The sequence below is a fragment of the Xanthomonas translucens pv. undulosa genome, assembly GCF_017301775.1.
GTDB classification, from domain to species: Bacteria; Pseudomonadota; Gammaproteobacteria; order Xanthomonadales; family Xanthomonadaceae; genus Xanthomonas_A; species Xanthomonas_A translucens.
The window spans coordinates 744062-801732 of sequence record NZ_CP063993.1; the positions used below are offsets into that span (position 1 = coordinate 744062).

A 57671-nucleotide genomic window follows, 5' to 3' on the forward strand; every position below is an offset into this window, starting at 1 on the left:
GCAACGCCACTTCCTGCAGGTACTTCTTCCAGCCGGCGTCGTCGTCCTTGGACGGCGCAACCAGCGCCGTCTGGGCGTCGGCGGCGGGCGTGGCGGCCTCTTCCTTTTTGCAGGCGGTGAAGCCCAGTGCCAGCGAGGCGATCAGCAGCACGCGTACGGTGTTCTTCATGGATGGCTCCCTTAGTTGTCTTGTGAATGACGGAGGGCTCAGCGCTGCGCCGCGGCCTGGCGGGCCTGGACCAGCGCCTGCATCACCGACGGCGGCACGAAGCCGGACACGTCGCCGCCCAGCCGCGCGATCTCGCGCACCAGCGACGACGAAATGAAACTGTGTTGCTCGGCCGGGGTGAGGAACAGCGTCTCCACCTCCGGGATCAGATGCCGGTTCATGCTCGCCATCTGGAACTCGAATTCGAAATCCGACACCGCACGCAGGCCGCGCAGCAGGACCCCGCCGCCGACCGAGCGCACGAAATGCGCCAGCAGCGTGTCGAAGCCGATCACCTCCACGTTGCGATGCCCGGCCAACGCCTCGCGGGCCAGGTCCACGCGCAATTGCAGCGGCAGCGTCGGCCCCTTGGACGGACTCTGCGCCACGCCCACCACGACCCGCTCAAACAGCGGCGCGGCCCGGTTGACCAGGTCGATGTGACCGTTGGTGATCGGATCGAAGGTCCCGGGATAGACGGCGATGCGGCTGTGGGCCACGGTCATGCGTTGGATACCGCGTGAAGGTCGCCGGGAAGTGTAGCAGCGGTGCGCCGATACAGGGCAGCGCGGACCTCGCGGCTGCCGCCCTCGCGGTACAGCGCCCACGGCGCCGGCAGCGCCGGCGCCCACCCTGCCGGCGACTCCAGGTACAGCCAGGCGTCGGCCGCCAACCGTGCCGGCAGCCGCTGCAGCACCGCATCCCACAGCCCGTCGGCGAACGGCGGGTCGACGAAAGCGATGTCGGCCGGGGCGCCGGCGCTGGCGTCGGGCGCCGCCAGCCAGCGCAGCGCATCGTCCTGCACCACCTGGATCTGCACCTGCGCCTGCAGCCTGGCGATGCTGGCACGCAGCCCGGCGGCCAGCGCCGGGTCGCGCTCGACCAGGCAGGCCGAGGCCGCGCCGCGCGACACCGCCTCCAGGCCGAGCGCGCCGCTGCCGGCGAACAGGTCCAGCACGCGTGCGCCGGGCAGCGCCGGCAGCAGCCAGTTGAACAGGGTCTCGCGGACCCGGTCCGAGGTCGGGCGCAGGCCCGGCAGGTCCGGCACCGGCAGCCGCGTATTGCGCCAGCGGCCGCCGATGATGCGCACCTGGCCAGCGCCGGCACGGCTCATCGGCGGCCTCGCAACGGCCGGGAATCGGGAGGCAACGGGCACGGGGTCGGCATCGACGGCGGCGGCATGGAACGGGGCCAGGATGATAGACCAGCGCCATGGCGGCCGCCTGCGCCAGCTGGCGCTTGAAGCCGGGCCTGGCCGCCACCATGTCCGCAGGCAGAGCCGCGCCCTCCTCCGCGCGGCCAGCCATCCCCCCCCCTGGAGCAAGCACCGATGAGCGTGGAAACCCAAAAAGAAACCCTGGGCTTTCAGACCGAGGTCAAGCAGCTGCTGCAACTGATGATCCACTCGCTGTATTCCAACAAGGAGATCTTCCTGCGCGAGCTGATCTCCAATGCCTCCGACGCGGCCGACAAGCTGCGCTTCGAGGCGCTGGTCAAGCCCGAACTGCTGGACGGCGATGCGCAGCTGCGCATCCGCATCGGCTTCGACAAGGACGCCGGCACCGTCACCATCGACGACAACGGCATCGGCATGAGCCGCGAGGAGATCGTCTCGCACCTGGGCACCATCGCCAAGTCCGGCACCTCCGATTTCCTCAAGCACCTGTCCGGCGACCAGAAGAAGGATTCGCACCTGATCGGCCAGTTCGGCGTGGGCTTCTACAGCGCCTTCATCGTCGCCGACCAGGTCGACGTGTACAGCCGCCGCGCCGGGCTGCCGGCCAGCGAGGGCGTGCACTGGTCCTCGCGCGGCGAAGGCGAGTTCGAGGTCGCCACCATCGACAAGCCCGAGCGCGGCACCCGCATCGTGCTGCAGCTGAAGGAAGGCGAAGACGGCTTCGCCGACGGCTGGAAGCTGCGCGGCATCGTGCGCAAGTATTCCGACCACATCGCGCTGCCGATCGAACTGCCGAAGGAACACCACGGCGAGGACAAGGACACGCCGGAAACCCCGGAGTGGGAAACCGTCAACCGCGCCAGCGCGCTGTGGACGCGGCCGCGCACCGAAATCAAGGACGAGGAGTACCAGGAACTCTACAAGCACATCGCGCACGACCACGAGAACCCGCTGGCGTGGAGCCACAACAAGGTCGAGGGCAAGCTCGACTACACCTCGCTGCTGTACGTGCCGGGGCGCGCGCCGTTCGACCTGTACCAGCGCGACGCCTCGCGCGGGCTCAAGCTGTACGTGCAGCGCGTCTTCATCATGGACCAGGCCGAACAGTTCCTGCCGCTGTACCTGCGCTTCATCAAGGGCATCGTCGATTCCAGCGACCTGCCGCTGAACGTGTCGCGCGAAATCCTGCAGTCCGGCCCGGTCATCGATTCGATGAAGTCGGCGTTGACCAAGCGGGCGCTGGACATGCTGGAGAAGCTGGCCAAGGACGAACCCGAACGCTACAAGAGCGTGTGGACGCATTTCGGCCAGGTGCTGAAGGAAGGCCCGGCCGAGGACTTCGCCAACCGCGAGAAGATCGCCGGCCTGCTGCGCTTCGCCTCCACCCACAGCGGCGACGCCGAGCAGAGCGTGGCGCTGGCCGACTACGTGGCGCGGATGAAGGACGGCCAGGACAAGCTGTACTACCTGAGCGGCGAGAGCTACGCGCAGATCAAGGACAGCCCGCACCTGGAAGTGTTCCGCAAGAAGGGCATCGAAGTGCTGCTGCTCACCGACCGCATCGACGAGTGGCTGATGAGCTACCTCACCGAGTTCGACGGCAAGTCCTTCGTCGACGTGGCGCGCGGCGACCTGGACCTGGGCAAGCTCGACAGCGAGGAAGAGAAGCAGGCCATGGAAGCAGCGGCCAAGGCCAAGCAGGGCCTGGTCGAGCGCATCCAGCAGGCGCTGGGCGAGGACGTGTCGGAAGTGCGCGTCTCGCACCGCCTGACCGATTCGCCGGCGATCCTGGCCATCGGCCAGGGCGACCTGGGCCTGCAGATGCGGCAGATCCTGGAAGCCAGCGGACAGAAGCTGCCGGAGAGCAAGCCGGTGTTCGAGTTCAACCCGGCGCATCCGCTGATCGAGAAGCTGGACGCGGAAGCCGACGGCGAGCGCTTCGGCGACCTGGCGCGGGTGCTGTTCGACCAGGCTGCACTGGCCGCCGGCGACAGCCTGAAGGACCCGGCCGCGTATGTGCGCCGGCTCAACAAGCTGTTGTTGGAGTTGTCGGCGTAAGCCTGCTGCACGGGCCAGGCATGTGGAAGAACGAAGCCGGCATCCTGCCGGCTTTGTTTATTGGCGCGGCCCTGCATCGTCAGCCCTGCAGAACCGCCGTAGCGTTTTGGCAGCCCGAGGGTGTTCACACAGCGCGCCACCGGCGAGAATCCAGGTCACTCCCGTCCGCGCTTTTTTCGATGAACGCCAGCGATCCCGTCACCCTGTCCCTGGACCAAGCCACCGCATTGGTCGAACGCATCCTGCGCCATGCCGGCTTCGGTCCGGCGCATGTGCGAACCCTTACCGCCACGATCGTCGCGGGCGAACGCGACGGCTGCGCGTCGCATGGGCTGTACCGGACCCTGGGATGCGTGGCGACGCTGCGCAACGGCAAGGTCGCGGGCGATGCCGAACCGGTCGTGCACGATCAGGCACCCGGGATCGTCCGCGTCGACGCATGCAGCGGCTTTTCGCTGTTGGCATTCGAGCGCGGCCTGCCGTCGCTGATCGAAAAGGCGCGCGGCAATGGGCTGGCGGCGCTGGCGATCAACCATTGCGTGCATTTCTCCGCGCTATGGCCGGAAGTCGAACGCATCACCGAGGCCGGGCTGGTCGCGCTGATCTGCAATCCCAGCCATGCCTGGGTCACGCCGGCCGGCGGCCACACGCCCTTGCTGGGAACCAACCCGCTCGCGTTCGGCTGGCCGCGTGTGGACGCGCTTCCATTCGTGTTCGATTTCGCCACCAGCGCGGTGGCGCGCGGCGAGATCGAGTTGCACCGTCGCGCCGGCCTGCCGATTCCCGAAGGCTGGGGCGTGGACGCCAGCGGCAGGCCGACCACCGATCCGAACGTGGTCGCCGGCGGCGGTGGCGCGATGCTGACCTTCGGCGGACACAAGGGCTCGGCGCTGTCCGCCATGATCGAACTGATCGCCGGGCCGCTGATCGGCGACCTCACCAGCGCCGAATCGCTGGCGCACGATGCCGGCGCCGGCGCCTCCCCCTACCACGGCGAATTGATCCTGGCCTTGGACCCGGTGCGGTTCCTGGGCGCGGAGTGGGCCAGGCACATGGCACGCGCCGATGCGTTCTTCGCCGCCTACCAGGACACCGGTGCGCGGCTGCCCTCGCAACGCCGCTATCAGGCGCGCGCGCGCAGCCTGCGCGAAGGCGTGCGGATTCCGCACGACCTGCACCGGGACCTGCTGAAGTTGCTGGAGTAAGCACGCGCAGCACGGCAGCGGCACGTACGCGGCTGCCGCCGGCATCGCGCACCGTTACAGCAAGGCGCGCCTGAGCAGATGCCGACCGGGAACGGCATCGGCATCTGCAATGTCACGTTTCGGACTGGCCGAACGCGGACTTAGAACTTCACCGTCGCCCGTGCCCAGTAGTAGCGACCGAGCAGATCGTAGGTGGCCACGTCGGTGTTGGCGTTGGTGACGTTGTTGGCGTAGTACAGCGGCGGCTGCTTGTCGGCCAGGTTGTCCACGCCCAGCTCAAGGCGGGTGTGCCAGGGCGTGAGGTTATAGCCGACCTGCACGTTGTGATCGACATAGGAACCGATGCTGCGCACCGCGTGCGGCAGGCCGGCATCGGCGGACAGGCTCTGCCGCGTATCTTCGCTACCGATCTCGGTGCTGCCGATGTAGCGGATGCGCCACGACGCGCTCCAGTCGCCCAGGTTCCAGCTCAGCGCGCCGAGCCCGCGCCAGCGCGGGAAGTTGCCGTAGGCCTGGGTGTACTTGCCGGCGTTGTGGATGGTGACGGTGCTGGCGTCGGTGGTGTCCGGATTGACGTCGTAGCGGATCACGTAGGTGCCGTTGAGGCTGGCGTTGAAGCTGCCCCAGGCGGTGTCCGGCAGGCGGTAGTTGAGGCTGAAGTCGGTGCCTCTGGCCCACAGCTTGCCGAGGTTCACGGTCGGCTCGGCGATGTAATTGATGGTGCCGTTGTCGTTGCGGTGGATCAGCGCGCAGTAGGCGCTGGACGCGTTGGGATAGCACTGGTTGAGCACGGTCTGCGCCGAGACCTGGGTGATGGTGTCCTGCAGGTTGATCTTCCACAGGTCCGCGCTCATCGACAGGCCGTCCAGCCAGCCCGGATCGTAGACCACGCCGAAATCGTAGGACTTGCCGGTCTCCGGCTTGAGCCGGTAGCCGGCCACCACTGCGCCGGAGGCCTTGGCGCCGACCTGGTTGTCGGCCTGCTGGTAGCTGCCGTCGGTGGGCACGTTGGCGCAGGCCGCGGCATGGCCGCCGCTGTAGCCGTTGCACGGATCCTTGACCGTGGCCGAGTCGCCGACCACGCCGGAATACAGTTCGTTGATGTTCGGCGCGCGGAACACCTGCGACACGGTGCCGCGCAGCAACAGGTTCTCGATCGGACGGTACTCCAGCGAGACCTTGCTGTTGGTCTTGCTGCCGACGCTGTCGTAATCGGAGAAGCGGCTGCCGACGGTCAGGTTCAGCGAATGCACCAGCGGCAGGTCGGCCAGCAGCGGGAACAGCGCCTCGGCATAGGCTTCCTTGACGCTGAAGCTACCGCCGAGCACGGTGGCGCAGAATTCGATCACCCCGCACATGCCGTTCTCGTCGCCGGTCCACAGCGGATCGGCGGCGGTGGAGGTGCTTTCCTTGCGGTAGGACACGCCCGCGGCCAGGCTCACCGTGCCGGCAGGCAGGTCGAACAGGTTGCCGTTGGCGTTGGCCTCGAACTGCTTGACCCTGTAGACGCTGGTCACGATCGGGTTGACCACCAGCGCTTCCAGCGCCGCCTTGTTGCTCTCGCTGTTGAGGTTGAACACGTCGATCGGAGTGCAGCCGGCGATCGTCGCGCCGGCGCTGCCGCATTTGACCGTGCCGTCGCTGTCCAGGAACGACGGCCCCACCGCGGCGTTGAACCCGGCGTAGTTGAGGAAGCCGTGGTTGATCGACTTCTGCTTGACCTTGCCGTAGTTGACACTGGCGTCCCATTGCCAGGAGCTGTCGCCGAAACTGCCGCGCAGGCCGGGATTGATCTGGAAATTGTAGGTGTCGTATTCGTAGCGGCGGTTGCCCAGCACGGTGGCGCGGCTGTTGAAGCTGTTGTACGAGGTCGCGGCGCTGCGGTCGGTGCCGAAATTGACCCCGAACGGGTTGTAGTAGCTATCGGCGGAGGCCAGGAAATTGTCGCCGTTGGCGAAGATCGGGATCGGCGCGATGATCGAGGACGAGGTGGTCTTGCTGAAGTAGGTGTTGACGTAGCCTTCCAGGTGATCATTGAAACGGAAGCTGCCGATCACGAAGGCATTGGTGCGTTCCTGCGGCGTCTGCAGCAGGTTGTACGGCTGGTAGTTGTAGGAATCGCTGGCGGCGTCATAGCAGTGGTACTGGCTGGCATTGGTCGGGCTGCCGCTGCCGCCGTTGAAGGTGACCCGCGCGCAGCCGTTGCTCGCCGCCAGCGCCTTGGACCGGTCGGAACCTTCGTCGAAGCTGATGCTGCCGGTCGGCGTGGCCGAGGAGCCCTGCTTCACCGGCACCCCTTTGATCAGCGACAGCGCATCCTTCGAATAGCTGCGCGCGCCGGCCGAGACCGGATCGATGTCGTGGTAGGACAGGCCGGCGACGATGCTGCCGCGCTCGCCGGTCTTGCCGGCGGTCAGCGAGAAGCTGCGGCGGTTGCCGTCGCTGCGCGAACTGGTGCCGAAGTCGGTGCTGGCCTCGATGCCGTCCAAGCCCTTGCGCAGGATAAAGTTGACCACGCCGCCGATCGCGTCCGAGCCGTACACCGCCGAGGCGCCGTCGCTAAGCACTTCCACCCGCTCGATCATCGTGGCCGGGATCGCGTTGACGTCGTTGCTGGCCAGGCGCGTGCCGTTGACCAGGATCAGCGTGCGCTTGTCGCCCAGGCCACGCAGCGAGATGGTCGAGGCGCCGGTGCCGCCGCCGTTGTTGGTGTTGGGATTGGTCGCGTTGCCGGCGATCGACGGCAGTTCCTGCACCAGGTCGCCGAGTGTGGCCTTGCCGGTCGCCTCGATCTGCGCGCGGTTGATCGTCACCACCGGGTTGGCGGTCTCGGTATCGACCCGGCGTAGGCGCGAGCCGGTGACCACGATGCTGTCCAGGGTCTGGGGCTTGCCGTCGTCCGCGCTCGCCTCCTGCGCCAGCGCCGGGCATGCGGCGCCCAGCGACAGCGCGGCGACCACGGCCAGCGCCAGCGGCTGCGGGCGATGGGAAGGATGGGGTGCGTGCGGGAACGACATGGAGATCTCCTGAGCGATGGCGACACGTGGCATAAGCGAAAACGATGGGCCGAACAAACCCGCGCCGGCTCGCGCCAGCGGTCGAAACTGCGATGAGGACGACGCTGCAACAACAGCGACGCCGGTGATACGCCTGCTGCGCCGCGGCGTTACAAGGCCGGACGCAACGACGGGGATGCTTGCGGTCCTGCGCACGCTGCCCGTGCGCACATCCCCGCCCATGCGGTGAGTGGCCAAGGGCGGTGGCGGATCCTGTCCCGCGCACCGGCCACTGCGCCGGAAAACCAAAGGTCATCACGTTTTAACGATGCAATCACAATGTGCCTGTAACTGCGACCGGCGTCTTGTCGCAATTAGCGGTTCTACATGCGGAATAACGCATGGTCGTGGCGCGGCCGCGCGATCGGGCGGCCGACCGGCATGCATACCCGTTGCTTTCGGTTCAGTCAGGGAGCCGGTGCATGCCGGCGTGATGCTACGTGCAACTCGGCACAACGTCTGTCCAACCATGGCAATGGCTGCGCTCCATCGCCAAGCCGCGCCACGCACGCAACCCACTGGTTGCCGCGCCGGCTGGACGGGCCGCGCGCGGCGGCAGCGGTTATGCGCTCGCGGCCGGGATCAACCAGCCGCCGAACAGCGGCCCCGCGGTATCGCCGTGCTGCGGCTCGATGCGGAAGGTCAGCTGCGCAGCGCGGGTCAGCGCCGGCGGCAAGGCGTAGTCGCGATCGACGAAGTCGATGACCTGGCTGCGGTCCACCTGCACCTCCACCGCCAGCTTGCCGTCGATCAGGATGTTGAAGCGGCCCTTGTCGCTACCCCAGAAACGCAGGCGCAACGCCAGCGGCTGCGCGCTGCCTTTCATCTGGAACTCGACGAAGCCCTTGCCGCGTACGTCGCGGCATTGCTGGCGGCGGTAAGCGCCGCCGAAGGAGGTGTCGCTACGCAGCATGTGCGCCCGCTCGGAGGCCTCGTCGCCGAACTGGATCATGTCCACCGCGGTGGCCTGCAGCGCCGCGCGCTCGGCTTGCTGGCGCGCGCGCCGCGCCGCTTCCTGCGCCCACTGCGCCGGCGCCAGACGCTTGAAGTACAGCGCGCTGCGGCGCTCGTATTGCGCGTAGAACGGCACGAAGGTCAGCCCCGGCGGCTGCGTGGCGACGGCCAGGAAATGCCCGGGCTGCGGCAATTCGGCGAACCCTGCCAATGGATCGGCCGCGGCCACTAGCGCCGGGTCCGGCGCGTCATAGGGATCGGCGACCGGGCCAAGATCGGCGGCCAGCGCCAGCGGGCCGCGCATCACCACCACCGTGTCGGCATCGCCGGCGGCATGCTCCAGGCGCAGCGGCATCGCCAGGTCCAGTTCGATCACATCGCCGCTGCGCCACTGCCGCTCCAGCGCCAAGTAGCCGTCGGCGGCCGTGCCGCGCTGGCTCTTGCCGTTGACGCGCAGCGTGTAAGCGCCCTGGCACCAGGCCGGCAGCCGCAGCAGCAGGCGCCGCGGCGTGCGGGCGCCGGCGCGGCGCAGTTGCAGCCTCACCTTGCCGTTGTCCGGCACTCCGCTGTCCAGCTCCAGCGTCAGGTCGCGCTCGGGCCAGTCCAGGGTCGAGGGGATGTACAGGTTGACGTACAGCGACACCGCGTCCTGCCAGTAGATCGAATCGCCGAACTGCGCATGCGCTTCCATGCCGCTGCCGACGCAGCACCAGAACGAATCGAACTTGTCGGAGAAACCGCGCTCGCCGCCGCTGATCATCGGCGTCATGTAGGTGAACATGCCGGTGGCCGGATGCTGCGCGGCCATCGTATGGTTGTGCAGGGTGCGCTCGTAGTAGTCGAAATAGCGCGCCTGCGGCGTCCACTGGTACAGGTGCCGGGTCAGCTTGAGCATGTTGTAGCTGTTGCAGTGCTCGCAGGTCTGCTCGGTCAGGAACGCAGCGATGGTGTCCGGTTCCTGGAAATACTCGCGGTCGGCGTTACCGCCGATGACATAGCTGTAGTGGCCGGTCACCGTCTCCCAGAAGAAACGCGCCGCGGCCGCCGCGTCGGCATCGCCGGCGACCTCGAACTGGCGTGCCTCGCCGATGAACTTGGGCACCTGGGTATTGGCGTGGATATGCGGCAGTTCGTCGCGGCCGGCGGCGGCCGGATCGATCACCTTCTCGTGGCGCAGGCGCTTGCCCAGCGCGATCCAGCGCGGATCGCCGGTACGCGCGCCCAGTTCGATGTAGGACTCGTTGAGGCCGCCGAACTCGGTGTCCAGCAAGGTCTGCATCTGCGCGTGATCGAGCGCGTCGAACACCCCGCCCAGATAGCCCGCCAGCGGCAGCAGCACCTGCAGCGCCTGCGCGTTGCCGGCCAGTGCGTGCGCATCGAGCAGGCCGGCGAACAGCTTGTGCACCGTGTACAGCGGCGACCAGCTGCCGTTGAGATTGAACTTGCTGCCCTTGATGATGCCGCGGCGCACCTCTTCGAACACCAGCTTGCCGTTGTCGATGGCGCCCTTGTCGTTCTTGCGGGTGAGTCCGCCGACGTAGCCGTCCGGGTCCTTGGCCTGCGCGCGCGCCAGTTCGGCGACGATGTAATCGATGCGCTGGCGCAGCGCCGCATCGCGCGTCTGCGCATGCATCTTGGCCAGCGCGCTGAGGTAGTGGCCGAGCGTGTGCCCGGCGATGGTGTCGCCCTCCCAGCCGCCGTAGACCTCGCCCTTGGGCGGCAGGCCGGCGTACTGCAGGAAGTTGTGCAGCAGGCGGTCCGGTTCCAGCTCCAGCAGATAGCGGCGATTGGTCTGCAGCGAATCCAGGAACAGCGACGGCTTGAGCGTGACCTGCTTGAGCGGCAGCGCCTGCACGGCGCCGGCGCTGGACGCGGCGGCATCCAGCGGGAAGCGCAGCAGTCCTGCGGCCACCGCGAGCGCGCTCCATTGCAGGAAACGGCGCCGCGATGGATCCAGTGCCGCCACCTCGGCATCCGCGGACGCGGTGCGCGCGCAGTGCGCGCTGTGGACGTGTCCGGAGCGCGCGTTCATCGGGCACCGCGCGAATGGATGGCCACGGGGAACCGAGAGGAAATGCGAGACGGCATTGCTTGCTCCTTTGCGCTTGGCGGCGGCAGCCGCAGGCCCGACCGCGGCCACGAACGGGCGGCCTGTCGCCACTGTGTCATCGATACGTCATCGCGTCTTGTCGCCACGGCTGCGCGAACATGCGGATTTGTGCCGAATCGCGCCCGCTCACAGCGCCAGACGAATCCCGCCGTAGTACATGCGCCCGATCACGTCGTACACACCGGCGTGGTAGCCGAGTTCGAAATTGGCGCCGCCCGCCTCCGCCCCCGGCACCCGCGGCGGCGCGCGATCGAACAGGTTGCTGACCCCGCCGAACACTTCCAGCCCCGACTTGAGCCGGTAGTAGCCGGACACGTCGCTATAGAACACGTTGCCGGTCCACACCTTCTGGTACTCGGTCTCGGTGATCTGGGTGCTGCTGCGCATCTTGGAGAAGTGGCGCAGCGACCAGGTCGCGCCGGCGTGCGCGTTGGACCAGGTGCCGCGCAGCACGCCCTTCCAGGACGGCGAGCCGAACACGCCGGCGAAGCGGGTGACCTCCTCCGGCTGGTCCGGATCCAACGTGTAGTCCTGGCGGATCAAGTGGGTGTAGTTCAGGTCGAACGACAGCGCGCCGGCATTCTGGCCCCAGCGCTCTGCCAGGTCGTAGCGGTACTGCGCGAAGAAGTCGACGCCGCGGGTCAGGTAGCGCGACAGGTTGAGCTTCTGGGTGACCGCGTTGAGCAGGTTGCCGTCGGCATCGCGGCTGACGAAGGAGCAGAACGGGTTGCCCAGGGTCGGCGCGTCCACGCACTTGTTGATGATGGTCTGCGCCGGGAACGAATCGATCGCGCCGCGCAGGTCGATGTTGTAGTAGTCCACCGACAACGAGAAATCCTTCAGGAAACGCGGGCGCAGCACGATGCCCACGGTGCGGGTCTTGGCGGTTTCGTTGGCCAGGTCCAGGTTGCCCTTGGTGATGATGTCGCGGTACAGCCAATAGGTGCTCTTGTCCGACGGATTGAGCTGCGCGCAGTTGGCCGCGGTGTACTGGGTGCGGTCGGTACGGTAGCGCTGGTTGTAGCTGTTGCACGGATCGGTGACCCACGTGCCGCCGATGCTGCTGGCGGTGTACAGCTCGCCGATGTTGGGCGCGCGCACCGCCTTGCCGTAGGTGCCGCGCAGGGTGATGTCCTGGATCGGCACCCAGTCGATGCCGAACTTGTTGGTGACGGTGCGGCCGGCGGTGTTGTAGTCGGACACGCGCACCGCCGCGTCCACGCCCAGGCGCTGCGCGAACAGCCGGTCGGCCAGCAGCGGCAGGTGCAGTTCGCTGTAGAGTTCCTTGACGTCGTACTGGCCGACCAGCGGCAGCTGGGTGGTGCCCAGGCTGGCGTTGTAGGCCGGACTGGCCGGATCGTACTGGGCGATCGCGCCGATGTCGTTGCGCTCCTTGCGGTACTCGCCGCCGAACGCGATCTGCGCCTCGCCGCCGGGCAGGTCGAAGATGCCGCCGGAGGCGTAGGCCGACAGCACCTGCTGGGTCATGGTGGTGGTGGCCCAGTCCGAGGTGTAGCGCAGGTAGCCGATCTCCTGCGCGGTCATGCGCTTGAACGGATTCAACGGCACGCAGCCGTTACCCGGGTCGGTGAGCGTGCTGCGGCAGATCGCGCTGCCGTCGGCGGCGGCGGCGGAATCCACCGCCATGTAATAGCGCTTGTAGGACACCGTATCGATGTCGCGGTTGCGCTGCTCGGTGCGGCCGTAGGAATAGTACGCGCTGTAGTTCCAGGCGCGCCCGCCCAGGCTGAAGTCGCCCTCCAGGCCGACCACGCCCTGCAGCAGCTGGCGCCGGTACTGGCTGCCGCCCTGCCCCAGTTCGTCGTCGAAGTGCCGCGCGAAGTAGACCGCGTCGGTGATCGTGCCGCCGTTGGCCGCGCGCATCTCGTCGGTGATGAACGGGCTGTCGGCCGGCACCGCCTCGCTGCCGAACGCGCTCAGCGCGCGCCACGCCGATTGCGAGGTGGTACGCGAATAGCCGACGTTGGCGAAGAAGCGCAGGCTGTCGCTGAAGTCGAAATTGAGCGTGGCGCGGCTGGCGAAACGATCCGACGGCACTGCCAGGTACCACGAGTCGTAGCGGCCGCCGTACTCGCCGCCGTCGGTGAGCAGGCTGCCCAGCGCGGTGGACGGATCGGCCAGGCTCAGCGGCACGCTGTTGACGTAGCCGCCCGGGCCGAGCACCGGCGCGCGCAGTTGGCCGTCGGCGGTCATCGCGTAGTGGCGGCCGCCGAGGATGAGCTGCGCGTCCTCGGCGTTGTTGATGTTGCGGTTGTTGTCGGAGATCCAGTAGCGCTGATTGCGGTTGTTGCGCGTGTACATCGGGTAGCCCATGGCGGTCCACGGCCGGTCCTGGCCGGAGACCGAATCGGGTTCGCGCTCGTAGAAGCCGTAGACGGTGACGTTGCCGCGGTTGTCGGCAAAGTTGCGTCCGGCCAACACATCGACGCTGCTGCTGTGCATGTCGCCGCGGCTGGAGATGCCGTAGCGCGCGCTGGCATCAATGCCCTGGAAATCCTTCTTCAGGATGAAGTTGGCCACGCCGGTGACCGCATCGGCGCCGTACAGCGCCGAGGCGCCGCCGGTGATGACTTCCACCCGTTCGACCAGGCTGGAAGGAATATTGCTCACGTCCACCGCCGAGGTGCCCGGGATCGCCGGCACCTGGCGGCGACCATCGACCAGCACCAGCGTGCGTTGCGTGCCCATGCCGCGCAGGTCCAGCGCGTTGATGCCAGGATTACCGGCCAGGTTGCTGGTCTGGCTGGTCTGGGTCAGCGCCAGGCTCGGCAGCTGGTTGACCACGTCGGCGATCTCGGTATAGCCGGCCGCGCGGATCTGCTCGGCGCCGATCACGGTCAGCGGCGTGGGGCCATCCAGCGCATCGTTGCGGCGGATGCGCGAACCGGTGACGACGATGCTGTCCAGGGTCTTGGCGTCTGCAGCGGTGTCGCTGCCATCGGCGGTGGTGGTGGACTTGTCGCGCACCACAGCCACCTCCTGCGCCGCAGCTGGCAATGCGGCGAGCAGCGCCATCGCGATCGCAGCGCACAGCAGCGTGCGCCCGTGTCCGCGTCGATCGCGACAGGCCGAGGCCACAGGAAGGGAAGGCAAGCGAACGTCGCGCATGGACTGTCTCTCGGTTGAGCGGCCTGCACGGAAATCCAGGCCGCACGACGCCGCGCCCGCATTGCCCAAGGCAACGAGAACCCGAATCGATCGATGGAGGCCGTGCATCCCCGCACGGCGCAGAATGCGGTGCGCGTTTTTGCGCATCGGAAACCCCGTTGCGCATCTTCGCGCGCCGGAAAAACCGTTGCGCGTCGCGACGCACCACCTCTGCAGAGTTTCACGTCGGCAGGGTCAGCGTCTTGTGGAAAAACGTCGCCTTTGATGTGGAAATTTGTCGATATGTTGCAATCGATCACAACGATTGCCACACATCGCGCGCCGCCTTGCGCGGGTGCGCGCGCAACCCTCAGTGCGCGACCGGCGCAGACGCCGCCGCTTGCCGGTTCCAGTCGGGGGTCGGCGCCTGCTGCAACCAGCGCACGAAGAAATCCGCCAGCCGGCGTCGGCCGTACTCGCCGCCGGCGCCATGATCGCCGCCCGGCACCACCAGCAGATCGAAATCCTTGCCGGCCTTGATCAGACGATCGGCGACCTGGAAGGTGCTGGCCGGATCGACGTTGTGGTCCATGTCGCCGGTCACCAGCAGCAAATGCCCCTGCAGGCGCGCGGCGTTGTCGACATTGGACGAGGCCGAATACCACGGCCCGACCGGCCAACCCATCCATTGCTCGTTCCACCAGATCTTGTCCATGCGGTTGTCGTGGCAGCCGGAATTGGCCACCGCGGCGACGTAGAACTCCGGATGGAACAGCAACGCGCCGAGCGCGCTCTGGCCGCCGGCAGAGGTGCCGTAGATGCCAACGCCCTGCTCGATCGCATACCACGGATACTGCGCCGCCACGGCACGGTGCCAGGCGATGCGATCGGGAAAACCGGCGTCCTTGAGATTGCGCCACGCCACGTCGTGGAACGCGCGCGAGCGGTTGTTGGTGCCCATGCCGTCGATCTGCGCCACGGCGAAGCCGAGCGCGGTCAGCGCCGGCACGCGCGCACTGAAGGTCTTGGGCACGAACGAGCCGTGCGGCCCGGCGTAGATGTTCTCGACCACGCGGTAGCGCTGCCCGTCGGCTTGCGCCTGCGGCCGATGGATCACGCCCCAGATCTCGGTCTTGCCGTCGCGGCCGGGCGTGTGGAACGGCAGCGGCGGCACCCAGCCGGCCGCGCGCAGCCGGCTCAGGTCGGTGCGTTCGACCCGCTGCACCAGCGCGCCGTCGTCGCTGCGGCGCAACTCCAGCACCGGCCCCAGATCCACGCGCGAATACAGGTCGAGCAGCCAGCGCCCGTCGGGCGACAACACGATTTCATGGTCGGCCTGCGCCGGCGTCAATGCGGTCAGCCCGCGACCGTCCAGGCCGATGCGATAGGCGTGACGGTAGTAGGGATCCTCGCCGGGGGTCATGCCCGAGGCGGTGAAGTAGATCTGCTGCGCGGCCTCGTCGACGCGCTCGACCTTGCGCACCACCCACTCGCCGCGCGTGACCTGGCGCGGTCCGCCGCCGCTGCGCGTGTCGTACAGGTACAGCTGCTCCCAGCCGTCGCGCTCGGACGCCCACAGGGTGCGTGCGCCATCGGCGAAATCGTGGCGATAGCGTTTGCCGCCGCCCTCGTGGGTGCCGCTGAGATCGGAATACTCGATGAAGGTCGGCGAGGTTTCCTCGATCAAGGTGCGTGCCAGCGCGCTGTGCCCGTCCGCCTCGATGACCCGATAGCGCTGGTGGCCGCGTTCGTTGTATTCGAAGGTGAAGCCGCTGCCGTCGCTGCGCCACTGCGGCCAGCTCAGCGCGAACGCATTCGGGAACAGCGTTGCCGGTACCGCCTGCGCCCGCCGCGAGGCCAGATCGAACAGCACCGGCTGCAGCACCGGCAACGCATCGCCGGGCTTGGCATAGACCTGCTGATGCAGCTTGGGCTGCAGTTGGTCCGGCGGCGCCGACTCGATGTAGTACACCGTGCGCAGCGGTGCCGGCTTGATGCGATAGGCGACCAGCCGGGTCGAATCCGGCGACCAGGCGATGCTGTCCGCCGCGTAGTACTCGGCGGCGCTGCCGTCGCGGCTGAGCGCGACCGGACTGCCGCCAGCGGCCGGCGCGACCACCACGTTGTTGGCCTCGACCCAGGCGCGCCACTTGCCGTCCGGCGATGCCTGCGCATACGCCTGGCCCTGCTTCAGCGGAATGCTCAGGTCGTAGGAATCGGGCGGCAACGCGCCCATCTCGGTGCGCGTGCAGCTGTACTTCGGAAGCGCGCACTGCCAGCGCACCCGAGCGCTCTCGAAGGCAAGCCGGTGCGCATCCAGCTGCACGGCGTGCAGTTGCAATGCGCTCGCATCGACCGGCTTGCCGCTGGCCGCGGACATCGCCGCCGCCAGCCGCGCGTGGTCGAAGGCAGATTCGTTGCGGCCGCCGTCCACCGTCACCCGCCGGTACTCGATCGCCGGCGCGGCGCCGACGCGTGCCAGCGTGCGCCTGTACAGGAAATGCCCTGCATCCAGCCACACCGGCTGCGACGGCTGGCGATCGACCAGCGCCTCGTAGCGTTGGCTCAGCGCCTGCGCGCGCTGGTAGTCGTCCGCGCTCGGCGCGGCCAGCGCGCATGGCGCCAGCGCCGCCAATACGACTAGTAGTGCGTCCGGTGCGGCGACACGCCGCCCGTTTCGATCCGTCTTCATTCGTCAGCCACCTGATGCATCAACGCGTGTCGCAGCGCTGCGTATCCGCCGCGCTGGCCTGGATCACGCGCTGCGCGCGCGTGGCCCACATTTCCCATTCCTGCACCGCCAACGCGGCATAGCGGCCATCGCCACCGGAAGCATCGAACACCGCGCGCACGCAGCGCGTGGTCACCGGCGCGAAACGCAACGTCTGCACGCGGCCGGCAACCGCGCCGCGCGTCGCCTCCGCCAGCGGCAGCCACTGCCCGTCCTTGCGGTATTGCAGATGCCAGCGCGCCGGCGGCGCCACGCCTTGGTTCGCGCCGGGCGGATGGTCGGCCCAGAACACAATGCGGCTGCGCTGCAGCGTCACCGGCTGCGCCCAGCTGTACTGGATCCACTGCTGCGGCGGATTGTGCGCAGTCCAACTGCCCCACATCTGTGGCGGCAGCGGATTGCGCTTGACCACGCCGTCGTTGAGCGCGGCGATCCAGTATTGATGCGGGATGTCCGGGCCGTTGGAGGCGCTGGCATGGGCGTAGCGGGCGACGTTGCGCTGCAGCGGCACCGCCGGCTGCGGCGCACGGGTGGCATGCACCGGACGGATCCGCGCCGGCTGCTGCGTATCGTCCCAGTCCATCCGGTCGATCGCCACGCTGCGGCGGAAATGGCCGCCGCCCTTGGCATCGGCGGTGTGATAGACCAGGTACCACTGGCCTTTGAACTGCACGATGCCCGAATGCGAGGTGGTGGAGGACACCGGCGGCAGGATCACCCCGCGGTAAGTCCACGGCCCCAGCGGCGACGGCGCGCTGCCGTAGGCGATGCAGGCGTGGTACAGCGTCGGCGTGCAGTCGGAGTCCGGCCCGGCGCGGTTGCCGGCGTAGGCCATGTAGTAGATGCCATTGCGCTTGAACAGCCATGGCGCTTCGAAATAGCCGTCCAGCGTGGTCACCGCTACCGCCGCGCCCTTGGGCGTGACCATGTCGCGTTCCAGTTCGATGCCGAACAGCTTACCGAAGGTGCCCCAGTACAGGTATACGCGGCCGTCGTCGTCGACCAGCACGGTCGGGTCGATGTTCTGGATGGTGTTCCTGACCGGTAGCGACTGCGACAGGATCGGCCCTTGCGGATGCGCATCGCGCCACGGCCCCAGCGGGCTGTCGGCGACCGCCACCCCGATCGCGAACGGATCGGCGTTGGACGAGTGCTTTTCCTCCACCGGCGCATACAGGTAATAGCGGCGATCAGGCCCCTGCACGATCTGCGCGGCATAGGCGCGGCCCGCGGCAGCCCAGGCGAAGACCTGTTCCGGACGCAGCAGCGACGGATAGTGGGTCCAGGTGCCGGTGGCCACATCGTCGGTCACCAGCAGTTGCCAGCGCTGGATCACGAAGTCGTTGAGGTCGGGCGGCGCTTCGTCGCGGCCGGCGATGATGTACAGCTTGCCGTCGGCGACCAGCGGCGCCGGATCGGCGGTATAGTCGCGGCCGTCGGCCAGGATCGGATTGCCGGCGCTGTGCACACTGCGAGCCGGCAACGGTGCCGCCGGCGCTGCGGCAACGGCAAGCGCCAGCAGCAGGCAGGCGCCGATGCACTGGGCAACACGCGCGGCGCGACGCAGGCTCATGGCGCCACCGCTGCATCGACCACGATCTGCAGCCGCACCGGCAACTGACCGCTGCCGCCGCGTCCCTGCGCGCTGCCGACGAGGCTGGAAGTGCCAGGCGTGGCATACGCGGCCGGCGCCAGCGGCGGCCACTGCACCGGCACGCGTTCGCGCGAGCCGTCGTTGTACTGCACGCTAACGAATGCCGGCAGTACCGGCACCTGCCCGGCGCGCACGTGCAGCGGCGGTGGCGCCTGCACCGTGTTGATCTGGCCCGGCGCGGTGGCGCGCACCCAGATGCTGGCGCTGACCGGCACGCCACCATCGGCCAGGCCCTGCACCTGTACGCGGCCTTCGCCGGCCAGCGCGGAGGCATCCAGTTGCGGCCAGCGCATGCCCAGCCACGCCCAGCTGCCGTCGGCGAAATAACCGGCGATGCGCTGCGGTAAGGCCGGCGTCTCGCCCGGCGCCACCCGCACGTCGATCGGCTCGGTCGTGTCGGCGCGCTCGGCGAACACCTGCCATTCGTCGATGCCGACCGCGGCATGGCCGTTGCCCTGCACTGCGGTATCCAGCACCACACGCAATGCGCTGGTGCTCACCGGCGCGAACGCCACGCGACTCGCCTCGCCGCGCGCGGCGAGCGGATAGCCGCCGCGTACCGCGATATCGCGCCACTGCTCGCCGTCGCGGTATTGCAGCTTCCACGCACGCGGCGGCGCAACGCCGCCATCGGGCTGGTCGTCCCAGAAATACAGCGCGGCACCATTCAGGCGCTGCGCTTGCCGCCATTGGTACTGCACCCAGACCGAGGCCGGTTGCGCGCGGCCCCAGCTGCCCCAGCGCCGATCCGCAGCCGGCACCTGGCCAGGCGTCGGCAGCAGCCCGTCGTTGAGCGCCTGCAGCCGGTGATGGCCGGCGGTGACCTGCGCGCTGGCCTCGGCGTCGCCCTGCACGTCCAGGCCCTGCCCCACCGGCATCGGCGCGGCGATCACGGCCACGTCGGCATGGCCTTGCAACGCGCCATCGTCGGCCTGCAAGCGCAGCGTATAGGCACCGGGCGCGGTGAAGCGCACGCTGCTGCTGGCCGCCTGCGGTTCCTCGAAGATCGCCGCGCCGCCCGGCGGCGCCTGCAGCACGCGCCACTGCAGCGCCAAGCTGCCGTTCGGCAGCGCGTCGTCGCCGACGCGGCCAACGACACGCAGTGCGCCGCCGCCGACGCCATCCTGCTGCCAGGCCTCGACCTGCGGCGCCTGATTGGACTTGGCCGCCGGCACCCGTGCGCCGCTGGCATAGGCCTGGATTTCCTTGATCCCGGTGCGCAGCGCGCCGGCATGCGTCACCAGCACGCGCAGCCGTTGCACGCGCAACGCCGGGAAACGCACACGGTTGCGATTGCCCTGCGCGATCGGCGCATCGCGCACCTGGCCGGGCACGGTCTTCCAGGCGGCGCCGTCGAAATACTGCAGCACGTACAGCCACGGCGGCGCGTAGCCGGCGCGGGTGCCGGAAGGAAAACCGTGCTGCTCGCCGGGCGGCGAGGAACTGCGGTAGAAGTACAGGCGCACGTCGTCCAGCGTCTGTGGCCGGCCCAGGTCGAGTTCGATCCAGTCGCTGCGCGACGGCGACCCGGCCGTACCCCAGAACGGCTCGTTGGCGGTGCTGCCGTCCACCGCCGCGGTGGCAGGGAAACCGTCGGCGGCATCGCTGGCGCTCACCGCCGCGCCTTGCGCGAGGTTGTGCGCGGTCGCCGGCAGCGTGGTGTCCACGCCAGCGTCGGCCAGCACGGCGGTGATGCGCGCATCGGCGGCGAAGCGCACCTGCGCCGGTGCCTGCAGCGCGACGGCCTTTGCGCCGACCACGCGCAGCTGCGCGGCATCCGCATTGACCGCATCCGGCAGCGCCTGCACGCGGCCGCTGGCCGGGTCGTAGAGCACATGCGCCAGGCGATCGACGGTGAACGCCAGCTTGCCGTCCACATACAGCGAATAGCCCTTGGGTACCGCACCACCGTAGTGGCGACCGTCGCGGTCCCAGACGATGGACAGGTCGCGATCGCGGTAGCGCACCGCGTCGGCGGCGAAATGATCCCAGCCGATATCGATCGGAGACAGCTCGATCCTGGCGTCGCTGCGCGGACGCAGGCCCATCGCGTCCTCGATCACGGTGAAGTTGGTCGCGCCGAGTTGGGTGTGGTGGATCCACGAGCGGTAGCCGATGCTGCCGCCGTCGGCGGCGCTGCCCTGCGCCCAGAACTCGTTCTGGTCCGGGTAGCGGTTGTCGCCGTCGATGTAGTGCGCCCAGGCATTCCAGTACAGCAGCTTGCGGTAGCTGCCCGCGTCCAGGTACGGGCTGGAATAATCGCGCAGCGCGCTGCCGAGCAGGCGGAAGGCGACGGTGGAATTGATCACCGAGAAGTTGTTGCTGCCGCCGGCGCCGCGCGCCTGCCGGTCGGCCTGGTTGGCGGTATAGAAGGGGAAGATCGGATACTGCCGCGCGTCGGCGAACAGGCGCAGCGCGCGCACGTACTTGGGATCGTAGTCGGCATCGCCCTGCCTGGGCATCAGGCCGACGCTGAACGGGTAGTAGTTGTTGGTCTCCTTCCAGTCCACCGGCAGCCGCGCACCATCGGCCTGACGCTGCTTAAGCAGGTCGCCGTGCAGGCCCATGCCGTCGGCGCTCGCGCTGTGATCCTGCCACAGCACGGCGAGCACGCCGCGGCGGATCTTCGCCGCCAGCGCCTGCATGCGCACAGCGGTGGCCGCATCGCCGGCGAGCCGCGCGGCCTGCGCCGCGGCCAGCGCATTGGCGTAGACGTAGGCGCTCTCGCTGCGGTCCATGCGGATCTGGCCATGCTGCTTGGCCCAGTCGAAGGACACCGCGTCGGCGTCGTTGCCGGTCATCGCCGCCCAGTCGTACTCGATCAGGCCATTGCCGTTGCGGTCGTAGGCGCGCAACAGCGCGTCCACGTCGGCGCTGGCGTAGCGCGCCAGCTGCGCCGCCACCGCCGGCGGCCCGCCGTGCAGCTGGTAGGCGCGCCACGCGGCGGCGCTGAGGTATTGGGCGTAGGAGTTGGACCAGTTCTCCGTCGCGCCGGGATTGTCCACGTACTTGCCGCCACCGGCGGTCTCGCCGGCGCCCAGCCACGAGCCGTAGGCGTAGCTGGGGTCGCGCAGGTACTTGAGGTCGTCGATGAACATGCCGGTGGTCAGCACGATCGCATTGTCGTAGCCGAGCACGCCTTCGATCGCCACCGGGAACTGGTAGTCGTTGCCGGGCACCGCGGCGTCGAGAAAATTGAAGCGGAGCAGCCACCAGCGATAGAACAACGTCTTGTCGATGTTGTCCTCGGGCGTGTCCAGGTACGGCAGGTTGTCGGCCCACCAGCGGTTGTAGGCGACGACGTGCTCGCTGTAGGCCTGCTGCGGCGACTGCGCTGCGATGTGCCGGTACTCTTGCAGCGATTCTGGCAGCTCGCGCGTGACCAGCCCGAGCTGCACCTTCAGCGTGGCCGCCTCGCCGCGCGCCGGCACTGCCACGCGGCGCGCGATGGAACCGCCCTCGACCGCGAAACCGTCGCCGGACAGGCGCGGGAATACCGTGGTGATCGCGTTGTGGGTAACGAATGCGCCGCTGAGCTCGGCGCCGTCGGCATGCGTGGCCATCGGCGAGATCGCACGCAGGGTCAGCGTGCGCGCCACGCCGTCGCTGCTGGACAGCGTGGCTTCGGCCACCGCCACGTTCTGCTCGCTGATGAACTTGACCAGGCGCAGCCGCACGCCAACGCCGACATCGGTGTAGACGCTGCTGAAATAGCTCGGCGTCTGCCGCCGCTGCGCGCTGTCCTCGACCAGCTGCAGCGGCTTGCCGCCGATCTCCGCCTGCAACCGGAACAGCGCATCGTGGCCGGTCTTGTGCGCGTAGGCCACATCGCCGACGAAGCCCGGCTGCTGCGGCTGGTGGGTGTACATGTACGCGGCGCGGCCGCGGCTGAACAGCCAGTTGTTGTCGTCGTCGAAGCCGACGCCGGTGCCGCTGCGCGCGAGCATGCGGTCGATCCAGAAATCCTTGCCCGGCGCGGTGCCGGCGCCGGCCGCCAGATCGGCGGCGAACACCCGCTGCAGATGCCCGCCCGGCGCGAAGGCCACGCCGCTGTCCGGAATCGGTGTCGGCGTACCCTTGAAATGCGGATAGCCGAGCGCGGCGTTGCTGGCCTGCAAGGCTTCGCCATCGGCCGCGGCGACGGCGCTGACCGCCGCCGCAGCGCACGCCGCGCCCAATGACACCGCGAGCAACACGGCGGCGACGCGCGGCCGCCCTCGTGCGGCGGTCACGCTGCCTGCCGACAACCTCAAAACTCGGTCCTGAGCCGCGCCCAGAAGTAGCGCCCCAGCGTGTCGTAGGTGAACGCGTCGGTATTGGCCGCACTCGCATAGCCGTAGTATTGCGGCGGCTTGCGGTTGCCGACGTTGTTGGCGCCGGCCGACAGCGTGCTGTGCAGGCTTTCGAATTTCCGGCTCAGCGAGACGTCGTGGTAGGTCACCGTGCCGACCTTGAAGTAGACGCAGCTGCCGTCGGCGGCGGTGTTAAAGCAGAAGTCCTCGTAGGCGCTGCCGACCGTGGTCGGCCCGATCAGGCGGGTATTCCAGCTCGCGTGCCACGGCCCGTTGTCCCAGCCCAGGTTGAAGCTGGCGCGCCAGCGCGGCATGTTGCCGTAGCTGGACATCTCGCCGACGTAGTTGTGGTCGTCGCCGCTGAACCTGTAGCTGGACAGGAACGTGGCATCGACGCCGGCCTGGAAGTTGCCCCAGGCGGTGTCGCGCAACGCGTACTTGATGCCGATGTCGTCGCCGCGGATATCGACCTTGCCGCTGTTGATCGCGAACGGCACGGTCACGTTGACCAGTTGCCCGCTGGCGTTGCGCTGGATCAACGGGCAGTACGCGCTCTGGCCGTCGTAGCAGTTCTGCAACACCTGGTCCAGGCCGCTGCCGCCGATCATGTCGTCGAGGGTGACCCGCCAGCTGTCCAGGTTCACCGACAGGCCGTCCGCCCAGCCCGGATCGTAGACCGCGCCGATGTTGTAGGACCGGCCCTGCTCGGGCTTGATCGCGAAGCCGGCATTGGCCGAGCCGGTGGTCAGCACGTTGAACGAGGAGGTGTTGACGAAGCTGCCGTTGGTCGGCACGTTGGCGCAGGCCGCGGCGTTGCCGCCGCCGGTATAGCCGTTGCACGGGTCGGTGTAGTCGCCGGTATTGTCCACCACCGATTTGAACGGCGAGCCGTACAGGTCGCCCAGCGCCGGCGCGCGGAACACCTGCGAGCCGGTGGCGCGGATCAGCAGGTTGTCGATCGGGCGCCATTCCAGCGCGACCTTGCTGTTGGTGGTGTTGCCCCAGTAGTCGTACTTGGAATAGCGCGTGCCCAGGTTGAGGTTCAGCGCCTGCGCGCCGGGCACGTCCTTGAGCAGCGGGATCAGCACTTCGGCGTAGGCTTCCTTGATCGTCTCGTCGTGGCCCTGATTCATGATGCAGCCGTCGTTGTAATCGCAGTTGCCTTCGGGATCGGCGGCGGCGACCGGATTGCTGGTGCCCTGCGCGAATCCGTTCTTGCGGAACGACAGCCCGAACGCAGCCTGCACCATGCCCGACGGCATCGCGAACAGGTCGCCGTTGACGCTGGCCTCGGCGAACTTCATCGTGCTCTCGTCGATCAGGTCGACCGCGCTCTGGGTGGCCTTGATCCCGGCGATGGTCGCCGGATCGTCCGGGTTGAACACGTTGATCGGGGTACAGCCGGAGATCACGTTGCCGGGCGTGCCGCACTTGACCACGCCGTCGCTGTCCAGGAACGAGGCGCCGACCGCGTTGTTCAGCGCCGAGGCGATCGAGAAGCCGTTGCGCACCAGGGTGTCCTTGTAGCGCGCATAGCCGGCCGCCGCATCCCATTGCCAGCTGGTGTCGGCAAACTTGCCGCGCAACCCGGCCACGATGTTGGTCTGGTACATGGTCGAGGTGTAGACGCGGGTGTTGGCCGCCTCCGAGCGCAGCAGGTAGCGCAACAACTGGCTACCGAACGGGTTGTAGTAGTTCTGCGCTGCGTCGGGCTGTTCCAGGCCATACGCGGTCAGTTGCGAGGTGGTCTCGCTGCGGGTCCAGAACATGTCCAGGTAGCCCTGCACGTTCGGGGTGAAGTCGAAGCTGGCGTGGGCGGAGAAGTTGGTGCGCTGCACCGGGGTGATCAGGTACTGGCCGTAATAGGAGTTATAGCCATCGGTGGCGATGGTGTTGGTATGGAAATCGCCGGCATCGACCGCGCCGGGCGCCAGGCCGCTGTTGGGGGTCAGCACGCTGCCGTCGCCGAGGATCGCGCGGGTGCCGTTGCCGCGGCGTTCCACCACCTGGCCGTCGAGGTAGTTCACCGCGGTCCTGGCGTAGCTGCGGTCTGCGTCGTACAGCGCGTTCATCGAGCTGCGGCTCAGGCCCAGGATCAGCCCGCCGCGCTCCCAGGTCTTGCCCCACTCCACGCCCAGCGAACGGCGGTTGCCGTCGCCGTGCGTGCTCTGGCCATAGTCGACGGTCGCGGCGGCGCCGTCGTACTTGTCCTTGAGGATGATGTTGACCACGCCGGCGATGGCATCGGAGCCGTAGACCGAGGAGGCGCCGTCGGTCAGCACCTCGATGCGTTCCACCATCGCCGCCGGGATCGCATTGATGTCCACGCCCGGCGCGGCGGAGACGCTGCTGGCCGGGCCGGCCATGCGGTGGCCGTTGACCAGCACCAGGGTGCGCTCGGCGCCGAGATTGCGCAGCGAGACCAGCGCGCGGCCGTGGCTGAAGCCGGAATTGAGCGAGATGTTGGGCATGTTGCCGGCCATCGCCGGCAGTTGCTGCAGCAGCTGGCCCAGCGTGTCCTGGCCGCTGTCCTGGATCCGCTGCCGGTCGATGGTGATCACCGGGCTGGCGGTCTCCGCATCGACGCGGCGGAGATGGCTGCCGGTCACGGTGACCTTTTCCAGCGTGGTGGCGGCGGCATTGTCGGCCGTGGCCTCCTGCGCCAGCGCCGCCGATGCGGTCGCGGCCAGCGCCAGTGCGGTGCAGATCGCCGCTGCCAGCGGACCAGGCCGCTGCGCGCGGCGCCATGCAGACGGAAACAGCGGCGCAGCGCGTTCGGACAAAAGCGTCATCGGATTCTCCTGAGCGGCGATGCATGGCGGTCGGCAGGGCCGGCCGCCCTTCCCCGGGCCGCCGTCCCCATCGCCAGCGATCGGTGGCGAAACGGAACAGGGTGTCGCGCGCAGGGCGTGGTGGCAGCGGAAGCTGCCGCCGGCGCCGCTGCGTGCGGCGCTGCATCGTGCAGGAATCTCCCCCGGAGGCTTCATTGCACCGACACAATGTGCGCGTATCGTAACGGCTTGGTCTTGTCTTATTTATCGGTCAAACGTGCGGAATCTCGCACTTCGCGATGCCCGACGGGATATTTCCGACTTTTTCGCCACTCAGCCGTAGACAGCTGAAATCGTCATTTGCCGCGCCGCACCGGCAGGCACCTGCACACGCTCCTTGCGCGGCCCGGACAAGGCCGCAGCGCGGCCGTCGATCAGCACCTCGCGCAGCTGCGTGCCGGCTGGCACGCGCAGGGTCAGCCAGGTTCGCGCCGGCGCCTGCGCAGGCAGGGTCAGCGTGCCGTCGATGCGCTTGCTGGCCGGATCGCCGCGCAGGCTGAGCGACACCGCGCCCCAGCGGGTCGGCGCGGCAGCGATCGCGATCGGCTCACCACTGCCCAGCCAGTCGCGCGGCAGCGCGCGCGCCAGGAACAGCGCCTCGCCGGCGCTGTCCTCGAACACCAGCATCCAGCGCAACAGCAGCGGGATGGTCATCTGCGCCGGGATGCAGAACAGCGGCATGCCGCCGGTGATGCCGCTGACCTCGCCCGCGGTCCAGCTGCCGCGCGTGTGCACGTGGTAGCGGTGCGCGTACAGGAACAGCAGGTATTCCTCGATCCGGTCCAGGCGCAGCAGCTGCTGCGCGTAGCCGTAGGAAATGAAACCGAGCAGGTCGCGCCCTTCCGGGGTGGGCGGGGCGATGTTGCCGACCACGCCCAGGCTGGTGCCGCCATGGCCGCGCACGCAGTCGATGACCAGGTGCGCGAGGTCGGCGGGCAGCACGTCGGCCTGCAGCAGTTCGGCGTAGGCGCGGTGCGGCCAGCCCTGCTCGCTGGGGCTCTCCTGCTGCAGCGACTGGCGGAAGGTCAGCTTCACTCCCGGCAGCGGGCCGATGTAGGCCGGCGTGAGGTCGCGGCGGATATTGCTGCGCAGGGTCTTGTGCAGTTGCGCGGTCAATTGCTGCGCACGCCGCCGCCACTGCGCCGCGGCGGCTTGCGCACCCGGCCCGGCGATCGCGGTCCACACCGCGGCGATGTCCTGCCAGCCGCGGATCGCCAGCGCGCTGTTGGCGTAGTACGGCTTCCACCACAGGGTCGGATCCGGGAACAGACAGGCGTCGGATTCGTTCCAGCCATGGATCAGGCCATGCCCGGGCGCCTTGGCTGGCAGCTGCAGGCTGGCCTCGTGCAGTTCCAGCAGGATCTGCGCGGTGGCGGCGATCTTGCCGCGGTGCTTGCGCAGCAGCGCCGCATCGCCGGTGTAGTGCAGGTAGCGCGCCAGCAGCGACAGGGTCAGGCCGAACTGGCCGGTCTCTGCGCCGCGCATGTTGACCATGCCGTCGTCCTGCACGAAATCGCTGAAGTAGCCGTCCAGCACCGCCGCGGCCTGGGCGAAGCGGCCCCACTCCAGGTTCGCGTACAGCGAGCTGGTGAAGGTGTCCTGGAAGCCGTCGTATTCATTGCCGTAGTAGTCGCGATCGACCGCGCCGTACTTCGGATAGGTGCCGCCGGGGCGCACCACCAGCTCGCGGGCGAAGGCGAAGCGCGCCATGTCGCTCCAGCTGGCATCGGGCAGTTGCGCCTGCACGGTGTCGGCGAGCAGGCCCTGCCAGTAGCCGGCGAAGGCGAGCAGGCCGCGGTAGAAGTCCTCGGCGCTGCGCGGGCCGCGCCGCGGCGGATAGTCGGGATAGCTGTAGCCGTACACCACCTTGGTGACCTGGCCGTGCTCGACCAGCGCGCTGCGGTGCCAGGTCTGCACGATGAAGCGATCGCTGGCGAGCACGTCGGCGAACAGCAGCACATCGTAGTAGCGGCCCTCGCCGGCCGGCACCACCTTGCGCACCGCCGGCATCCAGCCGCCGATCAGGCCTTCGTGGCGGCGGGCGACCAGCTCGGCCTTGGCCAGCTCGGGGAAGGCGTGCAGCGCGCGATAGCAGCGGGTGCGGCCGTCCGGATACACCGGCATGGTATCGGCGCATTCGCGGGTGCCGACAAAGGTGGTCCACGGCAGGCGCCCGTTGTAGTCCTTGGGGTCCAGTTGCGAGGCCGGCGGCGGCGCCGCGTCGCGCACTTGGTCGGCGCGCGGGTCGCCGTCGCGCAGCAGGCGGTCGGCGAGCAGGTCGGCCTCGGCCATCGCCACCTCGGCCAGCTGCATGCCGAAATACGGCGCCTGCGCGCTGGGGTAGACCGCTTCGGTGCGCTTGCCCAGCACCAGCGCGCCGCCGGGGCCGAGCAGGGTCAGATCGCCGTCGGCGCGGCGCAGGTCTTCGTACACCTGCCACTGCGCGCCGGCCTCGGTGAAGCGGCATTGCAGGGTGTGGCCGGCGAGCGCATCGGCGGCCAGCGGCTGCAGGCGTGGCGCCGCCGGCGCTGGCGGCGTGGACGGCGCGGCGTTGGCGGGCGCGGCGATGCCGCCGGCCAGGGCGTCGACACCGGCGACTGCGCCGACCGCCAACCCCTGACGCAGGAAATCTCTGCGATCCATGTACCGTCCCCCGATGAGCAATAGTGCATCATCGTGCGCTGCAGACGCAGCCACGTCTTGTGCGCTGTGTCGAGGATCGGTGCGGAAAATTGCATAGCCTTGGGTGGGGCGCAGGCGCTGTACTTGGCTGCGTGCGTGCGCTCGGGGCTTGCGCAGGAGCGGGGTCGCGAGGCTTCGCCCATACCCTCATCCGCGCCTTCGGGGCACCTTCCCCCAAGAAGGGGGCCATGGTCCCGATGGGAGAAGGATGAGCGGCGTGGCCTCAGGCCAGGACGTTTAGCAGGCTGCCGAGGGTGTCGTCGGCGGTGCGCAGCATGCGCGCGTTGGCCTGGAAATCATTGCGTGCGGACAGCCCGCCGACCACGTCGTCGACCAGGTCGCTGCCCTCGCCGCCCGCGGCCTGCATCTGCACGCTCACGCCGCCGCCGGGCGTTTCCTGATTGGCCGTGACCTGGCGCTGGAAGCCTTCGGTGGCGGCGTTGGCGACATTGTTGGCGCGCGCCTGCAGGCCGGATGCGGCGGCGCGCATGCCGGACAGGGCGATCAAGGACACCGAGGCGATGGAACTCATGCGCGTTTGCTCGTCGGGCGGTCGCAGCGCGGCCGCAAGGTCAGTAGGTTCCCACGGTCACCCGCAGCACGTAGGGATCGCTGCGCCGGAAGTTGAGCCCGTAGTCGGTCTCGTCGCCGTTCAACAGGCGCACGACCTGCCACTGGCCATCGACGTAGCGGCCCTTCTCCACGCGCAGCAGTTGCCCGTACTTGCCATCGGCCCGGTCGCGCACAAATTCAACGCGGGAATTGAATCCTGTGACCAGGAACACGTTTGGCTGCAGTTCCAGCACCAGCGCGCGGCCGTCGTGCTGCGCCGTGCCAGGCAGGATCGCCGGCGCCTCGCCCCAACCCGGCGCGCCGAACGATACCTGCGCCTGCCATGCGCCGAAACGCAGACTCTGCTTTGGCACGCCCACCTTCTCGACAGCCGCCTGCAACCTGCCAGCGAACGCGCCGGCAGCCAGTTCGCGCTGCAGCGACGCCAGCAGGCCGAAACCAGCCGCGTGCGCGGCGATCGCGGCCTGGTTGTCCGGCCTGTCCTCGTTGCCGTCGATGCCGAACACCGAGAACCCGATGCCGCCGCGGCCGAGCACGTGGAAATGGTACGGCGCGGTGGCCGCCTCGAAACCGGTCTCCGACACCCAGGCCGGGTTGTCGGCGCGCACGTACTGGCCGACCACCTTGGTGTATTCGTCGTAGTCGCTGGTGTAGATGTCGGTGCCGATGAAGTCGATCGCCGGCGTGGCCAGGCGCCACAGGTCGAACACGTTCCAGGTGGCGCCGCCGGCCGGATATTCCTCGCCGGGTTTGGTGCGGCCCTTGTAGCGCAGCCAGGTGTTCACGTACAGCGGCAGCGGATAGGCGGCCTTGCCGGCGGCGGCGACCTGCTGGATGTAGCTGGCGTTGCTCCAGGCGCTGAACATTTCCTCGGCGTCGCTGGCGAACACCTGGCGCCAGCTGCCGGCCGGCTTGCCCAGCCGCTGCAGCACGTCCGCCGGCACGGCGGCGTCGAACGCGCGCTCGCCGGCGGCGCCATGGTCGCGTACGGTGCCGATCGCGCCGGGCTCGTTCTGCACCTGCACCGCGATCACCGTGTAGCGGCCGGCGTCGATCTTGCGCAGGTGCTGCATCAGCGCGGCGAAGGCGCGCGCGTCGGCCTGCACATTGGCCGGCGCATGCGGCGACAGCACGTCCACCGGTTCGCCCTTGGCATCGCGCATGCGCGGATACGTGGCCGGATCGCGCTTGATCCATTCCGGCACGTAGTGCATCTGCCCATTCTTCCAGGTGCCGAACCACAGCACGATCAGACGCAGCCCGCGCGCGCGGCTCTGCTCGACCAGCGCATCGACGTTGCGGTAGTCGTAGCGGCCCGGCTCCGGCTCGAACTGTTCCCAGTACACCGGCGCCTCGACCGTGTTCGCATGCAGCGCTTGCACCGCGTCCAGCGCCTGCGGCAACACCTGCGGCCAGGCGCTGGAGTTGTGCAGCTGCGCGGCCATGATGCTGTACGGCGCGCCGTCGACGAACAGCGCGTGGTGGCCGTCGCGGCTGACGTAGCGGGGCATCTCTTCGGCGTGGGCGAGCAGCGGCAGCAGCAGGGCCAGCACGGCGTAGCGAACGATCGACGACGCTCTGCGTAGGAGCGGCTTCAGCCGCGACACCGGCGCCGGAGGAACTGCGGTTCCGGAAGCAACGGTCGCGGCTGAAGCCGCTCCTACAAGGGCGTGCGGATGGCGATCGGTCAGTGCGCGTCTCCTGGGGAAATCGCATTCCAGCGCGGCGTTGGCGCGCCCAGCAGATGCCGCACGAAGAAGTCGTACTGGCGCCGCTGCACGTAGTCGATCGGGCCAGTAGAGCGGCCGACCGTGTGCTCGCCGCCGGGCACGTTCAGCAGGTCGAACTCCTTGCCGGCCTTGATCAGCGCATCCACCACCTGCGCGGTCGAGGCCGGATCGACGTTGCTGTCCTGCTCGCCGACGATCAACAGCAACTCGCCGCGCAGCCTGGCCGCATTGTCCACGCCGGAGGCGGCGGCGTAGCGGGCGTCCACCGGCCAGCCCATCCACTGCTCGTTCCAGCTGATCTTGTCCATGCGGTTGTCGTAGCAACCGGCGAACGCCACGCCCACCTTGTAGAAGCCCGGATGCCGTTCCAGCGCACCCAGCGTGCTCTGCCCGCCGGCCGAGGCGCCGTAGATGCCGACGCGGGAGATGTCGTAGGACGGATCCTGCGCGGCCAGCGCCTTGTGCCAGGCGATGCGGTCGGGGAAACCGGAATCGCCCAGGTTCTTCCAGGCCACGTCGTGGAACGCCTTGGAGCGGTTGGCGGTGCCCATGCCGTCGATCATCACCACGATGAAGCCCAGGTCGGCCTGCGCCTGCATGCCGATCTGCTTGTCGCCGCCGGAGTGGTAGCCGAACGGCCAGAAGGTCTTGGGCACGAAACTGTCGTGCGGGCCGGCATAGATGTTCTCGATCACCGGGTATGTCTTGCGCGGGTCGTAGTCGCGCGGGCGCACCACCATGCCCCAGATGTCGGTGCGGCCGTCGCGGCCCTTGGCCACGAAGGTCTGCGGCGCGCTCCAGCCGGCGGCCTGCAGCTTGCCGATGTCGCCGCGCTCCACCACCTGCAGCAGCGTGCCGTCGATGGCGTGCAGCTCCATCACCGGCGGCAGGTCCGGGCGCGAATAGGTGTCCACGTAGTGGCGGCCGTCGTCGGCGATGGCCACGTCGTGGTCGGCATCGGCGGTGGTCAGCCGGGTCAGGTGGCGGCCGTCGAAATCCACCGCGAACAGCTGCCGGTAATACGGGTCCTTGCCCGCGTCCATGCCGCTGGCGGAGAACCAGATGCGGCGCTGCGCATCGTCCACGCGCAGCACGTCGCGCACGATCCATGCGCCCTTGGTGATCTGCGTCTTGAGCTTGCCGCTTTCGCCATCGAACAGATACAGATGGCGCCAGCCGTCGCGCTCGGAGATCCACAGTATCTGCTTGCCGAGTCCGTCCACGTCGTGGCGGTAGCTGCGGTCGGCGTAGACGAAGGTCCTGGCGTCCTCGCCCACCGCCACGTGCGCGCGGCCGCTGGCCGCGTCCACCGCGATCGCGCGCATGCGCTGGAACCCGCGCTGCACGTAGTCGAACACGAAGCTACGGCCGTCGGTGCGCCACTGGATCGGCGACAGTTGGTAGGGATTGACGAACAGCGCGTCGTCGATGGCGATGCGCCGCGCGCCGGCGCCTGCGGACACGCCGGCGAGGTCGAACAGCACCGGCCGCTCGAGATCCACCGCGTCGCCGGGCTTGGGATACAGCTGGGTGCGCACGCGCGGTTGGCCGCCGCCGGGCGGTGCCGCCTCCACCCGCGTCACCCGCCGCGCGAACCCCGGACGCACCTTGTACACCGCCAGCCGCTGCGCATCCGGCGACCAGGCCAGCGTTTCCGGATCGTAGAAGTCGTCGGCGCGGCCGTCGTCGCTCAAGCGCAGCACATGGCCGTCGGCGACGCTGCGCAGCACGATATCGTGGCCGTCGGCGAACGCGTCCCAGCGTCCGTCCGGCGAGCGATGCGGCGTGTTGTCGGCGGCCACCGCCGGATCGCGGACCACGCCGAAGCCGCGCGGCCGCGGCTGCGGGCCGGTGTCCGCGCGCGCACACACGTAGTCGGTCAACGTGCAGCGCCACGGCGCGTCGTCGATCTGGAACGCGATCGCGGCGTTGTCGCGGCCGGCATCGGCCACATAGCTGAAGCGCTCGAACGGCAGGCGCAGCGCCGGGTACTCGGTGCCGGCCGCGGCGCTCAGCCCGCGCGCCAGCCGCAGCGCATCGAACGCCGGCTGCTTGCTTTGAGTGGCCACGTCCTCGCGCACGAAGGCGAAGCCGCCGGGCACCGTCTTGCGATAATAGAACGTGCCGCCGTCGCGCCATTGCGCCGGCCACGCGACGTTCTCGGTCAGCGTCATCCACGCCTCGCGCAGGCCGAGCGAGCGCTGGTAGTCGGCCACGCTCGGCGCGGCCTGGGCGTGGCCGGCGAAGGACGCCGCGGCCAGCACGATCGATGCAGCGAATCTGTTCATTACCTTCCGATATCCCCTGAATTTCCTGCCCTTCTGTAGGATCGGCTTCAGCCGCGACAGGTGCTCTGCAGCCTGCTGTCGCGGCTGAAGCCGCTCCTACAAAAAGCGGGCAACCTACTCCCCGTCGTCCTCTTCCAGCGCCAGCTGGTCGCTGCGCAAGCCGGTGCGTGCGCCCCAGTGGTAGCAGCCGAACGCGATCACCGCCACGCTCAGCGTGTCCCAGGGATGCGCGATCTGGCCGGTGCCGCCGAAGCTGCCCAGGTAGGACACCAGCAGCACCAGCACGAAGAACCCGATCAGCCACAGCGCGCCGCGTACCTGCCGCCACAGCTGTGCGCGCCCGGCCGCGCTCGGCAGCGTGTACAGCACGTATAGCGCGAACATCGCGACCTGCAGGCCGAGCAGCCACGACAGCGTGCTCCAGGTGGACCAGTACACGATCAGCGCGGCGACGATGAACGACAGCGGCCCGAGCACGGCGAAGCCGCGCAACAGGAACGGCCGCGGCAACTGCAGCGCGCTGCGGCGCAACGCCGCCACGGTCACCGGCGCCACCGCATAGCTCAGCACCAGCGCCGCCGACACCACCTGGATCAGCGTGTCCCACGACGGGAACGGCAGGGTCCAGAACACCGACAGCGCCAGACTCAGCCACAGCGCCGGACGCGGGATGCCGGACTTGGCATCGACCCGCGTCAGCACCGACAGGAAACCGCCGCTGCGCGCCCAGCCGTAGACCACGCGCGGCGTGGCGTTCATGTAGATGTTGCCGGTGCCGCTGGGCGAGATCATCGCATCGCAGATCACCAGCGCCGCCAGCCAGCCCATGCCCAGCGCCAGCGCGATGTCGTGGTACGGCAGCGCGAACGCCTTGTCGATGCCGCCCCAGCCCTGGCTCAGGTACGCGGTCGGCACGCTGCCCAGGAACGCCAGCTGCAGCAGCACGTAGATCACCGTGGACAGCGCCACCGACAGAATCAGCGCGATCGGGATGTTGCGCTGCGGATCGCGCACCTCGCTGGCCACCGACACGATCGGGGTCAGCCCCAGGTAGGCGAAGATGATGCCGCCGGCCGAGATCGCCGCCTCCACGCCGGCCGCGCCGGACGGGGCGAAGCCCTGCACGTGCAGGTTCTGCGGATTGAAGTGGGCCATCAGCAGCACGATCACCAGCAGCGGCACCAGGAACTTGAACACGCTGACGATGTTGTTGGCGGTGGCGAAGGTCTTGACGCTGAAGTAGTTGAGCATGAAGAACGCCACCAGCAGCGCCAGCTGCAGCAGCCAGCCGGCCACGCTGGGATGGGTGCTGCCGGCCTGGTTCAACGAAGGGAACCAGGCCGCGGCGTACTGCCGCGCCGCCTCGACCTCGATCGCGATCAGGCTGGAGAACGCGATCAGGGTGATGAAGCCCATCAGCCAGCCGAGCAGCGCGCCGTGCGAATACTCCGGGTAGCGCACCACCCCGCCGGCACGCGGCAGCGCCGCGCCCAGTTCGCAATACACCAGGCCCAGCAGCAGCACCGCCACACCGCCGGCGATCCACGACACGATGCCGGCCGGGCCGGCAATGGCCGACACATGGCTGGCCGAGAACAGCCAACCGGAGCCGAAGATCGAACCGAGCCCGATAAAGGTCAGGTCGGTCAGGCTCAGACGCTTGTGGAACTTGCCTTGTGTGGTCATGGTACCCCCGCTGCTCGTGGTTGAGGTGGCTGATCGTCGGTACGACGCGGCACACCCCATGGCAACGAACCGCGACAAGAACCGTTCGCCATCCAGGCGCGTGGCGACGCGTTCGTCATGGCGCCGTCGGTGTGTCCGTCGCGGCGCCCCACGGCGACTTCCCGCCCTCGGCGATGAAACGGTCGATGCGCTGCTCCAGCACCGGCAGCGGCACCGAGCCGGTTTCCAGGATCGCGTCGTGGAAGGCGCGGATGTCGAATTTCTCGCCCAGCGCGGCCTCGGCCTTGCGTCGCAACGCGATGATCTTCAGTTCGCCCAGGTAGTAGGACAGCGCCTGCCCCGGCCAGGCGATGTAGCGGTCCACCTCGGTAGTCACCTCGTGCTGGCTCAGCGCGGTGTTGTCGCGCAGATAGGCCTGCGCCTGCTCGCGGGTCCAGCCGTAGTGGTGGATGCCGGTGTCGATCACCAGCCGGCATGCGCGCCACATCTGGTAGGTCAGGTAGCCGAAGCGGTCGTACGGCGTGTCGTACAGGCCCATCTCCTGCCCCAGGTACTCCGAATACACCGCCCAGCCTTCGCCGTAGGCGGAGATGAAGGTGTAGCGGCGGAAGTCCGGCAGGTTGTCCTGCTCGGCCGCCAGCGGCATCTGCAGCGCGTGGCCGGGCGAGGACTCGTGCAGGGTCAGCGCGGTCAGGTTGTACAGCGGGCGCGACGGCAGGTCGTAGGTGTTGACCAGGTAGATGCCCGGGCCGCCGCGGCCGCCGGTGTAGAACGGCGCCAGTTCCGCCGGCACCGGTTCGATCGCGAAGCGGCGCCGCGGCAGGCGGCCGATGTAGTCGCCGACCTTGGCGTCCACCCGCTTGGCGATCCAGGCCGCGTCCTTCAGCAGTTCCTCCGGGGTCTTGGCGTAGAACCGCGGATCGGTGCGCAGGTAGTTCAGGAACGCGGGGAAGGTCTGCTGCCCGGCCGGGGTCTTGAAGCCGCTGTCGACGATGGTCTGGTCCATCTCCTTGCGCAGGCGCGCCACTTCCTTCAGGCCGACCGCGTGGATCTGCTCCGGGGTCATGTCCAGCGTGGTGTATTCGCGGATCTGCGCACGGTAGTAGGCCGCGCCGTCGGGTACCGACTCGATGGCCAGCGCCGGACGCGTCTTGGGCAGGTATTCCTCGCGCATGAAGCGCAGCAGCTTGGCGTAGGCGGGCGCCACCTGCTTGGCGATCGCCGCTTGCGCCTGCGCACGCAGCTGCGCCTGCACCGCGGCGGGAATCGTCGCCGGCATCTGCTTGAAGGGGGCGTAGAACAGGTTGTCCTCGCCCTGCGCCTGCGCGACGTCGGCGATCGACTCGGTGCGGCCGTCGAGGGTGACCTTCGGTTGCGCGAAACCGCGCGCCAGGCCGGCGCGCATGTTGCCGATCTGCTCGTCGAAATAGCGCGGGATGTCGGCCAGCTGGCCGAGGTAGCGCTGGTAGTCCTCGCGGTTGTGCAGGGTGCTGCGCGCGGTGAAGCCCAGGTCGCTCCAGAACGCGCTGTCGCTGTTGAACGGCATCTCCCAGGCACGGAAATGCTGCTGGTCAAGCAGCACCTGCAACTGCTGCCGGTAGACCTGGTAGTTCACCTGGTCCTGCGCCGACAGCTGCGCCGGGTCGATCGCCTCCAGCTCGCGCAGCACCTGCTGCCAGTACGCGGTGCGCAGGTTCTGCGTGGCCGGATCCACCTTCGGCAAATGGTCGGCGGCCTGGCCCTGACTGTCTTCGTCGTCGGCGCCGGCGGACTGCTGCTGGCGCCATGTCCACTCGCGCAGGTACAGCGCCTTGAAGCGTGCGCTAGCGTCGCTGCTCGCCGCTGCGGCCGCCGGTCGCGCGGGCTCGGCGGCAGTGGCCACGCCCTGCCCTGCCAGCGCGCACAGCATGGCCAGCAGCAGTGGCGTACGGAGTCGGGAATTCGGGCTCATTGCAGTTTCTCCGGAGTGGCGGATGCGCCGGCCTTGGCCTGCGCGATCCAGGCGTCGATGCGTGCGTCGAGCAGGTCCAGCGGCATCGCGCCGCCGCCGAGGATCTGGTCGTGGAGGGCGCGGATGTCGAAGCGCGCGCCGAGTTCGCGCTTGGCTTTCTCGCGCAGCGCCAGGATGTCGAGCTCGCCGAGCTTGTAGCCCAGCGCCTGGCCCGGCCACACGATGTAGCGGTCGGTCTCGGACTGGATGCTGGGTTCGTCGTCGGACGGATGCGCGTGGAAGAACGCGATCATCTGCTGCCGGGTCCAGCGCTTGTAGTGCACCCCGGTGTCCAGCACCAGGCGGTTGGCGCGCAGCAGTTCGCCGGCCAGGCGGCCGTAGTCGCTGTAAGGGTCTTTATAGAAACCCACGTCCTTGCCCAGGCGTTCGGCATACAGCGCCCAGCCTTCGACGTAGGCGTTGTAGCTGGACTGCTGCCGGAACGGCGGCAACGGCAGGCGCTGCGCCAGCGAGATCTGCAGGTGATGGCCGGGCACGCCCTCGTGGTAGGCGGTGGCCTCGATGTTGACCAGGGTGCGCTGCGCGTAGTCGCTGGTGTTGACCATCACCAGCGCCGGCTTGCTGCCTTGCGCGTCGCTCTGCCAATACTCCGCGCCCGGCGCGGTGCTGCGGAACTCGGCCATCGCGCGCACTTCCAGCGGCGTCTTCGGCAAGTGGCCAAACAGCCTGGGCAGTTGCGGCTGCATCTGCGCGATGTCGTCGCGGTAGCGCTGCAGGATCTGCTCGCGCGAGCTGGCGAAGAACTTGCGGTCGCGCGCCACCGCCTTGCGCAGCGCGGCCAGGTCGGCATAGCCGAGCTGGCTGGCGATGGCGCGCATTTCGCCCTCGATGCGCGCCACTTCGGCCAGGCCGATCTGGTGGATCTGCTCGGGCGATTTGTCGGTGGTGGTCTGGGTATGGATCGCATAGCGGTAGCGGCGCTCGCCATCGGGCAGCGACCACAGCCCTTCCTGCGCGCGGCCCTGCGGCGCGTATTCGTCGTCGACGAAATCGGCCAGCCTGGCGTAGGCCGGACGCACCTGCTGGTCGATCGCCGCGAGCATGGCCTCGCGCAGGCGCGTGCGCTCGGCCGCCGGCACCGCATCGGGAAAATTCTTCAGCGGCAGCGCGAACGGGCTATCGGCGCCGGCCGGCGCGGCGATCGCACGCACCTGCGCGGGGATCCGCTTGAGCAGGTATTTCGGCTGCAGCAGCCCGTCCTTGGCGCCGGCGCGCGACAGCGCCACCACCTGGTCGAGCAAGGCCGGGATCGTCTGCAAACGCTTGATGTAGTCCTCGTAGTCCTTGACGCTGGCGAACGGGAACGCCTGCGCGTAGCCCGGCAAGGTCAGCTGGATGCCGCCGACCGGCTCCAGCGGCATCTCGTCGTTCTTCAGCGCGATCGCTTCCAGCCGGTCGCGTAACTGGCGCAGCATCATCTGCAGGCTCAGTTGATCCTGCGCCGACAGTTCCTTGCCGTCGATCGCCTCGAACCGCTTCAGGAAATCCGCGGTGGCCTGGCGCTCGGCCTGCAACGCCGCCGGCGAATAATTGCTCCAGCGGTCGTTGTAGCGCGTGTCGCCGATGATGCTGGCGAACTCCGGATGGTGTTCGAGCTGGTACTGCCATTGCGCGTCGAGCAAGGCGGCGAAGGCCTGGCCGGGAGTGCGCGCCGGCGTGGCCGCCGCCGCGGCCGTGGGCGGCGGCGGCGTGGCCGGCTGGCAGGCGACCAGCAGCGCCGTGGCCAGCGCGCAGGCGACGAACAGGCGAGCGAATCTCATCGGTGGACTCCGCTAGGCAAGTGAACCCGGTGCGGCGGCGCTGCCATGGCGAGCGCCGCGCGCATCAGGCGAACGGCCGGTCGATCGCCGGCGACGGTGGGGTGAACCACTGCGCGCCGTGTTCGGTGACGTAGAAATGGTCTTCCAGGCGCACGCCGAACTCGCCCGGCACCACGATCATCGGCTCGTTGCTGCAGCACATGCCCGGCGCCAGCGGCAATGCATTGCCGCGCACCAGGTACGGCGCCTCGTGGATGCTCATGCCGCAGCCGTGGCCGGTGCGGTGCGGCAATCCCGGCAGGCGATAGTCCGGGCCCAGGCCGGCCGCCTGCAGCACCTCGCGCGCCGCCTGGTCCACCGCCGCGCAACTTACGCCCGGACGCACCGCGGCGAACGCGGCCGCCTGCGCGTCGTGCTCCAGCTGCCAGATGCGCCGCTGCTTCTCGCTCGGTTCGCCGAAGACGTAGGTACGGGTGATGTCGGAGTGGTAACCGTGCACGGTGCAGCCGGTATCGATCAGCACCAGTTCGCCCGCACGCAAGGCCTGCACCCCTGGAATTCCGTGCGGGTACGCGGTGGCATAGCCGAACTGCACGATGCAGAAGGTGGAGCCGTTGTCGGCGCCGAGCGCGCGATGCGCCTGGTCGATGAAGCGCACCAGCTCGGCGGTGGTGATGCCTTCGTGGATCAGCCCGGCGGCCAGCCGCTGCACCTGCAGGGTCATGTCGCAGGCCTGCTGCATCAACGCCAGTTCCGCCGCCGACTTGCGCATGCGGCAGCCATCCACGATCGGCGTCGCGTCGCGGATCGCGACCCGGTCCAGCACCGCGCTGAGCCCGCTGTGCACGGCGAAGGCGATGCCAGGATCCAGCGCCAGCGCCTGCGCGCCGAGTTCGCTCAGCGCCTCGGCGACCAGCCCGTGCGGGTCCTCGTGTTCTTCCCATAGCCGCTTGCGCACCGGGATGCGCAGCACCGCGTCCAGCGAGCCTTCCTCGAACGCCGGGCAGATCAGCAACGGATCGCCTTCGGCGGTCAGCAGCATCGCCACCAGGCGCTCGCTGGCGCCCCACGCCACGCCGGTGAAATAGCGCAGCGAGGCGCCGGCGCCGATCAGCAGCGCATCGGCGCCCTGCGCGCGCAGCAGCACGCGCGCCCGTGCCAGCCGCTGCTGGTATTCCTGCGGCTGGATCGGCGGCGCCGGCGTCGGCCACGGCGCCAGCTGCGCATGCGCCATGGCCAGGCTCAGCCCGCCGATCTGCTGCGCGGTTGCGCTCATGCAGTGCGCTCCACGTCGGCGCTGCTCCACTGGCCGTCGATCAGCCGTTGCACGCCGCCGGGATTGCGGTCGCGCAGCAGTTCCGGCAGCAGCGCATCGGGCAGCCCGTCGTAGCTGTGCAATGCGGCGAAACGGCGGATCGCGGCCGGCATGCCGACCGCGGTGAAACCCGGATGGCCGGTGCTCGGGTACGGCCCGCCGTGGTTCATCGCCGCGCTGACCGCCACGCCGGTCGGCATCTTGTTGCAGATCAGGCGTCCGACCCGCGGCCGCAACGCGGCGGCCAGCGCGGCGAACAGCACATCGTCGCTGCCGTCGGCGGCGCGGTACACGGTGCCGGTGAGGTTGCCCTCCAGGCTGTGCGCCAACGCGGTCATCTGCGCCAGACCGGCAACGCGCACCACCAGACTGACCGGGCCGAACGCCTCGGTCTGCAGCGCCTCGGGCTGTTGCAGGAAGGCCTGCGCCGACACCGCCAGCAGGGTCGGCGCATGCCGGTAGCCCGGCGCTGGCGCGGCTTCGCCGCCGGCCAGCACGCTGGCGCCGGCATTGCGCAGCGTGAGCACGCCGCGCTGCAAGTGCTCGAGCACGCCGCGCGAGAACAGCAGGCTCGGCGCAGCGGCGGTGAAGTGCGCGCTGGCCGCGGCCACGAACGCATCGCCGGCCTCGCCCTCGGACACCACCACGATGCCCGGATTGGTGCAGAACTGGCCGCTGCCCATCGTGCACGAGGCGAAGAATTCCTGTGCCAGCGCCGCACCGCGCTCGGCCAGCGCGCCCGGCAGCAAAAACACCGGATTGACGCTGGACAGCTCGACGTAGGCCGGCACCCCGGCACGGTCGGCCGCGGCCTTCAGCGCCAGTCCGCCGGCACGGCTGCCGGTGAAACCGATCGCGCCCAGCCGCGGATCGCCGGCCAGTTCCAGGCCCAGCGTGTTGTCGAAGTGGTACAGCAACTGCACCGCCGCGGCCGGCAGGCCGTTGTCCAGCAGCGCCTGGTGCGCGAGTTGCGCCAGGCGTTGGCTGGTGGCCGGATGCGACGGATGCGCCTTGGCGATGACCGGATTACGCGCTGCGATGGCCGAGGCGAAATCGCTGCCAGCCACCGCGTTGAACGCGAACGGGAAATTGTTCGGGCCGAACACCAGCACCGGCTTGTGCAACGGCCCCAGCTGCGCGCGCAGGCCGGCCGCGGTATCGATCACCGGCTGCGTCCAGCTATGGCTGCGCACCGCCTGCGCGGCCTGGCGCAGCTGGCCGCTTGCGCGCGGCAACTCCACCTTGGCCAGGCGCGGTTCGACCGGCAAGCCGGTCTCGGCATGCGCCAGTGCGACCAACTGCTCCACGTCGGCATCGATCGCCGCGGCGTAGGCATCGAGGAACACGGCGATGCGCTCGGGCGGGGCCGCGGCCAGCGCGTCGGCGACCAGCACCGCCGCGCTCAAGGCCGCTTCCAGATCGGCGGCGCCGCTGACCGGGAACTCCGGGCCGAACGCGTTGCCGTCGCGCGGGTCCTCGGCGTGGAAGCTGCCGCGCGCTTCCAGCGACGGCTGCCAACGGCCAGCAAGCAATAGCGGCTGCATGCTCATCTCAGAGCCCGGGGTGGGTGGCGATGGCATGGTCGATCACCTTCAGCGCCGCTTCGCGCTCGGCGCCGTCGACGACCAGGCGCGGTGCGCGCACGCGCTCGCTGCCCAGGCCTACCTTCTCCTGCACCAGCTTGATCAGCTGTACGAACTTGGGCACGGTGTCCAGGCGCAGCAGCGGCAGGAACCAGTCGTACAAGGCCTTGGCCGCCGGGTAGCCGCCGTCGCGGGCCAGCTCGAACAGCTTCACCGACTCCTTCGGATACGCATTGACCAGGCCGGCGATCCAGCCCTGGGCGCCCATGCTGATGCCTTCGACGATCGCATCGTCCATGCCCACCAGCAGCACCAGGCGGTCGTTGAGCAGCTCGCCCAGCGCGGCGAAACGGCGCACGTCGCCGGAGGATTCCTTGACCGCTTGCAGGTTCGGGAATTCGGCGGCCAGCTCGGCGATCTGCGCCGGGCTGAAATCGGTCTTGTAGGCGACCGGGTTGTTGTACAGGATCACCGGCAGATCGGTGGCGGCGATGACCGCACGCGCATGCGCGCCCATCTCGCGCCAGTCGGTGGAGTACACGTACGGCGGCAGCACCATGATGCCGCCGCAGCCGACCTGCTTGGCCGCCTGCGCCAGGCGCACGGCCTCGTCGGTGGACAGCGCGGCGATGCCCGGCACCACCGGGATGCGGCCGTCCAGCGCCTGCACCAGGGTCTTCAGGATCGCGACCTTGTCGTCGAAGCTGAGCGTGGCGGCCTCGCCGAGCGAGCCCAGCGGCACGATCGCGGTGCAGCCGGCGTCGACCATGACCTGCGCATGCTTGGCCAGGAACGCGTGGTCGATGCTGCCGTCGGCGTTGAACGGAGTGGTGATGGCCGGCAGCACGCCGTACCAGAAAGAAGCCTTGCTCATGGGATTACACCTTGTCGAGGGTTGTGAATGGAGATTCGGGAAGCAGTGGATCGGGAAGCGATCGGGCGAGCGCGTCCAGGCGCACCGGGAACAGCGGCGGCCGGCGGCCGTCGTCGGAAAAATCGTCGTGCCGCGGCGCCAGCCCCAGCTCGGTCAGCGCGCTGCCGCAGATGCGGCCCTGGCAGGCGCCCATGCCGCAGCGCGAAACCAGCTTGGCGTCGCGCAGGTCGGCATGGCCGCGCAGCGCCGACAGCGGTACGTCTTCGCAGCGGCACACCAGCGTATCCGCTGCGGCCAGCGCATGGATGCGCGGGTCCAGCGCGAACTGGCGCTGCAACAGCGCGGCGAACGCGCGCGCGCGCCGCCGCTGCGGCTGCAATGCCTGCGCCGCGGCGTCATGCCCGGCGGCCAGATGTCCGGCGATGGCGCCTTCGACGCGCGCGCAATCGCGGCCGCCGATGCCCAGCGCCTCGCCGGCGGCGTACACGCCTTCGACGCTGGTATGCAACTGCGCGTCCACCGCCACGCACGGATGCGCGCCGCTGCGCCCCAGCCGGCAGCCGAGCAGTTGCGCCAGCTCCACGTTCGGCACCAGTCCGTAGCCGACCGCCAACTGGTCGCAGTCGATGCTGCGGCGGCCGCGCGGGCCGTCGATCTGCACCGATTGCAGCTGGCCGTCGCCATGCGCCGACAGCACCACGCTGCCGCTGTGATAGGCAACGCCGGCCAACTGCGCGCGCAGGCTCAGCGCCTGCAGCGCCTTGTCCGGCCAGCGCCACGGCAGTTGCGCGGCGAAGCCGGCCAGATTGCGCAGCGAGGCCTGTTCGACGATGCCCAGCACCTGCGCGCCGTGGCGGCGCAGCGTCGCCGCGCTGGCCAGCAGCAGCGGGCCGCTGCCGGCCACCAGTACGCGCTTGCCGGCCAACGGCCAGCCCTGCTTGGCCAGCGCCTGCGCGCCGCCGGCGCCGGTGACGCCGGGCAGGGTCCAGCCGGGGAACGGCAGCAGCAATTCGCGCGCGCCGGTGGCCAGCACCAGTGCGTCGTAACCGATCCAGCGCGTGCCCTGCGGGCCATCGGCCAGCAGTTGTCGGTTCTGCGCCATCAACAACTGGGTCTGCGCCAGAAATTCGATCTTGCTCGCCGCCAGCTGCGCCAGCACGCGCGCGGCCAGCTTCGGCGGCGCATGGGCCACATCGTGACGCCAGATCTGGCCGCCGGCGCGCGCCTGCAGATCGACCAGGGCCACGCGCCGACCATGCCCAGCCGCGGCCAGCGCCGCCGCCAGTCCGGCCGGACCGGCACCGGCCACGATCACGTCGTAGTGCAGCGCGCGCGGCTCAGGCATCGGTCCACACCTGCATGCCGGCGCGCACCGGGGTGATGCAGGCGCGCAACTGACCGACGCCGTCGATGCGCACCCGGCATTCGCTGCACACGCCCATGCCGCACAGCGGCGCGCGCGGCTGGCCGCTGCGCGAACGGCGGAAATGCGCCGCCACCTGCGCCACGGCCGCGGCCACGCTGCTGCCGTCCAGCACCTCGACAGTCTGCCCATTGACCTGCAGGCGCAGCATCGGCGCGCTCACGACAGCGCCCGCATGGGCGCGAACGGCACCGGATCCAGCGCAGGGGTGCGCTGCAGCAGCAGATCCAGCAGCAAGCGCGCGCTGCCCAGCGCGGTGGTCACGCCCAAGCCTTCGTGGCCGGCCGCGACCCAGACACCGTCGCGCTCCGGCACCGCGCCCAGGTAGGGACGGCCGTCGGGCGTGGCAGGACGCAGCCCGGTCCAGACCCGGATCGCCTGCAGCTGGCGCAACGCCGGCAGGAACCCGAACGCGCGCTCGAGCATGCGCTGCAGCATCGGCATCGACACGCTGCGATCGCTGGCATCGAACTCGCGCGAGGAGCCGATCAGGATCTGCCCGGTAGGCCGCGGCTGCACGTTGAACGCCACGCTGCTGCCGTCGCTGCCGTGCGCGCTGTCGGCATAACCCAGTTCCAGCAACTGGTGGCCGACGAAGCCGGGATAGCGGTCGGTGATCACCAACTGGCCCTTGCGCGCACGCATCGGCAGCTCCGGCAACAACTCCGGCAACGCGCAGCCGGTGGCGACCAGCACCGGCCCGCTCAGCCGGCTGCCGTCGTCCAGCAGCACGCCGCCGCCGGCCAGCGTCAGCGCGCGGTACCCGGCATACAGCTGCGCACCGGCGGCAAGCGCCCGCTCGACCAGATGTCGCGCCATCCGCGGCGGATACACCACCGCTTCGGCCGCCACGCGCATGCCGCCGGCCAGCCCCGGCACCAGCGCCGGCTCCAGCCGGTACAACGCCTCGGCACCGATCGCCTCGGCGTGCACACCGGCCGCCGCCAGGCGTTGGATCTTGGCCGGGATCGCCTCCAGCTCATGCGCCTGCCTCGCCACCCACAGCGTGCCGCAGCGGCTGAACTCGGCCGCCGGCAAGTGCGCGAATTCTTCCCACAGGCGCAGCGAATACGCCGACAGCGCCAGTTCCGCAGGATCCTCGTCCATCGCCACCAGATGGCCCATCGCCGCAGCGGTGGAACCGCCGCCAATCGTGCCCGACTCGACGATCGCCACCCGCAACCCGGCCGCGGCAGCCGCATCGGCGCAGGCCGCGCCGACGATGCCGGCGCCGACGACGATCAGGTCGAAGCCGCTCATCCGGCGCCGATGCCCCAGGCGAACGGATCCTGCGCATCGATCAGCAACTGCGCGCGCGCGGTGAGATGCGCCTGCCCGGTGATCCGCGGCAGCACGCCGCGGCTGCCAGGCACGTAGTTGCCTTCGAACAGGCTGCCGAGGATGCCTTCCTGGCGCCATACCTGGCCGGGCGCCAGCTTGCCGTCGGCGGCCAGGCACGCCAGCTTGGCGCTGGTGCCGGTGCCGCACGGCGAGCGGTCGTAGGCCAGGCCCGGACACAGCACGAAGTTGCGCGCATCGGCGCCGGCGCCAGGCGCCGGGCCGTTGATCTCGATATGGTCGATCTCGCCGCCGTCGGCGCCGCGGATGCCGGCCGCCTCCAGCGCCAGCCGCACCGCTTCGGTGTACGCGGTCAGCGCGCGCTGGTTGCGCAGCTCCAGCGCGCACGGCGTCTGCTCGGTGATGAAGAACCAGTTGCCGCCCCAGGCCACGTCGCCGCGCACGCGGCAGTAGCCCGGCACCTGCACCTCGATGCCGGCGGCGTGGCGGTAGCTTTCCACGTTGTCCACCGAGACGCGGCCGTCGTCGTGCAACTCCACCCCGACCGTCCCCACCGGGGTCTCGATGCGGTGCGTGCCGGGCGCCAGCCGGCCCAGCTCGGCCAGCGTGCGCACCAGGCCGATGGTGCCGTGGCCGCACATGCCCAGGTAGCCGACGTTGTTGAAGAAGATCACCGCGGCGCAGGCATCGGCCGCGATCGGCGGCAACAGCAGCGCGCCGACCATGGTGTCCGAGCCGCGCGGCTCGCAGGCGATGGCGCTGCGCCAGCGATCGAAGCGATCGCGGAACAGATCGCGCCGCTGCGGCAGCGGGCCGGTCCCCAGGTCGGGAAAGCCGGCGACGACGACACGGGTCGGTTCGCCACCGGTATGCGAGTCGATCACATCGAGTGTATGCATAGGTCCATGCTCACATTCCGGGCCACTGGCGGCTAGCAGCGTTTGCGTGTCATAAATGCGGAAGTTCGCATAACCCTAGCGTCCCGGAAGGCCCGACTTAGGCTAGGATCGACAAACAGGGGTGGGCTTGCCTGCCGCCGCAGCCTACTACCGCCCGGTGAGTGCAGATGGATACTTTGATTTCCGCGCTGGAAATGCAGACGCTGTTCGACGCGTTGCCGGACGTGGTGTTCTTCGTCAAGGACCGCGACGGCCGCTACACCCACGTCAACCTGACCCTGGTGCGGCGCCTGGGCAAGAAATACCGTGCCGACCTGATCGGCAAATCGGCGCTGGAAGTGTTCCCGCTGCCGCTGGGCGGCAGCTACGTGATGCAGGACCGGCGCGTGCTGTGCGGCGAGATGATCGAGAACCAGCTGGAAGTGCACCTGTTCCCGAACCGCACCCCGGGCTGGTGCCTGACCTTCAAGCGTCCGCTGTGCGAGCACAACGAGGTGATCGGCGTGGTCGGCATCTCGCGCGACCTGGGCCAGCCGGACAGTCGCCATTCGGCCTACGAACGCATCAGCCGCGCGATGGAGCACATGCAGAGCCACTACGGCGACAACCTGCGCGTGCAGACCCTGGCCGACCTGGCGGAACTGTCGGTGGCGCAGCTGGAACGGCACTTCCGCCGCGTGTTCCAGCTGACACCGCAGCAGTTGCTGACCAAGATGCGCATCGAAGCGGCGATGCGCCTGCTGCATGGCGAGGACAGCATCGCCAGCATCGGCCAGGCCTGCGGCTTCGCCGACCAGAGCGCGTTCGCGCGCCAGTTCAAGGCCACCGTGGGCATGACCCCGCGGGATTATCGGTCGATGAAGGGGAAGCTTTGAGGAGGGCCGGGACTCGGAAAGCGCAGCGCCGCGAACTGAAAGAAGCTTTACCGACTCACGTTCTTCGAGTCCCGAGTCCCGCCCCACCCAGACCTAACAGGCGCAAGTGGTAGCATTCCCCGTTTCCGGTACACGCGTTATCCATGGTCAGCCTATTCCGCCGCAACAAGCCCCAGGACCACGCTGGCGATAGCCGCGGCACCCAGCGCTACAGCATCGAGGAACTTGCCGCCGCCTTCCCCAAGCCGGCCGCTGAAGCCGCCACGCCGGCCGCACCTGCTGCGCCCGCGGCCGAAGCAGCGCCGGCATCGCCGCCGCCGCAGGTAGCCGCGCCCGCCGTCCTGCGCGAAGCGCCGACGGCCGCGCCTGATCCCATCCCTGCGCCCAGCCACGTCGCGCTCCCGCCGCAGGCGCCCACGCCGCCGCCCGCGGCGCAGGTGCCGGCGGCCGCGGCGGCCCCGGCTGCGGCGGCGCCGCTTCCCGATCCGGCCGCGGCATTCGCCGCCGCGTTCGACGTGCGCGCCGACGCGCTGCCCGCGGCCGCGGCCGGCAAGTCCGGTTGGCGCGAACGCCTGCGCAACAGCACCATCGCACGCAGCTTCGGCGGCCTGTTCTCGCGCAATCCCAAGCTTGACGACGACCTGCTCGACGAGATCGAGACCGCGCTGATCAGCGCCGACGTCGGCGTGCCGGCGACCACCGCGCTGATCGAGAACCTGCGCAAGCGCATGAAGGCGCGCGAATTCGTCGATGCGCAGGCGCTGCTGCGCGCGCTGCGCGCCGACCTGATCTCGATCCTGCAGCCGGTCGCCAAACCGCTGCAGATCGACCGCAATGCCAAGCCGTTCGTGGTGCTCACCGTCGGCGTCAACGGCGTCGGCAAGACCACCACCATCGGCAAGCTGGCCAAGCGTTTCAAGGACGACGGCCACAGCCTGATGCTGGCCGCCGGCGACACCTTCCGCGCCGCCGCGGTGGCGCAGCTGCAGGCCTGGGGCGATCGCAATGGGGTGACCGTGATCGCGCAGGGCCAGAACGCCGACGCCGCCTCGGTCGCATTCGACGCGCTGCAGGCCGGCAAGGCGCGCGGCACCGAAGTGCTGATCGCCGACACCGCCGGGCGCCTGCACACCCAGACCGGGCTGATGAACGAACTGGGCAAGATCCGCCGCGTGCTCGGCAAGCTCGACCCGGCCGCGCCGCACGAAGTGCTGATGGTCATCGACGGCACCACCGGCCAGAACGCGCTATCGCAGCTGCGCCAGTTCCATGCCGCGGTCGGCGTCACCGGGCTGGTGGTGACCAAGCTCGACGGTACCGCCAAGGGCGGCGTGGTGTTCGCGCTGGCGCGCGAGTTCGGCATCCCGATCCGCTACGCCGGCATCGGCGAGCGCCCGGAAGACCTGCGCGTCTTCGACGCCGAAGCCTTCGTCGACGCCCTGCTGCCGGAAGCGCTGGGCGCCTGACCTTGAGCCCCTCTCCCACCGGGGCGACAGGGCACAGCGTGCGCGCCACTGGCGCGCGTGCTCTGGAGGGCCCACACCGCTGGCGCGGGACGGGGGTTGGGGGTGAGGGTACGGCGCGAAAGCGTTCCGCTGATTTGGATCAACGAGGCTTCGCTCCGTAGCCTCATCCGCCCCTTCGGGGCACCTTCTCCCGGTGGGAGAAGGAACCACTCGATGCCAGCATGCGCCAGCCCCCAGACACCTTTCCCTCCCGCCTGCTCGCCTGGTTCGACCACAGCGGCCGCCACGACCTGCCCTGGCAGCATCCGCGCAGCCCGTATCGCGTGTGGCTGTCGGAAATCATGCTGCAGCAGACCCAGGTCGCGGTGGTGATCCCGTACTTCCTGCGCTTCCTGCAGCACTTCCCGACCCTGCCCGACCTGGCCGCCGCCGACACCGACGCGGTGATGGCGCAATGGGCCGGGCTGGGCTACTACGCCCGCGCGCGCAACCTGCATGCCGCGGCCAAACGCTGCGTGGAGCTGCACGATGGCGAGCTGCCGCGCGACTTCGATGCGCTGCATGCGCTGCACGGGATCGGCCGCAGCACCGCTGGCGCGATCCTCAGCCAGGCCTGGAACGACCGCTTCCCGATCCTGGACGGCAACGTCAAGCGCGTGCTGACCCGCTACCACGGCATCGCCGGCTATCCCGGCCTGCCGGCAGTGGAAAAGCCGCTGTGGGCGATCGCCGAAGCGCACGTGGCCGCGGTCGCCGACGGGCGCATGGCCGACTACACCCAGGCGCAGATGGATTTCGGCGCCACCCTGTGCACCCGCGCCAACCCGGCCTGCGTGCTGTGCCCGCTGCAGCACGACTGCGTGGCGCGCCGCGACGGCCTGGTCGAGGCATTGCCCACCCCGAAACCGGGCAAGACCCTGCCCGAACGCGAAGCGCTGGCGCTGCTGCTGGAGAACGCCGCCGGCGAACTGCTGCTGCAACGGCGCCCGCCAAGCGGCATCTGGGCCTCGCTGTGGACGCTGCCGCAGGCCGAGAGCGAGAGCGAACTGCGCGCCTGGTTCGAACGGCAGACCCGCGGCCGCGACTTCGACGCGGCCGAGCCGATGCCGCCGATCGTGCATACCTTCAGCCACTACCGCCTGCACCTGCAGCCGCTGCGCCTGCGCAAGGTCGCCTTGCGCGACACGGTACGCGACAATGACGACCTGCGCTGGGTGGCGCGTGCCGACCTGTCCGCACTCGGCCTGCCCGCTCCGATCCGCAAACTGCTCGACGGCCTCTGATCGTCGCCCACCGCGCCACCAGGAACCGCCATGTCCCGCACCGTCTTCTGCCAGTACCAGCAACGCGACGCCGAGGGCCTCGACTACGTGCCGTATCCCGGCGAACTCGGCCAGCGCGTGTTCGCGCAGATCGGCAAGGCCGGCTGGCAGGCATGGCTGGCGCACCAGACCATGCTGATCAACGAGAACCGGCTGTCGCCGCGCGACCCCAAGCACCGCGCGTTCCTGGAAGCGGAGCTGGAAAAATTCCTGTTCCAGGGTGGCGCGCCCAAGCCCGAGGGCTACGTGGAACCCGAGCAGGAATGCTGAGCGCAGGCAAGCCACGCCCCCTGTAGGAGCGGCTTCAGCCGCGACAAAACCCGTCCGCAAAGCCCGCCGCGACCGCAGCCGCTGCGACACCCTCCTCTTCCACACCGACCGCAACCCGCCTGACGCCGACGCTACTGCGCCGGCGCCTGCCGCTGCGCCCGCTCCTGCACCTTGGCCTGGCGCAATTCCTGTTCCGAGCTGCGCAGCGCCTTGATGTCGAGCGGGCGGATGCTCTGGATGCGGCACGGCAGGCGAATCGCGCCCGGGCTGCCGCCGATCACCAGCACGTCGTCGAAACGCGCCGACACGCGATCGCTGAAATGGGTGATGGCGATCGTCGGCGCGAAATCCAGGTCGGCGCAGCGGCCGCTCAGTTCCAGCAGATAGGCCTGGTTGGGCCGCGTCCACACCGCCAGCGCGCTGTCGCCGAGCGCGGTCCAGCCACTGAGTCGGTTGAAGTACTGGAAGTCGCGCACCGGCGCAGCGGCGTGGGCGCGGTACAGCGCCAGGCGCTCGTCGTCGCTGATGCGATTGCTGGCGCAGCCGGCCAGCAGCGCGGCCAGTCCCAGCGATGACAGCAGCAGGCGTTTCATGGAGGAGTCTCGCGGTGGCGACAGGCGCATGATGCACCCGCGCCACGCGCGCACTCGCGGCCGAACCCAACCACATTCAGCAACCAGGCAGCTGCCGCGGCAAGTGGCGATGGCGCGCTTACCGCTGCGTCGTCTTCGCCGTTTCGCAGAAGCGCTGCCGGTACTCCAGCGCCTTGGGCATCAGCGCCTGCAGGTTCTGGATCCGCGTACCCGGATTGGGGTGCGTGGACGAGAACTCCGGCGGTGCCTGGCCGCCGCTGCTGGCGCTCATCCGCTGCCACAGCGGCACCGCTTCGCGCGGATCGAAACACGCCGCCGCGGCCAGCATCAGCCCGACCTCGTCGGCCTGGGTCTCGTGGCTGCGCGCGTACGGCAGCAGGTAGCCGTAGCCCATCGCCGCCATCGCCATCTGCTGCTGTTGCGGATCCATGCCGCTGGCCGCGCCGGCCATCTGCCCGATCTGGGTCAGCTTCTGCTGCGCCATGCGCTGCGCGCCGTGGCGCAGCAGTGCATGCGCGATCTCATGGCCCATCACCACCGCCATCGCATCGGCGTTCCTGGTCACCGGCAACAAGCCGGTGTAGACCGCCATCTTGCCGCCGGGCAGGCAGAACGCATTGGCCTGCTCGGACTGGATCACGTTGACGTCCCAGTCGAAGCCGCGCGCGTAGTGTTTGGCCTGCATGCCGTGCTCGGCGGCCAGCGCGTCCTCGACCACATCGACCTTGGCGATCAGCCGCTGCGCGATCGCGCGCACCTGCTGCGCCACCTGCGACTGCGGATCGACCGGATGTTCCTGCGCCAGAATCTCCTGGTACGCCTGCAGGCCCAGCGCCTTCTCGTCCTCGACGCCGAGCGAATTGTCGATCAGCACCTTCTGCCCGGTGTAGGGATCCTCGCTGCGGTTGGAGAACCAATAGAACCCGGCGTACACCGCGAAGCCCAGCAGCACCAGCCAGCGCACGCCGCCCAGCGGCCCGCGGCGGTTCCCGCCCTGCTCTCCGCCCTGGCGGCCGAACACGTTGCTCATCTCCAATCCCCTTGCTGGCTGGCGGGCGGCGAAGGCGCCTGCCTGTGCGCGGCACTGTAGCCGGGCGTACTACGCGGCCGCGTCAAATTCCGCGCACCAGGCGGAACCCGACCCGGGCGCTGGTGGTATCGGAGTCCTGCATCAGCCGCCAGGCGGCACGGGTCTGCTCCGGTGCGTTGGCCCAGTTGCCGCCGCGCACCACCCGCGAGCGGCAACCGGGGTTGTACCAGGCGGCGCCGTCGGCCGGCGCGCGGCGGTAGCTGGAATGCCAGCAATCGGCGACCCACTCGCTGAGGTTGCCGCCCATGTCGTGCAGGCCCCAGGGGTTGGCCTTGAAGCTGGCGACCGGCGCCGGCCCCCAGAAGCCGTCGGCATAGCCGACGAAGGCGTTGTTCCAGTGCCGCCCGCTGGGCGAGACGTCGCCGCCGCCGGTAAAGTTGCCGGCGCCGCGCGGCGGCGTACCGGCGTTGCCCCACGGATAGCGACCGCGGCCACCGGCGCGCAGCGCGTATTCGAACTCGGCCTCGCTGGGCAGCCGGTAGTGGCGCCCGGTCTGCTGCGACAGCCACGCCGCATAGGCCTCGGCATCGCGCACGCTGACGTGCATCACCGGGCTGTTCGGCGCGGCGCGCGCGCCGTTGTAGCCGGACTGCCAGTCGGTGCCGCTGCGCCGCACGAAATTGCCGCTGCGCTCGTCGTAGACGATCGAATGCCCGCGCCGCGTGGCCCGCGGCCGCGCGCCGCTGAGCTCGACGAAGCGGCGGAACTCGGCCACGGTGACCTCGGTGATCGCCATCGCGAAGCCGCGGTCGAAGCGCACGTAGTGCAAGGGCTGCTCCGCCGGCATCGCGCCCGGCTCGCTGTCGCTGGCACCCATGCGGAAGCCGCCGTGCGGCACCACGATCATCTGCGGCCCGCGCTCGCCGTTGCTCATGGCGTCGGTGAACACCTGGCCGGGGCGGAAGCTGCCGTAATGGGTGGCCAGGTCGATGCGCTCGCGCAGCATCGCCGCCACCGGATCGCCCGGATCGGCGATGCGCAACACCTCGCCCAGTTTCTCGCGCGCCGCCTTCAGTCCGGCCGGCGTGGCCAGGTCGCGCAGGCCGGCATCGCGCAGCGCGGCGATGCGCGCGCTGCGCACGCCTTCCACCCGCGCACGCGCGTCGCGCACGGTGGCGGCGGCGTCGCGGATCCGCGCCGCGCGCGCCAACCAGCTGCCGGCGGCGGCGAAATCGGACAGCGTCGCGGCCGCCTCGGCACGCCGGATCAGCGCGCTCTCCACCGCCGCCACGCCCTGCCGCGCGCGCGCATCGTCCGCGTCCAGTTGCAGCGCTTCGCGGAAGTTGGCCAGCGCACCGTTGCCGTCCTCGCCGAGCCGGCCGGCGCGCAGATCGTCTTCGCCGGCGCGGTCGTAGGCCAGCATCCGCTGCGCGGTCTCCACCCGCTGCTGCAGGCGCCGCACCGCCGGATCGTCGGCATCCAGCGACAGCGCCACCATCGCGATGCGGTCGGCGCGCTCGAGCGCCTGTTCCTGCTGCTCCGATGCGCGCAACAAGTCGTCGCCGCGTTGCAGCAGCCGGCGCCGCGCGGTGCGCAGGCCGTCGCGCGCGACCGGGTCCTGTGGCGCCAGCGCGCGGATCGCCAGGTACAGCGGGATCGCCGATTGCGCGTCCTCGAACAGGCGGTCCTCGGCCAGCGCGCGCGCGGCGTCGCGGCGCGCCTGCGCCAGTTGCGTGCGCTCCAGCGCCGGCAGCGGCGGCTGCCAGCGCGCCACCGTCTCGGCGGCATCCTGGCCGCCGATGGTGACGCTGGGTGCCTGCACCGGCTTGCCGACCGCCGTTGCCGGCGCCTGCGCAGGCTTGGCCGGCGCCGGCCTGGCGGGTTGCGCCGGCGGCGCAGGCGCCGGCCCGCTGCAGCCGCACGCCAGCGCGGCCAGCAGGGTCCAGGCGATCACGGTGCCGCTCGTACGCACGCTTCCTCCCAACGACATTGGCCTCACGATGGCATCCGCGCCACCGCGTCCGTACGGCCGGCGGGCCGACGTTAGGCTATTCTCGCCTGCCTGAGCAAACCCTGCATTCGACGGAAACCACGTGCCCTATTGGATCAAGCAACCCGCCGAGCTGGCCGAACGGCTGGCGCAGCGCCCGGCCAGGATCGGCCTGGATACCGAATTCGTCCGCGAACGCACCTACTGGCCGCAACTGGCGTTGGTGCAGATGGCGGTGGCCGACGAGATCCTGCTGATCGACCCGCTGATTCCCGGCATGCCGCAGGCGCTGGCGCCGTGGCTGTCGGACCCGGCCATCCTCAAGGTCATGCACAGCGCCAGCGAAGACCTGGTCGCGTTCAAGTGCGCCTGCGGCGCGCTGCCGCGGCCGCTGTTCGACACCCAGATCGGCGCCGGCCTGGCCGGCATCGGCGCCGGCATGGGCTACCAGAAGCTGGTCCAGGAAATCACCGGCGTGCACCTGGCCAAGGGCGAGACCCGCTCGGACTGGCTGCGCCGCCCGCTGTCGCCGGCGCAGCTGGACTACGCCGCCGACGACGTGCGCCACCTGTTCGCGATCCACGACGCCTTGCAGGAACGGCTGCAGACGCTAGACCGCAGCGCCTGGCTGCACGAGGACGGCGAGCGCCTGCTCGGCACCGTGGAGCACGACGAAGGCGAGCGCTGGCCGCACCTGGGCATGCGCTCGGCGCAATTCATGGATCCGCCGGCGCAGCAGCGCCTGCTGCGCCTGCTGCGCTGGCGCGACGTGCAGGCCCGGCACAGCGACAAGCCGCGTAGCTGGATCCTGGACAACGAACTGGCCGCCACCTTGGCGCGCTTCCCGCCCGGCGACCGTCACGCGCTGCAGGCGATGCTGGATAAGCACCCCAAGGCGCCGCGCAAGCTCGGCGACGTGCTGTGGCAGGCGCTGACCACACCGCTGGCCGACGAAGCGGACGCGCCGCTGGCGCTGGCCGCCAGCGACGACAACAAGGCCGCCCTGAAACGGCTGCAGGACGCGGTGTCCGCACGCAGCGCCGAACTCGGCCTGGCCGACGGCCTGCTCGCCTCGCGCAAGCACCTGGAAGCCCTGCTGGAAAGCGGCCAATGGCCGCAGCCGCTGGCCGGCTGGCGCCGGCGCGAACTGGAAGCGACGCTGCAGCCGCTGCTGGGCAGCGCCGGCTGAGGGATTCGGAGGTATTTGCAGGAGCGGCTTCAGCCGCGACGGGATTTATCGATAGATCCTGTCGCGACTGAAGCCGCTCCTACAGGGGGCCACAGCAACGTCATGGTCACAGTGGCCCATGTCGCTGCCCTGCCTTCGGTTGTTCCAGCCGCATCCCTCGGCGCCCGCTTTCTCCTCCGCGGGTTTTATCCGCGGCAAGGCTCGGGCGACGCCAATGCCGCGCATAAAACCATCGCGGATAAAAAAGGCCAGGAAGCCTGGCCTTTTTCGACCGATCAGTATTTGACCAGCGGGAACTTCAGGTCCGGGTGACGGGCCTTCCATTCGTTGTAGGCGGCGGTGCCTTCCCAGGCAGCGAACGCCTTCGGGGTGCGGCCGCGGCCGGACCAGGTCTCGCCGGTGTGCGGCAGCTGGTACTTCGGCTTGACCTCGCTGCGGCCGCCGGCGGACTTGGCGCTGGCCTGCTTCGGCGCGGTGCTGGTCACGTAGGCGGCGATCTCGTTGCGCTGCTTGGCGCTGAAAAACTCGGCGAACTGCTCCAGCAGCGACAGGATGTTGGCATGCGCGGCGCTGGTCTCGCCTTCGCGCGCCTGCTTCTCCTGCTCTTCCAGCTTGCGAATTTCTTCGTGCAGCTTGGCCTTGGCTTCGGCGATTTGTTGCAAGTTGCGAACTTCCGTCATTTTTCAAAGACCCGTGGATAAAAGATTTGGAACGGACGGAATATTTCATCCGGAACGACGAAATCGTCTGGCGAGGATTTCGGCCTGCGAGTATATCGACTCTGTCCGCCTGTTGCCCGAATGCGCGTACGCATTCCCGTCTTCACATGAACCTGGGGCGGCAGGCGACCGCGCCTGCGGATGCGTTGCGCAGGCCGCGCTTGCGCGCAACGCGTCAGGACGGCCTCGCCGCCACCGATCGCCACCGCCCCACTTGGCACGCATGCCATGGGCCAGTTAGACTATGCGTCTGATGTGGGGCGGTAGCTCAGCTGGGAGAGCGTCGCGTTCGCAATGCGAAGGTCGAGGGTTCGATCCCCTTCCGCTCCACCACTTGTTCAGACAAAAGCCTCGGAGGCGACTCCGGGGCTTTTTTGTTGCTGCATTCCGGCGCCTGCGCCGGCGCAGAGCGGCCACGCACCTGCCGCGATGGCATGGCGCGGCAGTCGGCGCTGCGCGGCTCAGTTGCTGATCTGCTCGCACGCAGCAGCGGCGCCGCGCTCGCCATCGTTGCGAACGGCGGGAGACGGCCGCTTCAGCTGGTGTGTTCGCCGGAGCTGGGGCCGCGCTCGTGCGCCTGGCGCAGTTTCTCGTCCTCCAATCCCTGCCGCTGCTTGGCGGTGTCGTCCTGGGCGCGGTCCTGCTGGCCTTCGCGGATGCCTTGTTCGTCGCTGTGCTGTTTGTCCTGGTTCGGCATGTACGGACCTCGCTGTGGCGGGCGGATGCCCTACCGCCACGACACTAGCCGGTCCGCCGTGATGCGCGTATCACGGCGACAGCGCGGATTACTCAGGCGGCCAGCGCGGCCGCAGGCGCGAGGGCATGGACGTCGCCGTCCATCGCCAGCACACGCGTGCGCTCCAGCAGGATCACCAGCCGACCGTCCAGCTTGCCTACGCCCTGCATCAGTTCGTCGCCAATGCCGCACCCGAACGACGCTGCCGCCTCGATCTGCTGCGGCAAAATATCCAGCACCTCGCTGACCGCGTCGACCAGCAATCCGAACGCCTGACCGGCGCCTTCGCATTCCAGCGTCACGATCACCACGCAACTGCGCCGGGTGACCTCGTTGGACGCGCGCCCGAGCCGCCGTTGCAGATCCACGATCGGCACCACCGCGCCCCGCAGGTTGATCACCCCGCGCACGCACGCCGGCATGGACGGGACCGGCGTGGGCGCACGGTACTCGATGATTTCCTTGATGCCCACGATGCTCAGGCCGAACAACTCCGGGCCCAGCTGGAAGGTCAGGAACTGCAATGGGCCATGATCGGGCTCTTGCGCCGAAGCGCCAAACGTCGCGTTCTGCATCCGCTCATCCTCTAGAAATTGACGAATTGCGCTTCGTCCGGGGATTCGACCCTCGCGTAGGCGACCGGCATGGGCCGCGCGCGGGCGGCCTTGCCTGGCGCCGCGCGCGCCGGCCGCACCACGCCCGTCCGGGGCCGCTCGACGCCGCGCGACGGCAACGTCTCCTGGCCGCGGTTCAAGCGGAAAAACGCCATCGCATGCTGCAGCGACTCGGCCTGCGAACTCATCTGCTCGGCGGTCGCCGCCAGCTGCTCGGAGGCGGTGGCGTTCTGCTGCGTGGTCTGGCTCAGCTGCGACACCGCCAGATTGATCTGGGTCACGCCGGAGGACTGCTCCTGGGACGCGGCGGCAATCTCCTGCACCAGGTCGGAGGTCTTCTTGATGCTGGGCACGATGGTCTCCAGCAGGTTGCCTGCGCGGTCCGCCAGGGCAACGCTGTTGGCCGCCACCTCGCCGATTTCCTGTGCGGCCACCTGGCTGCGCTCGGCCAGCTTGCGCACTTCCGCAGCGACCACCGCGAAGCCCTTGCCATGCTCGCCGGCGCGCGCGGCCTCGATCGCCGCATTCAGCGCCAGCAGGTTGGTTTGGTAGGCGATGTCGTCGATGATGCCGATCTTCTGCGCGATCTGCCTCATCGCATGCGTCGAGGCCAGCACCGCTTCACCGCCCTGGACGGCTTCCTTGGCCGCCTGCGCGGACATGCCCTCGGTGATCCGGGCGTTGTCGGTGTTCTGCGCGATCGAAGCGGTCATCTGCTCCAGCGAGGCGCTGGTCTCCTCCACCCCGGCCGCCTGTTCGCTGGCCGCCTGGCTCAAGGTCTGCGCGGTGGCGCTGACCTCCTCCGACGAACCGGCCAGCGACTGCGCGCTGCTGTTGACGTCGCCGACCACGTCCGCCAAGCGGTCGACCATCAGCTGCAAGGCCACCATCGCACTGCTGGTGTCGTTGCCGCGGGTCGGCACCTGCACGGTCAGATCGCCCTGCGCGATGCGCCTGGCCACTTCCATCACCATGCCCGGCTCGCCTCCCAGTTCGGTCATCAGCGAGCGCGTGATCAGGAACCCGATCATCACCGCGCACAGCGCCGCGGCCAGGCTGCCGATGATCAAGGTGATGCTGGTGCGCCGCTGCAGTTGCTCGGCCTCGGCCGCACGTGCCGCCAGCAGATCGCTCTCGGCCTGGCGCACTTCGGCCATCTCATCGCGCATGGCGTCCATGTAGGCCTTGCCCTTGGAAGAGCGCACCGCGGCCGCGAGCGCCTCCATCGTCGCGTCGCCGCCGTTGACGTTGTGGCGCAAGGCGATCTGCGGGTGCACTGCCTGGCCCAGCCACTGCTTCTGCGCCTCCTTCAACGCATTCAGCCGCGTCTGTTGTTTGGCATTGTCAACGGTCAACTCGC

37 protein-coding genes, 1 tRNA gene and 2 pseudogenes (2 of these 40 running past the window's edge) are annotated in these 57671 nt (G+C 69.3%); 8 read left to right on the plus strand and 32 right to left on the minus strand.

Annotated features, from left to right (window positions below):
- The 3 genes in view from ISN38_RS03045 to rsmD are tightly spaced (at most 38 nt apart) and all read right to left on the minus strand, a layout consistent with a single transcriptional unit that may run on beyond the window.
- Nucleotides 1-169, minus strand: the 5' end (the start) of a protein-coding gene (locus tag ISN38_RS03045; RefSeq protein ID WP_003466015.1) for a hypothetical protein. Its footprint begins 326 nt before the window's first position; the window shows 169 of its 495 coding nt (coding positions 1-169); its start codon is at nt 167-169; its stop codon lies beyond the left edge, outside the window.
- A 38-nt stretch (nt 170-207) separates the two neighbouring features.
- Nucleotides 208-714: a pantetheine-phosphate adenylyltransferase gene (gene coaD, locus ISN38_RS03050; protein ID WP_003466012.1), complete on the minus strand. Its 507-nt coding sequence runs from the start codon at nt 712-714 to the stop codon at nt 208-210.
- Nucleotides 711-1322, minus strand: a complete 612-nt coding sequence (gene rsmD, locus ISN38_RS03055; protein ID WP_003466009.1) for a 16S rRNA (guanine(966)-N(2))-methyltransferase RsmD — start codon at nt 1320-1322, stop codon at nt 711-713. Before rsmD ends, coaD begins: the two co-directional genes overlap by 4 nt.
- Before the next feature lie 216 nt (nt 1323-1538).
- Here rsmD and htpG point away from each other — a divergent pair, with 216 nt between their 5' ends.
- On the plus strand, nt 1539-3443 hold the full coding sequence (gene htpG, locus ISN38_RS03060) for a molecular chaperone HtpG (RefSeq protein ID WP_003466007.1): 1905 nt from the start codon (nt 1539-1541) through the stop codon (nt 3441-3443).
- A gap of 179 nt (nt 3444-3622) precedes the next feature.
- Nucleotides 3623-4648, plus strand: a complete 1026-nt coding sequence (locus ISN38_RS03065; RefSeq protein ID WP_003466001.1) for an Ldh family oxidoreductase — start codon at nt 3623-3625, stop codon at nt 4646-4648.
- 140 nt (nt 4649-4788) lie between these two features.
- Here the strand turns inward: ISN38_RS03065 and ISN38_RS03070 are convergent, their stop codons facing one another.
- From ISN38_RS03070 to ISN38_RS03170, 21 genes are all read right to left on the minus strand, one after another.
- Nucleotides 4789-7665: a TonB-dependent receptor gene (locus ISN38_RS03070; protein ID WP_047324770.1), complete on the minus strand. Its 2877-nt coding sequence runs from the start codon at nt 7663-7665 to the stop codon at nt 4789-4791.
- Nucleotides 7666-8266: 601 nt separating this feature from the next.
- On the minus strand, nt 8267-10690 hold the full coding sequence (locus ISN38_RS03075) for a glycoside hydrolase family 127 protein (RefSeq protein ID WP_003465997.1): 2424 nt from the start codon (nt 10688-10690) through the stop codon (nt 8267-8269).
- A gap of 204 nt (nt 10691-10894) precedes the next feature.
- Entirely contained in the window at nt 10895-13897 is a 3003-nt protein-coding gene (locus ISN38_RS03080; RefSeq protein ID WP_230811705.1) for a TonB-dependent receptor plug domain-containing protein, read from the minus strand.
- Between the two features lie 349 nt (nt 13898-14246).
- Complete coding sequence (locus ISN38_RS03085) at nt 14247-16568, minus strand: S9 family peptidase (protein WP_206712060.1); 2322 nt, start codon at nt 16566-16568, stop codon at nt 14247-14249.
- Between the two features lie 19 nt (nt 16569-16587).
- A complete protein-coding gene (locus ISN38_RS03090; RefSeq protein WP_003465991.1) occupies nt 16588-18180 on the minus strand; it encodes a family 43 glycosylhydrolase in 1593 nt (530 codons plus the stop codon).
- Entirely contained in the window at nt 18177-22457 is a 4281-nt protein-coding gene (locus ISN38_RS03095; RefSeq protein ID WP_206712195.1) for an Ig-like domain-containing protein, read from the minus strand. Before ISN38_RS03095 ends, ISN38_RS03090 begins: the two co-directional genes overlap by 4 nt.
- Nucleotides 22458-22510: 53 nt before the next feature.
- Entirely contained in the window at nt 22511-25345 is a 2835-nt protein-coding gene (locus ISN38_RS03100; RefSeq protein WP_139115822.1) for a TonB-dependent receptor domain-containing protein, read from the minus strand.
- Between the two features lie 312 nt (nt 25346-25657).
- Nucleotides 25658-28027, minus strand: coding sequence for a hypothetical protein (locus ISN38_RS03105; protein ID WP_058358586.1), 2370 nt, complete (start codon nt 28025-28027; stop codon nt 25658-25660).
- 262 nt (nt 28028-28289) lie between these two features.
- A complete protein-coding gene (locus tag ISN38_RS03110) occupies nt 28290-28598 on the minus strand; it encodes a flagellar basal body protein (RefSeq protein ID WP_003465986.1) in 309 nt (102 codons plus the stop codon).
- 40 nt (nt 28599-28638) lie between these two features.
- Nucleotides 28639-30150 (minus strand): DUF5597 domain-containing protein, encoded by a 1512-nt coding sequence (locus ISN38_RS03115; RefSeq protein WP_108085348.1) that lies wholly within the window; start codon nt 30148-30150, stop codon nt 28639-28641.
- 176 nt (nt 30151-30326) lie between these two features.
- The gene (locus ISN38_RS03120) at nt 30327-32657 is read right to left on the minus strand and encodes a S9 family peptidase (RefSeq protein ID WP_206712061.1); all 2331 of its coding nucleotides are present in this window, start codon (nt 32655-32657) and stop codon (nt 30327-30329) included.
- Nucleotides 32658-32771: 114 nt separating this feature from the next.
- Nucleotides 32772-34343, minus strand: a complete 1572-nt coding sequence (locus ISN38_RS03125) for an APC family permease (protein WP_003465984.1) — start codon at nt 34341-34343, stop codon at nt 32772-32774.
- 115 nt (nt 34344-34458) lie between these two features.
- Nucleotides 34459-36252, minus strand: coding sequence for a DUF885 domain-containing protein (locus ISN38_RS03130; protein WP_407071141.1), 1794 nt, complete (start codon nt 36250-36252; stop codon nt 34459-34461).
- A 38-nt stretch (nt 36253-36290) separates the two neighbouring features.
- Nucleotides 36291-38114: a DUF885 domain-containing protein gene (locus tag ISN38_RS03135; protein ID WP_003465982.1), complete on the minus strand. Its 1824-nt coding sequence runs from the start codon at nt 38112-38114 to the stop codon at nt 36291-36293.
- Between the two features lie 64 nt (nt 38115-38178).
- On the minus strand, nt 38179-39390 hold the full coding sequence (locus tag ISN38_RS03140; protein ID WP_003465981.1) for a M24 family metallopeptidase: 1212 nt from the start codon (nt 39388-39390) through the stop codon (nt 38179-38181).
- Nucleotides 39387-40979, minus strand: a complete 1593-nt coding sequence (locus tag ISN38_RS03145; RefSeq protein WP_206712062.1) for an aldehyde dehydrogenase family protein — start codon at nt 40977-40979, stop codon at nt 39387-39389. Before ISN38_RS03145 ends, ISN38_RS03140 begins: the two co-directional genes overlap by 4 nt.
- Nucleotide 40980: 1 nt before the next feature.
- Nucleotides 40981-41886 carry a dihydrodipicolinate synthase family protein gene (locus tag ISN38_RS03150; RefSeq protein WP_003475399.1) on the minus strand — a complete coding sequence of 302 codons (906 nt, stop codon included), beginning with the start codon at nt 41884-41886 and terminating at the stop codon, nt 40981-40983.
- 4 nt (nt 41887-41890) lie between these two features.
- Nucleotides 41891-43231: an NAD(P)/FAD-dependent oxidoreductase gene (locus ISN38_RS03155; RefSeq protein WP_003465976.1), complete on the minus strand. Its 1341-nt coding sequence runs from the start codon at nt 43229-43231 to the stop codon at nt 41891-41893.
- The gene (locus ISN38_RS03160) at nt 43224-43460 is read right to left on the minus strand and encodes a (2Fe-2S)-binding protein (RefSeq protein WP_038236648.1); all 237 of its coding nucleotides are present in this window, start codon (nt 43458-43460) and stop codon (nt 43224-43226) included. The genes ISN38_RS03155 and ISN38_RS03160 overlap by 8 nt, the downstream gene beginning before the upstream one ends.
- An 8-nt stretch (nt 43461-43468) precedes the next feature.
- Complete coding sequence (locus tag ISN38_RS03165; RefSeq protein WP_003465973.1) at nt 43469-44569, minus strand: NAD(P)/FAD-dependent oxidoreductase; 1101 nt, start codon at nt 44567-44569, stop codon at nt 43469-43471.
- The gene (locus tag ISN38_RS03170; protein WP_003465971.1) at nt 44566-45507 is read right to left on the minus strand and encodes a 4-hydroxyproline epimerase; all 942 of its coding nucleotides are present in this window, start codon (nt 45505-45507) and stop codon (nt 44566-44568) included. Before ISN38_RS03170 ends, ISN38_RS03165 begins: the two co-directional genes overlap by 4 nt.
- Before the next feature lie 167 nt (nt 45508-45674).
- On the opposite strand from ISN38_RS03170, the gene ISN38_RS03175 reads away from it, so the two are divergent.
- From ISN38_RS03175 to ISN38_RS03190, 4 genes are all read left to right on the plus strand, one after another.
- Nucleotides 45675-46382: an AraC family transcriptional regulator gene (locus tag ISN38_RS03175; RefSeq protein ID WP_003475413.1), complete on the plus strand. Its 708-nt coding sequence runs from the start codon at nt 45675-45677 to the stop codon at nt 46380-46382.
- Between the two features lie 143 nt (nt 46383-46525).
- Nucleotides 46526-47848: a signal recognition particle-docking protein FtsY gene (gene ftsY / locus ISN38_RS03180; protein WP_003465967.1), complete on the plus strand. Its 1323-nt coding sequence runs from the start codon at nt 46526-46528 to the stop codon at nt 47846-47848.
- 221 nt (nt 47849-48069) lie between these two features.
- Nucleotides 48070-49131: an A/G-specific adenine glycosylase gene (gene mutY, locus ISN38_RS03185; RefSeq protein ID WP_206710127.1), complete on the plus strand. Its 1062-nt coding sequence runs from the start codon at nt 48070-48072 to the stop codon at nt 49129-49131.
- Nucleotides 49132-49161: 30 nt separating this feature from the next.
- Entirely contained in the window at nt 49162-49440 is a 279-nt protein-coding gene (locus ISN38_RS03190; protein WP_003465964.1) for an oxidative damage protection protein, read from the plus strand.
- Nucleotides 49441-49571: 131 nt separating this feature from the next.
- On the opposite strand, the gene ISN38_RS03195 is transcribed toward ISN38_RS03190, so the two are convergent.
- From ISN38_RS03195 to ISN38_RS03205, 3 genes are all read right to left on the minus strand, one after another.
- The gene (locus tag ISN38_RS03195) at nt 49572-50033 is read right to left on the minus strand and encodes a DUF6491 family protein (RefSeq protein ID WP_003465962.1); all 462 of its coding nucleotides are present in this window, start codon (nt 50031-50033) and stop codon (nt 49572-49574) included.
- A gap of 118 nt (nt 50034-50151) precedes the next feature.
- Complete coding sequence (locus ISN38_RS03200; RefSeq protein WP_047324765.1) at nt 50152-51063, minus strand: M48 family metallopeptidase; 912 nt, start codon at nt 51061-51063, stop codon at nt 50152-50154.
- Nucleotides 51064-51145: 82 nt separating this feature from the next.
- The gene (locus tag ISN38_RS03205) at nt 51146-53062 is read right to left on the minus strand and encodes an SUMF1/EgtB/PvdO family nonheme iron enzyme (RefSeq protein WP_399507327.1); all 1917 of its coding nucleotides are present in this window, start codon (nt 53060-53062) and stop codon (nt 51146-51148) included.
- 94 nt (nt 53063-53156) lie between these two features.
- Between ISN38_RS03205 and rnd the strand changes: the two genes are divergently transcribed.
- Entirely contained in the window at nt 53157-54242 is a 1086-nt protein-coding gene (gene rnd, locus ISN38_RS03210; RefSeq protein WP_003473476.1) for a ribonuclease D, read from the plus strand.
- Nucleotides 54243-54517: 275 nt separating this feature from the next.
- Here the strand turns inward: rnd and ISN38_RS03215 are convergent, their stop codons facing one another.
- A complete protein-coding gene (locus ISN38_RS03215; protein ID WP_003467373.1) occupies nt 54518-54922 on the minus strand; it encodes an H-NS histone family protein in 405 nt (134 codons plus the stop codon).
- A 296-nt stretch (nt 54923-55218) separates the two neighbouring features.
- Here ISN38_RS03215 and ISN38_RS03220 point away from each other — a divergent pair.
- A tRNA-Ala gene (locus ISN38_RS03220) sits at nt 55219-55294 on the plus strand.
- A 202-nt stretch (nt 55295-55496) separates the two neighbouring features.
- Here the strand turns inward: ISN38_RS03220 and ISN38_RS03225 are convergent.
- The 4 genes and pseudogenes from ISN38_RS03225 to ISN38_RS20765 all read right to left on the minus strand — a co-directional run.
- Complete coding sequence (locus ISN38_RS03225; protein WP_171815515.1) at nt 55497-55658, minus strand: hypothetical protein; 162 nt, start codon at nt 55656-55658, stop codon at nt 55497-55499.
- Between the two features lie 92 nt (nt 55659-55750).
- The gene (locus tag ISN38_RS03230) at nt 55751-56272 is read right to left on the minus strand and encodes a chemotaxis protein CheW (RefSeq protein WP_003467375.1); all 522 of its coding nucleotides are present in this window, start codon (nt 56270-56272) and stop codon (nt 55751-55753) included.
- Nucleotides 56273-56283: 11 nt separating this feature from the next.
- Nucleotides 56284-57183 (minus strand): annotated as a pseudogene (locus ISN38_RS20760) (methyl-accepting chemotaxis protein); the annotation flags it as partial.
- A gap of 291 nt (nt 57184-57474) precedes the next feature.
- Nucleotides 57475-57671 (minus strand): annotated as a pseudogene (locus tag ISN38_RS20765) (CHASE3 domain-containing protein); its annotated part runs 289 nt beyond the window's last position; the annotation flags it as partial.

What these genes read in the sequence shown, in the direction of transcription:
- coaD (WP_003466012.1), bottom strand. Translation starts at nt 714, where the DNA reads ATGACCGTGGCCCACAGCCGCATCGCCGTCTATCCCGGGACCTTCGAT.
- rsmD (WP_003466009.1), bottom strand. Translation starts at nt 1,322, where the DNA reads ATGAGCCGTGCCGGCGCTGGCCAGGTGCGCATCATCGGCGGCCGCTGG.
- htpG (WP_003466007.1), top strand. Translation starts at nt 1,539, where the DNA reads ATGAGCGTGGAAACCCAAAAAGAAACCCTGGGCTTTCAGACCGAGGTC.
- ISN38_RS03065 (WP_003466001.1), top strand. Translation starts at nt 3,623, where the DNA reads ATGAACGCCAGCGATCCCGTCACCCTGTCCCTGGACCAAGCCACCGCA.
- ISN38_RS03070 (WP_047324770.1), bottom strand. Translation starts at nt 7,665, where the DNA reads ATGTCGTTCCCGCACGCACCCCATCCTTCCCATCGCCCGCAGCCGCTG.
- ISN38_RS03075 (WP_003465997.1), bottom strand. Translation starts at nt 10,690, where the DNA reads ATGAACGCGCGCTCCGGACACGTCCACAGCGCGCACTGCGCGCGCACC.
- ISN38_RS03080 (WP_230811705.1), bottom strand. Translation starts at nt 13,897, where the DNA reads ATGCGCGACGTTCGCTTGCCTTCCCTTCCTGTGGCCTCGGCCTGTCGC.
- ISN38_RS03085 (WP_206712060.1), bottom strand. Translation starts at nt 16,568, where the DNA reads ATGAAGACGGATCGAAACGGGCGGCGTGTCGCCGCACCGGACGCACTA.
- ISN38_RS03090 (WP_003465991.1), bottom strand. Translation starts at nt 18,180, where the DNA reads ATGAGCCTGCGTCGCGCCGCGCGTGTTGCCCAGTGCATCGGCGCCTGC.
- ISN38_RS03100 (WP_139115822.1), bottom strand. Translation starts at nt 25,345, where the DNA reads ATGACGCTTTTGTCCGAACGCGCTGCGCCGCTGTTTCCGTCTGCATGG.
- ISN38_RS03105 (WP_058358586.1), bottom strand. Translation starts at nt 28,027, where the DNA reads ATGGATCGCAGAGATTTCCTGCGTCAGGGGTTGGCGGTCGGCGCAGTC.
- ISN38_RS03110 (WP_003465986.1), bottom strand. Translation starts at nt 28,598, where the DNA reads ATGAGTTCCATCGCCTCGGTGTCCTTGATCGCCCTGTCCGGCATGCGC.
- ISN38_RS03115 (WP_108085348.1), bottom strand. Translation starts at nt 30,150, where the DNA reads ATGCCCCGCTACGTCAGCCGCGACGGCCACCACGCGCTGTTCGTCGAC.
- ISN38_RS03120 (WP_206712061.1), bottom strand. Translation starts at nt 32,657, where the DNA reads ATGAACAGATTCGCTGCATCGATCGTGCTGGCCGCGGCGTCCTTCGCC.
- ISN38_RS03125 (WP_003465984.1), bottom strand. Translation starts at nt 34,343, where the DNA reads ATGACCACACAAGGCAAGTTCCACAAGCGTCTGAGCCTGACCGACCTG.
- ISN38_RS03130 (WP_407071141.1), bottom strand. Translation starts at nt 36,252, where the DNA reads ATGCTGTGCGCGCTGGCAGGGCAGGGCGTGGCCACTGCCGCCGAGCCC.
- ISN38_RS03135 (WP_003465982.1), bottom strand. Translation starts at nt 38,114, where the DNA reads ATGAGATTCGCTCGCCTGTTCGTCGCCTGCGCGCTGGCCACGGCGCTG.
- ISN38_RS03140 (WP_003465981.1), bottom strand. Translation starts at nt 39,390, where the DNA reads ATGAGCGCAACCGCGCAGCAGATCGGCGGGCTGAGCCTGGCCATGGCG.
- ISN38_RS03145 (WP_206712062.1), bottom strand. Translation starts at nt 40,979, where the DNA reads ATGAGCATGCAGCCGCTATTGCTTGCTGGCCGTTGGCAGCCGTCGCTG.
- ISN38_RS03150 (WP_003475399.1), bottom strand. Translation starts at nt 41,886, where the DNA reads ATGAGCAAGGCTTCTTTCTGGTACGGCGTGCTGCCGGCCATCACCACT.
- ISN38_RS03155 (WP_003465976.1), bottom strand. Translation starts at nt 43,231, where the DNA reads ATGCCTGAGCCGCGCGCGCTGCACTACGACGTGATCGTGGCCGGTGCC.
- ISN38_RS03160 (WP_038236648.1), bottom strand. Translation starts at nt 43,460, where the DNA reads ATGCTGCGCCTGCAGGTCAATGGGCAGACTGTCGAGGTGCTGGACGGC.
- ISN38_RS03165 (WP_003465973.1), bottom strand. Translation starts at nt 44,569, where the DNA reads ATGAGCGGCTTCGACCTGATCGTCGTCGGCGCCGGCATCGTCGGCGCG.
- ISN38_RS03170 (WP_003465971.1), bottom strand. Translation starts at nt 45,507, where the DNA reads ATGCATACACTCGATGTGATCGACTCGCATACCGGTGGCGAACCGACC.
- ISN38_RS03175 (WP_003475413.1), top strand. Translation starts at nt 45,675, where the DNA reads ATGGATACTTTGATTTCCGCGCTGGAAATGCAGACGCTGTTCGACGCG.
- ftsY (WP_003465967.1), top strand. Translation starts at nt 46,526, where the DNA reads ATGGTCAGCCTATTCCGCCGCAACAAGCCCCAGGACCACGCTGGCGAT.
- mutY (WP_206710127.1), top strand. Translation starts at nt 48,070, where the DNA reads ATGCGCCAGCCCCCAGACACCTTTCCCTCCCGCCTGCTCGCCTGGTTC.
- ISN38_RS03190 (WP_003465964.1), top strand. Translation starts at nt 49,162, where the DNA reads ATGTCCCGCACCGTCTTCTGCCAGTACCAGCAACGCGACGCCGAGGGC.
- ISN38_RS03195 (WP_003465962.1), bottom strand. Translation starts at nt 50,033, where the DNA reads ATGAAACGCCTGCTGCTGTCATCGCTGGGACTGGCCGCGCTGCTGGCC.
- ISN38_RS03200 (WP_047324765.1), bottom strand. Translation starts at nt 51,063, where the DNA reads ATGAGCAACGTGTTCGGCCGCCAGGGCGGAGAGCAGGGCGGGAACCGC.
- ISN38_RS03215 (WP_003467373.1), bottom strand. Translation starts at nt 54,922, where the DNA reads ATGACGGAAGTTCGCAACTTGCAACAAATCGCCGAAGCCAAGGCCAAG.
- ISN38_RS03225 (WP_171815515.1), bottom strand. Translation starts at nt 55,658, where the DNA reads ATGCCGAACCAGGACAAACAGCACAGCGACGAACAAGGCATCCGCGAA.
- ISN38_RS03230 (WP_003467375.1), bottom strand. Translation starts at nt 56,272, where the DNA reads ATGCAGAACGCGACGTTTGGCGCTTCGGCGCAAGAGCCCGATCATGGC.